Origin of the sequence: Sphingopyxis sp. UBA6723 (assembly GCF_002454115.1) — a bacterium.
Classification (GTDB): domain Bacteria; phylum Pseudomonadota; class Alphaproteobacteria; order Sphingomonadales; family Sphingomonadaceae; genus Sphingopyxis.
Map to the genome: position 1 here is coordinate 350776 of NZ_DKIH01000010.1, position 55264 is coordinate 406039.

The 55264-nt window shown below is 65.7% G+C and carries 59 protein-coding genes and 2 pseudogenes (2 of these 61 running past the window's edge); 29 read left to right on the top strand and 32 right to left on the bottom strand.

Annotated elements, in window-relative coordinates:
• The 4 genes and pseudogenes from B4F07_RS10285 to B4F07_RS10300 all read left to right on the top strand — a co-directional run.
• Nucleotides 1-29, top strand: a pseudogene (locus B4F07_RS10285) (UTP--glucose-1-phosphate uridylyltransferase); its annotated part reaches 76 nt to the left of the window's first position; the annotation flags it as partial.
• A 27-nt stretch (nt 30-56) separates the two neighbouring features.
• On the top strand, nt 57-323 hold the full coding sequence (locus B4F07_RS10290) for a hypothetical protein (protein ID WP_293701783.1): 267 nt from the start codon (nt 57-59) through the stop codon (nt 321-323).
• A pseudogene (locus tag B4F07_RS10295) lies at nt 211-516 on the top strand (DUF4118 domain-containing protein); the annotation flags it as partial. The gene B4F07_RS10290 and the pseudogene B4F07_RS10295, both read left to right, overlap by 113 nt.
• 193 nt (nt 517-709) lie before the next feature.
• Nucleotides 710-1363 (top strand): ATP-binding protein, encoded by a 654-nt coding sequence (locus B4F07_RS10300; protein WP_293701138.1) that lies wholly within the window; start codon nt 710-712, stop codon nt 1361-1363.
• On the opposite strand, the gene B4F07_RS10305 is transcribed toward B4F07_RS10300, so the two are convergent.
• Complete coding sequence (locus B4F07_RS10305; protein WP_293701137.1) at nt 1324-1620, bottom strand: hypothetical protein; 297 nt, start codon at nt 1618-1620, stop codon at nt 1324-1326. The two genes, B4F07_RS10300 and B4F07_RS10305, sit on opposite strands and share 40 nt — an antisense overlap.
• A complete protein-coding gene (locus tag B4F07_RS10310) occupies nt 1617-2669 on the bottom strand; it encodes a Leu/Phe/Val dehydrogenase (protein ID WP_293701136.1) in 1053 nt (350 codons plus the stop codon). The genes B4F07_RS10305 and B4F07_RS10310 overlap by 4 nt, the downstream gene beginning before the upstream one ends.
• 120 nt (nt 2670-2789) lie before the next feature.
• Between B4F07_RS10310 and B4F07_RS10315 the strand changes: the two genes are divergently transcribed.
• The 8 genes from B4F07_RS10315 to B4F07_RS10350 all read left to right on the top strand — a co-directional run bounded on the left by B4F07_RS10315 (nt 2790) and on the right by B4F07_RS10350 (nt 9641).
• Entirely contained in the window at nt 2790-3254 is a 465-nt protein-coding gene (locus tag B4F07_RS10315) for an Lrp/AsnC family transcriptional regulator (protein WP_293701135.1), read from the top strand.
• Between the two features lie 109 nt (nt 3255-3363).
• A complete protein-coding gene (locus B4F07_RS10320; protein WP_293701134.1) occupies nt 3364-4560 on the top strand; it encodes a CoA transferase in 1197 nt (398 codons plus the stop codon).
• A gap of 167 nt (nt 4561-4727) precedes the next feature.
• Nucleotides 4728-5957 carry an acetyl-CoA C-acetyltransferase gene (locus tag B4F07_RS10325; protein ID WP_293701133.1) on the top strand — a complete coding sequence of 410 codons (1230 nt, stop codon included), beginning with the start codon at nt 4728-4730 and terminating at the stop codon, nt 5955-5957.
• 2 nt (nt 5958-5959) lie between these two features.
• Nucleotides 5960-7555, top strand: a complete 1596-nt coding sequence (locus B4F07_RS10330; RefSeq protein ID WP_293701132.1) for an acyl-CoA dehydrogenase family protein — start codon at nt 5960-5962, stop codon at nt 7553-7555.
• Between the two features lie 176 nt (nt 7556-7731).
• Complete coding sequence (locus B4F07_RS10335; RefSeq protein ID WP_293701131.1) at nt 7732-8232, top strand: response regulator transcription factor; 501 nt, start codon at nt 7732-7734, stop codon at nt 8230-8232.
• Nucleotides 8233-8292: 60 nt separating this feature from the next.
• Complete coding sequence (locus B4F07_RS10340) at nt 8293-8673, top strand: hypothetical protein (RefSeq protein ID WP_293701130.1); 381 nt, start codon at nt 8293-8295, stop codon at nt 8671-8673.
• Between the two features lie 25 nt (nt 8674-8698).
• Nucleotides 8699-9112 carry a hypothetical protein gene (locus tag B4F07_RS10345; RefSeq protein WP_293704774.1) on the top strand — a complete coding sequence of 138 codons (414 nt, stop codon included), beginning with the start codon at nt 8699-8701 and terminating at the stop codon, nt 9110-9112.
• 31 nt (nt 9113-9143) lie between these two features.
• Complete coding sequence (locus B4F07_RS10350; protein WP_293701128.1) at nt 9144-9641, top strand: MarR family winged helix-turn-helix transcriptional regulator; 498 nt, start codon at nt 9144-9146, stop codon at nt 9639-9641.
• Between the two features lie 67 nt (nt 9642-9708).
• Here B4F07_RS10350 and B4F07_RS10355 read toward each other — a convergent pair whose 3' ends face one another.
• The 6 genes from B4F07_RS10355 to B4F07_RS10380 all read right to left on the bottom strand — a co-directional run bounded on the left by B4F07_RS10355 (nt 9709) and on the right by B4F07_RS10380 (nt 14773).
• Nucleotides 9709-10455 carry a sigma-70 family RNA polymerase sigma factor gene (locus B4F07_RS10355; RefSeq protein ID WP_293701127.1) on the bottom strand — a complete coding sequence of 249 codons (747 nt, stop codon included), beginning with the start codon at nt 10453-10455 and terminating at the stop codon, nt 9709-9711.
• Nucleotides 10445-12568: a flagellar biosynthesis protein FlhA gene (flhA, locus tag B4F07_RS10360; protein ID WP_293701126.1), complete on the bottom strand. Its 2124-nt coding sequence runs from the start codon at nt 12566-12568 to the stop codon at nt 10445-10447. Before flhA ends, B4F07_RS10355 begins: the two co-directional genes overlap by 11 nt.
• Nucleotides 12565-13389 carry a transglycosylase SLT domain-containing protein gene (locus B4F07_RS10365; protein WP_293701125.1) on the bottom strand — a complete coding sequence of 275 codons (825 nt, stop codon included), beginning with the start codon at nt 13387-13389 and terminating at the stop codon, nt 12565-12567. Before B4F07_RS10365 ends, flhA begins: the two co-directional genes overlap by 4 nt.
• 92 nt (nt 13390-13481) lie before the next feature.
• Nucleotides 13482-13781, bottom strand: a complete 300-nt coding sequence (locus tag B4F07_RS10370; RefSeq protein ID WP_293701124.1) for a hypothetical protein — start codon at nt 13779-13781, stop codon at nt 13482-13484.
• Nucleotides 13778-14083 (bottom strand): flagellar biosynthesis anti-sigma factor FlgM, encoded by a 306-nt coding sequence (gene flgM / locus B4F07_RS10375; RefSeq protein WP_293701123.1) that lies wholly within the window; start codon nt 14081-14083, stop codon nt 13778-13780. Before flgM ends, B4F07_RS10370 begins: the two co-directional genes overlap by 4 nt.
• Before the next feature lie 171 nt (nt 14084-14254).
• A complete protein-coding gene (locus B4F07_RS10380) occupies nt 14255-14773 on the bottom strand; it encodes a flagella basal body P-ring formation protein FlgA (RefSeq protein ID WP_293701122.1) in 519 nt (172 codons plus the stop codon).
• A gap of 257 nt (nt 14774-15030) precedes the next feature.
• Here B4F07_RS10380 and flgB point away from each other — a divergent pair, with 257 nt between their 5' ends.
• From flgB to B4F07_RS10450, 14 genes are all read left to right on the top strand, one after another.
• Nucleotides 15031-15384: a flagellar basal body rod protein FlgB gene (gene flgB / locus B4F07_RS10385; RefSeq protein ID WP_293701121.1), complete on the top strand. Its 354-nt coding sequence runs from the start codon at nt 15031-15033 to the stop codon at nt 15382-15384.
• Nucleotides 15381-15791, top strand: a complete 411-nt coding sequence (flgC, locus tag B4F07_RS10390) for a flagellar basal body rod protein FlgC (RefSeq protein ID WP_293701120.1) — start codon at nt 15381-15383, stop codon at nt 15789-15791. Before flgB ends, flgC begins: the two co-directional genes overlap by 4 nt.
• Before the next feature lies 1 nt (nt 15792).
• A complete protein-coding gene (locus B4F07_RS10395) occupies nt 15793-16086 on the top strand; it encodes a flagellar hook assembly protein FlgD (protein WP_293701119.1) in 294 nt (97 codons plus the stop codon).
• 32 nt (nt 16087-16118) lie between these two features.
• Nucleotides 16119-16946 carry a flagellar hook-basal body complex protein gene (locus tag B4F07_RS10400; RefSeq protein ID WP_293701118.1) on the top strand — a complete coding sequence of 276 codons (828 nt, stop codon included), beginning with the start codon at nt 16119-16121 and terminating at the stop codon, nt 16944-16946.
• A 35-nt stretch (nt 16947-16981) separates the two neighbouring features.
• Nucleotides 16982-17725: a flagellar basal body rod protein FlgF gene (locus tag B4F07_RS10405; protein WP_293701117.1), complete on the top strand. Its 744-nt coding sequence runs from the start codon at nt 16982-16984 to the stop codon at nt 17723-17725.
• 12 nt (nt 17726-17737) lie between these two features.
• Nucleotides 17738-18523: a flagellar basal-body rod protein FlgG gene (flgG, locus tag B4F07_RS10410; protein WP_293701116.1), complete on the top strand. Its 786-nt coding sequence runs from the start codon at nt 17738-17740 to the stop codon at nt 18521-18523.
• Nucleotides 18504-19172, top strand: a complete 669-nt coding sequence (locus tag B4F07_RS10415) for a flagellar basal body L-ring protein FlgH (protein ID WP_293701115.1) — start codon at nt 18504-18506, stop codon at nt 19170-19172. Before flgG ends, B4F07_RS10415 begins: the two co-directional genes overlap by 20 nt.
• Nucleotides 19173-19185: 13 nt before the next feature.
• The gene (locus B4F07_RS10420) at nt 19186-20295 is read left to right on the top strand and encodes a flagellar basal body P-ring protein FlgI (protein WP_414711709.1); all 1110 of its coding nucleotides are present in this window, start codon (nt 19186-19188) and stop codon (nt 20293-20295) included.
• Nucleotides 20292-20621, top strand: a complete 330-nt coding sequence (locus tag B4F07_RS10425; protein ID WP_293701114.1) for a rod-binding protein — start codon at nt 20292-20294, stop codon at nt 20619-20621. The genes B4F07_RS10420 and B4F07_RS10425 overlap by 4 nt, the downstream gene beginning before the upstream one ends.
• A complete protein-coding gene (flgK, locus tag B4F07_RS10430) occupies nt 20618-21943 on the top strand; it encodes a flagellar hook-associated protein FlgK (RefSeq protein WP_293701113.1) in 1326 nt (441 codons plus the stop codon). Before B4F07_RS10425 ends, flgK begins: the two co-directional genes overlap by 4 nt.
• Before the next feature lie 13 nt (nt 21944-21956).
• Nucleotides 21957-22787, top strand: coding sequence for a flagellin (locus B4F07_RS10435; RefSeq protein ID WP_293701112.1), 831 nt, complete (start codon nt 21957-21959; stop codon nt 22785-22787).
• A gap of 87 nt (nt 22788-22874) precedes the next feature.
• Nucleotides 22875-23738, top strand: a complete 864-nt coding sequence (motA, locus tag B4F07_RS10440) for a flagellar motor stator protein MotA (RefSeq protein WP_293701111.1) — start codon at nt 22875-22877, stop codon at nt 23736-23738.
• Nucleotides 23738-24598 carry a flagellar motor protein MotB gene (locus B4F07_RS10445; protein ID WP_293701110.1) on the top strand — a complete coding sequence of 287 codons (861 nt, stop codon included), beginning with the start codon at nt 23738-23740 and terminating at the stop codon, nt 24596-24598. The genes motA and B4F07_RS10445 overlap by 1 nt, the downstream gene beginning before the upstream one ends.
• A 181-nt stretch (nt 24599-24779) precedes the next feature.
• A complete protein-coding gene (locus B4F07_RS10450; RefSeq protein WP_293701109.1) occupies nt 24780-25838 on the top strand; it encodes a sigma-54 interaction domain-containing protein in 1059 nt (352 codons plus the stop codon).
• Nucleotides 25839-26024: 186 nt separating this feature from the next.
• Here the strand turns inward: B4F07_RS10450 and fliS are convergent, their stop codons facing one another.
• From fliS to fliE, 17 genes are read right to left on the bottom strand one after another with little or no spacing between them, the layout of a single operon-like run.
• On the bottom strand, nt 26025-26414 hold the full coding sequence (fliS, locus tag B4F07_RS10455) for a flagellar export chaperone FliS (protein WP_293701108.1): 390 nt from the start codon (nt 26412-26414) through the stop codon (nt 26025-26027).
• A gap of 11 nt (nt 26415-26425) precedes the next feature.
• Entirely contained in the window at nt 26426-27802 is a 1377-nt protein-coding gene (fliD, locus tag B4F07_RS10460; protein ID WP_293701107.1) for a flagellar filament capping protein FliD, read from the bottom strand.
• A gap of 45 nt (nt 27803-27847) precedes the next feature.
• Nucleotides 27848-28987 (bottom strand): flagellar type III secretion system protein FlhB, encoded by a 1140-nt coding sequence (gene flhB / locus B4F07_RS10465; RefSeq protein ID WP_293701106.1) that lies wholly within the window; start codon nt 28985-28987, stop codon nt 27848-27850.
• 4 nt (nt 28988-28991) lie between these two features.
• On the bottom strand, nt 28992-29771 hold the full coding sequence (fliR, locus tag B4F07_RS10470) for a flagellar biosynthetic protein FliR (RefSeq protein ID WP_293701105.1): 780 nt from the start codon (nt 29769-29771) through the stop codon (nt 28992-28994).
• A 7-nt stretch (nt 29772-29778) separates the two neighbouring features.
• Nucleotides 29779-30048 carry a flagellar biosynthetic protein FliQ gene (locus tag B4F07_RS10475; protein WP_293701104.1) on the bottom strand — a complete coding sequence of 90 codons (270 nt, stop codon included), beginning with the start codon at nt 30046-30048 and terminating at the stop codon, nt 29779-29781.
• 12 nt (nt 30049-30060) lie between these two features.
• Nucleotides 30061-30831 (bottom strand): flagellar type III secretion system pore protein FliP, encoded by a 771-nt coding sequence (gene fliP / locus B4F07_RS10480; RefSeq protein WP_293701103.1) that lies wholly within the window; start codon nt 30829-30831, stop codon nt 30061-30063.
• A complete protein-coding gene (locus B4F07_RS10485; protein WP_293701102.1) occupies nt 30821-31099 on the bottom strand; it encodes a flagellar biosynthetic protein FliO in 279 nt (92 codons plus the stop codon). The genes fliP and B4F07_RS10485 overlap by 11 nt, the downstream gene beginning before the upstream one ends.
• The gene (gene fliN, locus B4F07_RS10490) at nt 31099-31437 is read right to left on the bottom strand and encodes a flagellar motor switch protein FliN (protein WP_137751377.1); all 339 of its coding nucleotides are present in this window, start codon (nt 31435-31437) and stop codon (nt 31099-31101) included. The genes B4F07_RS10485 and fliN overlap by 1 nt, the downstream gene beginning before the upstream one ends.
• A complete protein-coding gene (locus B4F07_RS10495; RefSeq protein ID WP_293701101.1) occupies nt 31430-32332 on the bottom strand; it encodes a FliM/FliN family flagellar motor switch protein in 903 nt (300 codons plus the stop codon). The genes fliN and B4F07_RS10495 overlap by 8 nt, the downstream gene beginning before the upstream one ends.
• A 26-nt stretch (nt 32333-32358) precedes the next feature.
• Complete coding sequence (locus tag B4F07_RS10500; protein WP_293701100.1) at nt 32359-32967, bottom strand: flagellar basal body-associated FliL family protein; 609 nt, start codon at nt 32965-32967, stop codon at nt 32359-32361.
• Nucleotides 32968-32984: 17 nt separating this feature from the next.
• Complete coding sequence (locus B4F07_RS10505) at nt 32985-34319, bottom strand: flagellar hook-length control protein FliK (protein WP_293701099.1); 1335 nt, start codon at nt 34317-34319, stop codon at nt 32985-32987.
• Complete coding sequence (locus B4F07_RS10510) at nt 34316-34762, bottom strand: hypothetical protein (protein WP_293701098.1); 447 nt, start codon at nt 34760-34762, stop codon at nt 34316-34318. The genes B4F07_RS10505 and B4F07_RS10510 overlap by 4 nt, the downstream gene beginning before the upstream one ends.
• Complete coding sequence (locus B4F07_RS10515) at nt 34759-36090, bottom strand: FliI/YscN family ATPase (RefSeq protein WP_293701097.1); 1332 nt, start codon at nt 36088-36090, stop codon at nt 34759-34761. The genes B4F07_RS10510 and B4F07_RS10515 overlap by 4 nt, the downstream gene beginning before the upstream one ends.
• Nucleotides 36087-36686 (bottom strand): FliH/SctL family protein, encoded by a 600-nt coding sequence (locus B4F07_RS10520; RefSeq protein ID WP_293701096.1) that lies wholly within the window; start codon nt 36684-36686, stop codon nt 36087-36089. The genes B4F07_RS10515 and B4F07_RS10520 overlap by 4 nt, the downstream gene beginning before the upstream one ends.
• Nucleotides 36679-37710, bottom strand: coding sequence for a flagellar motor switch protein FliG (fliG, locus tag B4F07_RS10525; RefSeq protein ID WP_293701095.1), 1032 nt, complete (start codon nt 37708-37710; stop codon nt 36679-36681). The genes B4F07_RS10520 and fliG overlap by 8 nt, the downstream gene beginning before the upstream one ends.
• Entirely contained in the window at nt 37703-39361 is a 1659-nt protein-coding gene (gene fliF / locus B4F07_RS10530) for a flagellar basal-body MS-ring/collar protein FliF (protein WP_293701094.1), read from the bottom strand. The genes fliG and fliF overlap by 8 nt, the downstream gene beginning before the upstream one ends.
• A 3-nt stretch (nt 39362-39364) precedes the next feature.
• The gene (gene fliE / locus B4F07_RS10535; protein ID WP_137751368.1) at nt 39365-39718 is read right to left on the bottom strand and encodes a flagellar hook-basal body complex protein FliE; all 354 of its coding nucleotides are present in this window, start codon (nt 39716-39718) and stop codon (nt 39365-39367) included.
• 247 nt (nt 39719-39965) lie between these two features.
• Here fliE and B4F07_RS10540 point away from each other — a divergent pair, with 247 nt between their 5' ends.
• Complete coding sequence (locus B4F07_RS10540; RefSeq protein WP_293701093.1) at nt 39966-40781, top strand: flagellin; 816 nt, start codon at nt 39966-39968, stop codon at nt 40779-40781.
• Nucleotides 40782-40992: 211 nt separating this feature from the next.
• On the opposite strand, the gene B4F07_RS10545 is transcribed toward B4F07_RS10540, so the two are convergent.
• The 7 genes from B4F07_RS10545 to B4F07_RS10575 form a co-directional block, all read right to left on the bottom strand.
• The gene (locus B4F07_RS10545; RefSeq protein WP_293701092.1) at nt 40993-44265 is read right to left on the bottom strand and encodes an error-prone DNA polymerase; all 3273 of its coding nucleotides are present in this window, start codon (nt 44263-44265) and stop codon (nt 40993-40995) included.
• Nucleotides 44262-45797: a Y-family DNA polymerase gene (locus B4F07_RS10550; protein WP_293701091.1), complete on the bottom strand. Its 1536-nt coding sequence runs from the start codon at nt 45795-45797 to the stop codon at nt 44262-44264. The genes B4F07_RS10545 and B4F07_RS10550 overlap by 4 nt, the downstream gene beginning before the upstream one ends.
• Nucleotides 45703-46491, bottom strand: coding sequence for an ImuA family protein (locus B4F07_RS10555; RefSeq protein WP_293701090.1), 789 nt, complete (start codon nt 46489-46491; stop codon nt 45703-45705). Before B4F07_RS10555 ends, B4F07_RS10550 begins: the two co-directional genes overlap by 95 nt.
• A 153-nt stretch (nt 46492-46644) precedes the next feature.
• Nucleotides 46645-48078 carry an efflux transporter outer membrane subunit gene (locus tag B4F07_RS10560; protein WP_293701089.1) on the bottom strand — a complete coding sequence of 478 codons (1434 nt, stop codon included), beginning with the start codon at nt 48076-48078 and terminating at the stop codon, nt 46645-46647.
• Complete coding sequence (locus tag B4F07_RS10565; RefSeq protein WP_293701088.1) at nt 48075-51269, bottom strand: efflux RND transporter permease subunit; 3195 nt, start codon at nt 51267-51269, stop codon at nt 48075-48077. Before B4F07_RS10565 ends, B4F07_RS10560 begins: the two co-directional genes overlap by 4 nt.
• Nucleotides 51270-51275: 6 nt before the next feature.
• Nucleotides 51276-52460 carry an efflux RND transporter periplasmic adaptor subunit gene (locus B4F07_RS10570; RefSeq protein ID WP_293701087.1) on the bottom strand — a complete coding sequence of 395 codons (1185 nt, stop codon included), beginning with the start codon at nt 52458-52460 and terminating at the stop codon, nt 51276-51278.
• A 169-nt stretch (nt 52461-52629) separates the two neighbouring features.
• Nucleotides 52630-53514, bottom strand: coding sequence for a LysR family transcriptional regulator (locus B4F07_RS10575; protein ID WP_293701086.1), 885 nt, complete (start codon nt 53512-53514; stop codon nt 52630-52632).
• Between the two features lie 97 nt (nt 53515-53611).
• On the opposite strand from B4F07_RS10575, the gene B4F07_RS10580 reads away from it, so the two are divergent.
• Nucleotides 53612-55105, top strand: a complete 1494-nt coding sequence (locus B4F07_RS10580) for a CoA-acylating methylmalonate-semialdehyde dehydrogenase (RefSeq protein WP_293701085.1) — start codon at nt 53612-53614, stop codon at nt 55103-55105.
• 64 nt (nt 55106-55169) lie between these two features.
• Nucleotides 55170-55264, top strand: the 5' portion of a protein-coding gene (locus B4F07_RS10585) for a hypothetical protein (protein ID WP_293701084.1). Its footprint extends 430 nt past the window's final position; the window shows 95 of its 525 coding nt (coding positions 1-95); its start codon is at nt 55170-55172; the stop codon falls past the right edge of the window.

Consider the following 55264-nt stretch of genomic DNA (forward strand, 5'->3'; position numbering starts at 1 on the left):
TCATCGCCCCCGGCGCGCGCGACGGGGCGCGGATTTCGTCGCGGTGGTCGAAACGCATGGCCGCGCGGAAACCGAAGCGCTGCTGGGGGCAGGAAATCGTGGCGCGCCGCGAGGTCGAATATCGCGGCCCGACGCTTACCGAAATGGATCTTGACGCGGTACTACGCCGTGCGCCCGCGCTCGCACTGGTCGATGAATATGCCCATACCAATGTCGAGGGCAGCCGGATGGAAAGGTTGGCTGCGGGGCTGGGGCAAGTCGACCGCCTATGGAGGCGCCTTGGTGCTGATCGCGGCGAAGACGCTGCTTGCAAAATTTGCTGAACCGCTGATCGGGCGCGGCGCCGTCGATCTCCTTTATCTGATCCCGGTGATCATCGCGGCAACGCTTTATGGCCTGCGACCCGGGCTGTTCGCCAGTATCGTCGCTGCGCTCGCCTTCAACTTCTTTTTCCTCGACCCGGTCCACACCTTCACCATCGCCGATCCGCAAAGCGTGTTGACGATGCTCGTGCTGACCGGGGTGGCGGCAGTGACCAGCAACCTCGCCGGACGGCTGCGGACACGCGCCCGGATCGGGGTGCGCAGCGCCGAGGAGAATGCGTCGCTCGCGGCGTTCGGGCAGATGCTCGCGCGCGCATCGGACCGCGAGGCGACCGCGGTGGCGACCTGCGATGAAGTGTCGCGGCTGCTCGGGGTTCGCTGTGCCCATGCTGGCGGAAACCGACGGCGTTCTGACCTCGATCGTCGCTCGCCCGCGCGAGGCGACCATCTCGCCGATCGATCAGGCCGCTGCCGAGTGGGCCTGGAGCAGCGGCGAACCCGCCGGGCGCGGTACCGGCACGCTGCTTGCCTCCGACTGGCAATTCCATCCGCTCAAGACCAGCCTCGGCGTCCCCGCCGTACTGGGTATTGCGCGCGACGATGACAGCGCGCCGGTCGCCGCCGACAAGGCGACCTTGCTCGCGACGCTCATCGGGCAAGCGGCGCTGGCGCACGAGCGCTTGTATCTCGAGGACGAGATGCGCAGCCTGTCGGTGCTGGAGGAACGCGACCGGCTGCGCGCCGCGCTGCTGTCGTCAATCGGCCACGACCTGCGCACCCACGATGCCGTTTTGCTCACCATTCGGGATCGGGGCGAAGGATTGGTGCCGGGCGCGGAACAAATGATCTTTGATACTTTTGCGCGCGCGAAGGCAAGCGATCGCCACGGCGGAAGCGGTCTGGGACTGGCCATTGCGAAAGGATTTTCCGACGCACTCGGCATCCGGCTGGCCGCCGCCAAGCATCCTGAAGGCGGCGCCATCTTTAAGCTGCAATTCCCTCAGGCGTTGATCGCATCCCCGGTTCCCGACCCCGACTGATCGTCCCTTCCGCAGCTGTCCTGCCCGGTTGGCCAGCAAATGGCACTGGCCACCAGAACGCTCTCGCACAGTTTTGCCGCGATGATCGCGGCGGTGGGTGCGTCCAGATCGTCCAGCGCGGTTTCGATATGGAGCAGGTCGCCATGTCGCTGCGCCGACATCGTCGCCGGCACCAGCGATCGCTGCGCAAACAAGCCCAAGATGCGCGGCAGGGTTTGCGGGTCCGGAACCGCGACGATCCGGAACCGCTGCCTCATGCCGCCAGCCGTCCGGCCGCCCCGATCAGGCGTTCGGCGGTTTCATCGGCGACCGCGGCGGACGACAAGTTGCGGCGCGCGGCGTCCTCCAGCAGCGCGGTGACGCGCGGGCCGATCTGGGCGACACGGCTCGCGACACTGGCGGCGCTTTCGCCAAGATATTCGGCCGAGACGCTGATGATACCGCCCGCGTTGGCGACATAGTCGGGGACATAGGTGATGCCCCGCTCGCGCAGCATGTCCGCGATTTCGGGGGTCGCAAGCTGGTTGTTGGCGCCGCCGCACACCAGCCTTGCCTTCATCGCCGCGACGGTCGGTTCGTCAAGTACGCCGCCGAGCGCGCAGGGAACAAAGATGTCGGCATCGACCGATGCAATTGCATCGGCGCCGACGACGCGCGCCCCCAGAATCGTGGCGATCCGGTCGCGGCGCCCCGGTGCGACATCGGCGATGACCAGCCGCGCCCCGGCATCGGCGAGGCGGCGGCAGAGTTCAGCCCCGACATTGCCGGTCCCCTGCACCGCGACGGTCAGCCCTTTCAGATCCGAGCCGAGCGCGAAGGCGGCGCCCGCCTTGATCGCGCCGAACACGCCCTCAGCGGTCCATGGCGACGGATCGCCGCCCGCCGCCGCACCGACCGCGGCGAGTCCCGCGACATGACGCGTTTCGTGTGCCACCTCTTGCATGTCGGCGACGCTCGTGCCGACGTCCTCGGCGGTGACATAGCGCCCGCCCAATGCCGCGACCGCGCGGCCAAAGGCACGGAACAGCGCGGCGCGGTCGAACGGCCCGTCGGGTCGGCGCAGTACCGCCTTGGCGCCGCCAAAGGGCAGGCCTGCCATCGCATTCTTGTAACTCATCCCTTCGGCGAGCCGGAAGGCGTCGGCAAAGGCCTGGTCGCGGTCGGGATAATCCCACAGGCGGCAGCCGCCGGCGCCCGGCCCCAATGTCGTCGAATGAACCACGATGATGCCGTCGAGCCCGGCGCTCTTGTCCTCCAGCCGGACGGTTTCGAGGGCGGGCAAACGACCCGAAAATTGCATAACCATGATGGCCTCCTGTTCTGGGCCTCTTATTGCAGAGGGTCGGAGGTCAATCTTGCTCGATATTTTGACATTTTGCCGTTAAGCTGGTCAAAATTTCTTCCATTATGATTAAAAGAGGTAGAAATGACCGATCTGGACCCGTTCGAGAAAAATATCATTCGCGAGCTGCAACGCGACGCCAGCCTCACCACGGCCGAGCTCGCCGAGCGCGTGGGGCTGTCGCCATCGCCCTGCTGGCGGCGCATCGACCGGCTCGAACGCGACGGCTATATCAAGGGGCGGGTCGCGGTGATCGATCGGCGCAAGGTCGGGCTGCACGCGCATATTTTTGCGCAGGTCAAGCTCAACGCGCACGGCCGCGCCAACCTCGACGAGTTCAGCGATGCGATCGCGGCCTTCCCGGAAGTGCTCGGCGCTTATGTGCTGATGGGCAATATGGACTTCATGCTGCGCATCGTCGCCAAAGACATTGATGCCTATGAGGCGTTTTTCTTCGACAAATTGAGCAAGCTGCCCGGGGTGCAGGAAATCAACTCGACGGTGGCACTGTCGGAGATCAAATCGACGAACGAATTGCCGATTATCTAGGGCCCGATACCCGCCGCGAGCGCAGCGACCAGTTTGACTCGCGCCGCCGCGTGCGCCAGATGCCCCGGCATCACGGTTTCGGCGTTGTGACGAAGGGGATCAGCACCAGATGTACAACCTGCTGACCGGCCTGTCGGTGATCGAGGCGTCGTCGTTCGTCGCCTCGCCGACCGCGGGACTCTATTGCGCGCAGATGGGGGCCGAGGTCATCCGCGTCGACCAGATTGGTGGCGGCCCCGATTTCCGGCGCTGGCCGGTGACTGCGGGCAATGACTCGCTCTATTGGGAAAATCTCAACCGCGCCAAAAAGTCGGTTGCGCTCGATCTCGGGCGGCCGGAGGGCCGCGAGCTGTTGCAGGCGCTGGTGCGCGCGACGGGTCAGTTCATCACCAATTTTCCGGTCGGCGGCTTTTTGTCGCATGAGGTGCTCGCCGCGGAACGCGCTGACCTGATCACCGTCCGCATCATGGGCTGGGCCGACGGCTCGCCCGCGCTCGATTACACGGTCAACAACAGCGTCGGCTATCCGATGCTCACCGGTACCGGCCCCGAACCGGTCAACCATGTCCTGCCCGCGTGGGATTTGCTCAGCGGTGCTTATGCCGCCTTTGCGCTGCTCGCCGCGATCCAGCGGCGCACGGCGACGGGCGCGGGCGGCGAGGTGCGGGTTCCGCTGTCCGACGTCGCGATCGGTACCGTCGCCAATCTCGGCGGGGTCGCCGAGGTGCTGTACGGCGGCGCCAATCGCCCGCGGCTGGGCAATGCGGTCTATGGCCTGTTCGGGCGCGATTTTGTCACCGCCGACGGTCAGCGGACGATGATCGTTGTCGTGACGCCGCGACAATGGGCCAATCTGGTCGCGGCACTCGGTCTGGGCGATGCGATCGCCGCGGTCGAGGTAGCGCGCGGCGTGTCCTTTGCGAAGGACGACGGGCTGCGCTTCACCCACCGCGACGCGCTCTATCCGCTGTTCGAGGCGGCCATCGCCAGCCGCAGCCATGCCGATCTCGCCGCCGCGTTCGATGCAGGCGGGATCGTCCACTCGCCCTATCGCACGATGCTGGACGCGGTGCAGGATGCGGCGCTTGTCGCCGACAACCCGATCTTCCGGCAGACCGACAACCCCAGCGGCTTTGCCTATCCCGCCGCGGGCGCCTTTGCGACCTTGCCGCAGGATCCGCGCCAGCCGCCGCGCCCCGCCCCGCGCAACGGCGAACATAGCGAAGACATTCTGGCGGACCGTCTGTCGCTGCCGTCGGGCGAGATAGCGCGACTGATCGATGCCGGTATCGTTGGGGTGGTGTAAGATGCTCCCATTTCTTTTCTGTTCCCCCGCGAAGGCGGGGGCCCATCACCGGCCCTCTCGTCACTCAGCGACTGTTCGCGACGGCCGCACCGATCGGATGATGGACCCCCGCCTTCGCGGGGGAGCAGCGAGCCTAATTGATGTGACAAGCAAAGTTGGAGAATGACATGACCCTGCGCCGCGCCGCCATCGTTGCCCCGATCCGTACCGCCGTCGGCAAATTCGGCGGCGCGCTTGCCAGCCTCGATGCCGGGCAGCTCGGCGCGGTGGTACTCAAGGCGCTGGTCGAGCGCACGAAGATCGACCCGGCGCGCGTCGACGATGTCGTGTTTTCGCAAGGTTATGGCAATGGCGAAGCGCCGAGCATCGGCCACTGGTCCTGGCTCGCCGCGGGATTGCCGCTCGAAGTGCCGGGCTATCAGCTCGATCGGCGCTGCGGGTCGGGGCTGCAGGCGATCGCCAACGCCGCGATGATGGTCCAGACTGGGATGTCGGACGTCGTCGTCGCGGGCGGGGTCGAATCGATGTCGAATGTCGAACATTACAGCATCGATGTCCGCAAGGGTGTGCGCGCCGGCAATCTGGTGCTCCACGACCGGCTGACGCGCGGGCGCTTGATGTCGCAGCCGATCGAGCGCTTCGGGGTGATCAGCGGGATGATCGAGACCGCCGAAAATCTGGCGAAAGATTATGGCATCACGCGCGAGGCGGCCGATGCCTATGCGGTGCGCAGTCATCAGCGCGCCGCGGCGGCATGGGCCAAGGGGCTGTTCGACGACGAACTGGTCCCGGTTGCGGTGCCGCAGCGCAAGGGCGATCCGGTGATCTTTGCCCATGACGAAGGCTATCGCGCCGATGCGACGCTGGAATCGCTTGGGGCGCTGCGCGCGATCGAGGCCAAGAATATCCCGGGCGCGGTGGTGACCGCGGGCAACGCCAGCCAGCAGAATGATGCCGCCGCCGCCTGCTTCGTCGTTGCCGAGGACAAGCTTGAGGAGCTGGGGCTCGAACCGATCGCCTGGTTCCACAGCTGGGCTGCGGCCGGCTGCGACCCCAGCCGGATGGGCATCGGCCCGGTCCCGGCGGTCGAGCGGCTGTTCGCCCGCACCGGGCTTGGCTGGGGCGACATTGATCTGGTCGAATTGAACGAAGCGTTCGCGCCGCAGGTACTCGCAGTGCTCAAGGGCTGGGGGTGGAGCGACGACGACAGCCGCAACGAGATCCTCAACGTCAACGGCTCGGGCATCTCGCTCGGCCATCCGATCGGCGCGACCGGCGGACGGATTTTGGCGAATTTGACGCGGGAGCTGGTGCGCCGCGACGGGCGCTACGGGCTGGAGACGATGTGTATCGGCGGCGGGCAGGGCATCGCCGCGATCTTCGAGCGCGCCGCCTGAACATGGCCGATCTTCGTTCTGCGCTCGGGGCCGCCGAGGCCTATCGCGTGGCCGCCGAAACGGCGCTCGCTGACCGGCTGACGCAGCGACCGGTCGACCACGAGCAGCGCGCCGCGCATGGCTTTGCGTGGGTGGCGACGACGGTCGCGGCACTCGAAGCGGTACAGGGCTGGGTCGAGGCCGGGCAGGGCGCGAACCCGCTCGATACCAAGATCGCGACGCTTGCCTTTGCCGAGGGGATCGGTCAGCTCGTCGGCGGTTTGCCGATGGGGCAGAACGAGATGTTCCGGCCCGCCGACCTGGGCATCGGCGCGGCGGCGCGGGCGCTGGCCGAGGCGGGTGCCGACCTGCTCGATGCCGACCATGCCGCGACGCGGGCGGAAATTGCGGCAGCGCTCGCCGACGGTCACTGGCCCAGCGAGACGCTGCACGACGCTGACCTCGACGCGATTCGCGACCAGTTTCGGCGCTTCACCGACGCCGAGATTATACCGCACGCGCATGGCTGGCACCTCGCCAATGCCCTGATTCCCGACGCCACGGTAAAGGCGATGGCCGATCTCGGCACCTTCGGCGTCTGCATCCCCGAGGCGTTCGGCGGACTGGGCCTGTCGAAGCTGGTGATGTGCATCGTCACCGAAGAACTGTCGCGCGGCTGGATCGGCGCCGGGTCGCTCGGCACCCGCTCCGAGATCGCGGGCGAGCTGATCGCGATGGGCGGTACTGACGCGCAGAAAGCCCACTGGCTGCCGAAGATCGCGAGCGGCGAAATACTGCCGACCGCGGTGTTTACCGAACCCGATGTCGGATCGGACCTCGGCTCGCTCCAGACGCGCGCGCGGCGGGATGCGGACGGAGCGTGGATCATCGACGGCGCGAAGACATGGATCACCCACGCCGCGCGGTCGGACTTGATGACGCTGCTGGCGCGCACCCTGCCCGACGCGAAGGGTTATGCCGGTCTGTCGATGCTGCTCGTTCCCAAGCCGCGCGGAACGGAAAGCGATCCGTTTCCCGCCAACGGCATGACGGGCAGCGAGATCGAAGTCCTCGGCTATCGCGGGATGCGCGAATATGCGCTGCAATTCGACGCGATGGCGGCGCCCGCCGACGCGTTGCTCGGCGGTGAAGAGGGGCAGGGGTTCAAGCAATTGATGCGGACCTTCGAAGGCGCGCGCATCCAGACCGCGGCGCGCGCCGTCGGCGTCGCGCGGCGCGCGCTTGAGCTGGGACTCGATTATGCCTTGAACCGCAAGCAGTTTGGTCAGGCGATCGTGCAGTTTCCGCGCGTTGCCGACAAGCTGGCGATGGGTCTGGTCGACTTCGTCACCGCGCGCGAACTGAGCTATGCTGCAGCGCGCGCCAAGGACAGCGGCAAGCGCTGCGACATCGAGGCAGGGATGGCGAAACTGCTTGCCGCACGCACCGCCTGGTCGAACGCCGATGCCAGTCTGCAAGTCCACGGCGGCAACGGCTATGCGCTGGAATATGAGATCAGCCGCGTCCTGTGCGATGCGCGCATCCTCAACATATTCGAAGGCGCAGCAGAGATTCAGGCACAGGTGATCGCCCGCGGCCTGATCGAGCGGCGCAATTGACCGGCGGCTTGGTCTGACGCCATATTTTTATCCGGCGCAAAAAATAATTTGCCCCATAACAGGGTTAATGCGAAGGGCGGCAATCGCCGCGAAGCGAGCATTTTGGGGGGGTGGATTCCGTTTTGGCCATGCAGCGCGTGGCCGCGTGTCGCCGCCACTAAACTTGATTTCGAATCATGATGCTCTATTCAAATCCCGTGCACGGCGATCCCGACAATTACATCAGCCTGTTGTCTGTCGCGCAGATTGAAACGTTGCGACACGTTTATGAGCACAAAAATTCCAAACAAATTGCGCGATTGATGCATGTTTCGCCGCATACAGTCGACGAACGGGTCCGGCGGGCACTAAAAAAACTCAATGCTTCCAACCGGATAGAGGCAGCTCACATCCTGGCAGTTAACGGTGTCTTCGATCATGTTACCCCTTATCAGCCTTTGACATATCAATTGATCGACCTAGCCGACGTCCCCGTTGCCCCCGATGCCGAACCGGGGCGCAGTTCGTTTCGGCGACTTTTCGACATCGGTTCGCCGTTTCCGACCGCGTCCCAGCCGGCCAACCGGCATGGGTTGATGGAAAGGATTATCTGGCCAATTTTGATCGCCTTTGCGACCATTTTGGCTTTCTCCGCGCTCTATTCGATCCTTGTCGGACTTGGTCGGGTGATGACCTGACGTTCGAGCCGAATGCTACGGGGGGGAAACCGGTGGCATTCTTTTTCAAGGAAAAAGAACATGCTGAATGAACGAGTTTCGGCCGCCAAAAAAATCGCAGCCGATCTGCACCAAGCCGAAGACGCCATCGACGAAGCGATGATCCGTATCGCCCAGCTGGCTGCCACCCTGCCCACGGCGCGCCGCGACACGAATATGTCGGCGATCGTCGGTCAAACCGCGATGTCTAAAGTCGCCAACGCGCTTGCCGCGGCCGGCGAAGTCCGCCAGCTGCTCACCGACGCGCATCTCGCGCTGACCGTGACCCAAAAAGAGGTTGGTCTGGGAACGCGCATGTTCGGCGCCGGGGTGAAGCCTGCCAAAGCGCAGCTGGTCGATCAGGGCAGCAATGATCAGGCGGGTGCCGAAGTTGCTGCGGTTCCGTTCGCGCAGGCCGTTTGATCATCAGGAAGGGTTAACAGCCACAATGTGGTCCGTGGCGATCTACTATCTGGTACTGCTCATCACCGTGGCCGTCGCGATCAGACGCGGCGGCCCGTTTGAGCGGTGGGCGGCTTATACCGCTCTGATCGCTTCGGTTCTCACCAGCGTTGTGACACCGTTTCCGACCTGGACCGATATTGAACTGAATATCTTTGTGATCGACGTGCTGGTTCTGCTCAGCTTCTGGTTTATCGCCCTGAAGACGCAGAGTTTCTGGCCTTACTGGATCACCGGATGGCAATTAATCGCCATTTTCGGTCACATCCAGAAGTTCATGTTCGCAGAGATATTGGCGCGACCCTATTCGCTCCTGTCGGTTTATATATCCTATCCGATCCTGCTGCTGATCATTTATGCAGCGGGCTCGTCCAGCCGGAATCGCGACGTCCCAGCCTGATTCTTGTGGCATCCCATAAGGTTTTTCGCGGATGCAGCAGTTTTCGAGCCAAGAAGTCGCCGAATTAAAGTCGCGTATCGACGCGATACACGAGCTGCTGGCCGGACGCGGCGGCGGAATGTCGGCGCCCACGACCGCCCGCAACGGGGCCGGCGAGGCGTCACCGCAAGCGGCGCTACTGAACCAGCTCTCGCTCAGCATCCAGATCCGGCGCATCCGCCGCAATCATTTTGGCAGCGCCGAACTGGCGGGGCCGATCTGGGACATGATGCTCGACCTGATGCTCGCCGAAAGCCAAGGTCGCGCGCTCAGCGCCAGCGATCTGGCGACGGGCGCCGGGGTGCCGCTGTCGTCGGGGCTGCGGATGATCAGCGCTCTCGAACGGCTCGGGCTGGCGCAGCGGTCGATCGACGAACGCGACCGGCGGCGCACGATCGTCCAACTGACGGCCGACGGCACCGATCGCATGGCAACCTATTTCGAAAAGATCGGCCTGGTCGGGCAGAACAACCAGACGCTCGCCGCCTGAGCTCCCCCTGACCGGGTGCGATGCCGAGCGGGTCGCACGCCGCACCCGGTCACTTTTTCGGCCCGTCTCATTCGGTCATCTGGCGCATCATGCGATCGACCTTGGCCATCGCCTCGCGCTTGATCTGGCATATCCGCGCCGCGCTGACGTCGAGGGTGAGGCCAATCTCGTGCAGATTGAGCTCTTCAAAGAAATAGAGCTGCAACACCATCTGCTCGCGATCCGACAGGCAACCCACGCATTGGCGCAGCGCGCCCATCAGATCGGCTTGTTCGCATTGATCCCCGGCGCCGATGCCCTCGTCAGGGAGCAGGAAGGCGCCGATGTCGGTGAGTTCGTCGAGCGAGGTCGATCGGCCATGCGTCGCACTGCGTTCGAGTGCGAAATAATCATCGGCTGACAGGCCCAGCGCCGCTGCCATCTCGGTCGCCGCGGGGGCGCGCATCAACTGTTGCTCCAGCGCGGCGCGCGTCGCTTGGATGCGTTTCGCCGCAACCATGGCCGAACGACCGACATCGGCCTCGCGGCGCAGCTGGTCGATCATCGCGCCGCGGATGCGCGTCGTCGCATAGGTGGCAAAGGCAAAGCCACGCTCTTCATAATTCTGGCTCGCTTCGATCAGCGCGATCAGCCCGGTCTGGATCAGATCGTCGAGTTCGCTCGTCCGCGACACCCGCGAAAACACCTGCCACGCGATCTTGCGGACCAGCGGCGCATATTCATCGACCAGCGCCTCGACGCTTTCGCCGTAGCCGCGCGCGCGCGGGGCGCGGGGCGTCGCTGCGGCGAATTGTTCGGCGGGCTCAATCCTCATGCGCTTGGTCCTCCCTGTGGGCGTCGGCCCCGGTCGCCAGGCGCGGCACTTCGGCGCCGATCGTCGCGACGATTTCGGTTTGTTTGCTGGCCGGAATCTCGAGGTAAGAGATGACGGCGACGTCGGGGAATGTGGAGCGGATCAGCCGCGACAGCGCCGACCGGCAGATCGGCGAGGCGACCAGCGCAAAGCTGCGCGTCTGGAGCAGCAGCGGTTCGACCGCCTGTCCGACCTGTTCGATGATCTTCATCGCCATGCCATGTTCGAACGGCCATTCGGCCCCCGGATTGGCGCGCACCGACTGGTTGAGCAGCACTTCGATCTCGGGGCTGAAGGTGACGACGGGCAGCGGCATCCGGCTCGGCACGATTGTCTGGACAATCAGCGCGCCGATGCGCTGGCGCACGGCCTCGACCAGATCGACTTCGCCCAGCTGCTGCGCCGCGGTCGCGACCATTGCTTCGGCAATCTTGCGGAAATCGCGCAGCGGCACGCGCTCGACCAGCAGCGACTTGCACAGGCTGGCGACGCGCGGCAACGGATAGCCCTGCGGGCTGAGGTTCTGCGCCAGCTGCGGATAATGGATCTTGAGATTGTCGATCAGCGATTGCGCGTCGTCGATCCCGAACAGGTCGGCGGCGGCGCCGACGATGCTGTTGTTGAGGTGGGTGGCAACGACGGTCGCCGGATCGACAACGGTATAGCCCGCGGCGATCGCGTCATTCTGCGTCGCTTTCGGAATCCACAGCGCGTCGAGGCCAAAGGTCGGATCCTTGCACGGCCGTCCCACAACCTTGGTGATCAGGTCGCCCGAATCGAGCGCGAGCATTTCATGCGGGAACACCTCGTCCTCGCCGACGATGACCCCGGCGACCGAGATGCGATAGACATTGCCAGGCAGCGACAGGTCGTCGCTGACCTTGACCGGCGGGACGACGAAGCCGAGTTCTTTCGACAATTGGCGGCGGATGCCGGTGATCCGCGTCATCAAGGGTGCGCCCTTGCGGTCATCGACCAGGCTGACCAGCGCATAGCCGATTTCGAGCTGGCAGGCGCTGGCGTCGCTGACGTCGGCCCATTCGATCAGCGACGGGTCGGGCGCGATGGCGACCGGCGGCGGGGCGTCTGCGATGGCAGCGGCGCTGCGGCGCAATTGCCAGCCGACGGCAAAGGACAGCGCGGCGGCGGGCAGCACCAGCAACTGCGGCATCGCCGGGACCATGCCCAGGATGAACAGGATGCCGCCGACCGCCATCCACACCGATGGCGCGGCAAACTGGCTGCTGATCTGGCCGCTCAGGTTGAACGGCGATGCGACGCGAGTGACGATGGCGGCGGCGGCGATCGACAGCAACAGCGCCGGGATCTGAGCGACCAGCGCGTCGCCGATCGCGAGCGTGACATAGGTGCTGCCCGCTTCAGAAAAGCTCAGCCCGTGGCTGAAGATGCCAAGGATCAGGCCGCCAACGATGTTGACGAACAGGATGAGCAGCCCGGCGATCGCATCGCCCTTCACAAATTTCGAGGCACCGTCCATCGAGCCGTAGAAATCTGCCTCGGTCGAGACTTCGACGCGGCGCGCCTTGGCCTCTTCGGGGGTGAGCAGCCCGGCGTTGAGATCGGCGTCGATCGCCATCTGCTTGCCCGGCAGGGCATCGAGGGTGAAGCGCGCCGACACTTCGGACACGCGCCCGGCGCCCTTCGTGATGACGACCATGTTGATGATCATCAGCACGAAAAAGACGAACAGGCCGACGACATAATCACCGCCGATCATCACTTCGCCAAAAGCCTCAATGACATGCCCGGCCGCGGCGGTCCCTTCATGCCCGTGGACGAGCACGACGCGGGTCGAGGCGACGTTCAGCGCGAGGCGGAACAGCGTGGCGAGCAGCAACACGGTCGGGAACGATGAGAAGTCGAGCGGCTTTGCCGCCGACAGCGCGACCATCAGGATCGCAAGGCTGATCATGATATTGGCAACAAAGCTGATGTCGAGGATCAGCGGCGTGACCGGAATGACCATCAGGCCTACAAGGATCAGCATCCCGACGGGCAGCGCCGAAGCGCCTGCCATCCGGCCGATATTGCCGAGATTCAGGCCGCCGGTCATGCCGCGCCGCCCGTCATCGAAGCGAGCCGCCGATAGGCATCGGCGGCAAAGCCCATCGAAAGTTTGCGCGGCATCGGCTGGATTTCCATCATCTGCAGCGGGGGACGTCCCCCACCGCCCGCCAGGGCGCTCGAACTGCTCGCCGAAGCGTGCCAGCCGGCGGGGGCGAAGGGTTTCATATTTTCGATCTTGCCGCCGTTTTCGAGTTTGGTGCGAAAGCGGTCGCGGATCTCGGCCAGGCTGCGCATACTGCCGTCGGGGGCGTAAAAGACCGAGCGGTTGGCGGCCGCCGCCTCGGGCATCATTGGCGCGCCGGGCTGGTCGGGATTGGCGTCGAGCGCGGTCAGGAATTTGGCAGCCCCGCCGCTGCCCAGAAAATGCGCGAGATACAGGTCGACGGGTTCGGCGCTGCGCCCGATCCGGCCTTCCAGATAGTCGCGATTGTCGCCGGTCAGCGCCGCGGCCATCGTTGACGCCGCAGCGGGATCGTCGCGCAGGTCGAAAATCTGCTGGCGCAGCGTCGGGTCGGTGACGGTCAGCCGCCCGGATGCATCACGGCCGATCGCGTCGGCGGCCCAGGCCATGCCATGGTTGGCGCCGTGGCGGTCGAGCGTGGCGAGCCAGGTCTGTTTGGTGAACTGATACAGCCCACGCGCCGACGAGGTCGATGCCTTGGCGGTCGGATTATAGCCGCTTTCGACGCGGGCGACGTCGACCAGATAGTCGAAATCGACGCCGGTTCGCGCCGACGCGTTTTGCATGGCATCCATGACGGGTGCGGCGACGCGGCGTGCGGCTTGGGGATTGTTGATGGCATTCATAATCTGGTTCCGCTGATGCAGCAGGGCTGTCTCGGCAAACCAAAAGCAATCATCGTGCCATTTACGGTTAACGGCAGAAACCTATCGGGTAATCAGTAGCTTAATGCCGCTCCGCGGTGATGGGTGCCACGGATTTCATGGTTTCTGTCAATCCGCTGACGCGTCCAGTCCTTCAGAACATTGACGCGGATCGCCGCGGCTTCGAGCTGGCGCAGCGTCTTGCCGATCAGCAGCTCGGCGCGCTGTTCGCTGCCGCGCGGGATGCCCGCGCCGCGAAACAGGATGACCGCGGTCGCCAGCTCTTCGGTGGCGGCGATGATCGCCCCGGCGTCGTGGCCGTCGAGCGCACCGACCAGCGTATCGAGCCGCGATTGGACGTCTTCGAGCATCATTCGACCCCGCCGGTGTGGAAATCGATCATCGCGCTGGCAATGATCGCGGGGTGAACACCATAGCTGCCGTTCGCGATCGCATTGCGCAGCGATGCGACGCGCGCCACATCGACCGGCGGTGCCTGGGTCGCGAGGCTGCCGGCGAGGCGAATCAGCCGTGCGGCGGGCAGGTTGTCGGGCGCGGCGGCGAGCTGCGTCGGGGGCCGCCTTGCGCTCGCGGCGGTTTCGCTGGTGGCGCTGCGCAACGGGGTCGCGCGGACGATGCCGCTGACGGCTCCGATCTTGCTGCTGTCACCCGACATAATGGCCTCCATCCGATGCCGTCAGAAAAGTGACGGCGCGGTTCACGAAGGCTTTAACGGACGCAGATTGGGGCGATTAAGTCAGCTTGCCGCAAAAAGACAAAAGAAAGGCCCGGTAACGTCGGAAAGCCGACAGTCACCGGGCCAGTGGGCAGGGTAAGGTGGGGTGAATCAGTCGCTGAGCCGCGCGCGCCCGGGGCCGATCACGGTAGCGCTCAGCGGTGATTTGGCGTCGCTGCCGCGCAGGCCGATCGTCTCGCCGACCCTGCCATCTTCGGTCGCGACGGCGGTATAGCTGACCGAAAAGCTTTCGGTGTCGATGGTGACGCGAACATTGTCGCCGCGGCGGATCACCGGGGCGCTGGCCGCGGGGCGGCTGTAGCCGGCGGTTACGGGGGCAGCGCCCGCTGGCATCGTCATCGGCACGCGCAGGCGCCAGCCGAGCGAGGCGCAGCGTACCGCGAGCGCATTGGCATCGATCGCGGTCACTGACGCCTGTTCGGGGCAGCGCGCCAGCTTGATGCGGCGATCGACCGGGGTTGCAGTGCGGCCAAGGGCGCTGGCGACCATGGCGGTCAGCACGTCGATCGTCTGCCAATCTTCATTGGCCTGCTGGGCCACAGCGGGATTGGCGGCGGCGGTAAAGGCGGCGAGGCCGAGCGCCAGGCGGGCAGTGATCTGCTGGGACACGATCCATCTCCTTCGGTCCAAAATGGTCATCCGCCATTGTGCAGGAAGCGTGCCAGTCGCGGATTGCCGCGCGATTGGCGTCCGTGCCGCGCGGTGTTGTCGGTTTTTTGACGAGCGCTACGGCGAGCCACAGACCGATCATGCTAAGCAACGAAAAATCAACGGAAAAATGCGTTTGGCACGGCGATTGCATCGTTCTTTGTGTTTTCCGCGCGTCCGTGTCGCAATCCGGCCCGGACCCCGGTGAAAGGAATTTGATGATGGCATCCGAGAAACTCTTTGGCCTGCACGCGACGGCGCTTCAGCTGCGCAGCCAGCGCATGATGATGCTCGCGTCGAACATCGCCAATGCCGCGACACCGGGATACAAGGCGCGCGACCTCGACTTTTCGAAAGCGCTCGATCTCGCTCAGCGGGGCGGCTCGACCGCCGATGCCATGCAGGGCGCCATTGCTTATCGCGTCCCGGTTCAGGCGTCGCTCGACGGCAACACCGTCGAAATGGCGACCGAGCAGACCGCCTTTGCCGAAAACGCGCTCGCTTACCGGTCCAGCCTCTCGTTCCTCAGCGGCCGCGTCAACACGCTGACCCGCGCGCTCAAGGGCGAATGACGATGACCAGCAACTTCTCGGTCTTCGACATCAGCGGCCGCGCGATGTCGGCGCAGCTCGTCCGGCTCAACACCACCGCCTCGAACCTCGCCAATGCCGGAACGATCGCAGGCAGCGAGGCCGAAGCCTTTCGCTCGCTCAAGCCCGTCTTCCGCACTGTGATGGACGATCATGGCCGTGCGACGGTCCAGGTCGACCAGGTGACGACATCGAAAATGGCGCCGTCGAAACGCCACGATCCGTCGAACCCGCTCGCCGACAAGGACGGCAACGTCTGGCAGGCGGCGGTCGATAGCGCCGCCGAGATGGTCGAGATGGTCGAGACCGCGCGCCAGTATCAGAACAATGTCCAGGTCCTGGAAACCGCCAAGGGCCTGATCAACGAAACCCTCAGGATGGGACAATAAAATGGCCGTCAACAACGTCACCAACGCCAACAATGTCGTGCTCCAGCCGAAGGGCGCGGGGCAGCAGATGGGGCAGAGCGATTTCCTGCGCCTGATGACCGCGCAGCTGTCGCAGCAGGATCCGTTCAACCCGGTCGATAACCAGCAGATGGTTGCCCAGATGGCGCAATTCTCAAGCCTCGCCGGGATCAGCGAGACCAACACGACGCTGCAGAAGATTTCCGAGCAGCTCACGGCGCAGACCCAGCTGCTCCAAGACATCAAGGCCGCCACCCCGGCGCCTCCCGCCACATAAGGCGCACCCACCACCTAAGAAAGGATCAGTCCATGTCATTCTATACCTCGCTTTCGGGCCTCAAGGGCGCCCAGACCGATATGTCGGTCATCTCGAACAACATCGCCAACGCGGGATCGATCGGGTTCAAGCGCAGCAAGGCGCAGTTCGGTGACATCTTTGCCTCGTCGCCGACCCAGTCGACCAAGATGATCGCGGGTCAGGGCCAGCGGCTCAACGGCATCACCCAGCAGTTCACGCAAGGGTCGTACGAATCGAGCGAAAAGACGCTCGACATGGCGATCGTCGGCGAGGGCATGTTTGTCGTGAAGGGCGATCCGCCGCGTGAGCAGGTGACCTACACCCGCAACGGCGCCTTCACCGCGACCCCCGACCGCAATGTGATCGATTCGACCGGCCAGAAGCTGCAACTTCTGCCCGTCGATGCCGACGGCAACGTCACCGACAACACGCTGGCCGGGGCGTTCGATTTCGTCCTGCCGCCGGGCGCGCCGAGCGATCCCACCGCGCAGCTGGTCAATGTGTCGATCGGCCTCGACGGGCTGGTCTCGGCGACCTTTGCCAATGGCGAAGCGCAGGTGCTCGGCAAGGTGGCGATGGCGACCTTCCCCGCGATGGAGGGCCTCCGCCCCGTCGGCGACGCGCATTGGCAGTCGTCGGGCGAAAGCGGCCCGCCGACGATCGACGCCGCGACCAACGGCCCGATGGGCGCGATCCGCTCGGGCGCGCTCGAACGCTCGAACGTCGATATCACCGAAGAACTGGTGATGCTGATCGGCGCGCAGCGCAATTTCCAGGCCAACGCCAAGGCGATCGAGGGCGCGTCGCAGCTGTCGCAAACCATCATCAACATGCGCTGATCCGGCGCATTTAGCCGACTGCCGGGAGCTTCCCAATGGACCGCCTCATCTACACCAGCCTTACCGCGATGCGGGGCAGTCAAGCCCGGCAGACGGCGATCGCCAACAATCTGGCGAACGCGCAGACGCCGGGGTTTCGTGCCGACATGGCCGAGGCGCAGGCGCTGTGGCTGAACGGCAGCGGGCTCGATGCGCGCGCCATGTCGTCGGAAGAAGTGCTCGGCGCCGACATGCGCGCCGGTACCGTCACCGCGACGGGGCGCGATCTCGACATCGCGGTGCAGGGCGATGCGCTGCTCGTGGTGCAGGCGAAGGACGGCAGCGAAGCCTATACGCGGCGCGGCGACCTTCAGGTGTCGCCGAGCGGACTTTTGACTACCGGCGACGGCCATCCGGTTCAGGGTGGCCAGGGGCCGGTAACGATTCCGCCCGCCGACGCCGTCACAATCGATGTCGAGGGCCGGGTCTGGATCGTGCCCGCGGGCGGTGATGCCGAAAACCCGCAGGAGGTCGACCGGATCCGGCTCGCGACCCCGACCGGATCGGACATTGCCAAGGGTCTGGACGGCCTGTTCCGCGTCAAGGGCGAGGGCGTTTTGCCCGACGATCCCGAAGCGAGGCTGATCACCCGCTCGATCGAAGGATCGAACGTCGCCGCCACCACCGCGCTGGTCGACATGATCGAGGCGAGCCGCAGCTGGGACACCCAGCTCAAGCTCGTCAGCGACGCGCGCGACATGGACAACGCGACCGCCAATCTGATGCAGCTTCCCCGTTAAGGAGATAGAATAATGAGCTTCGGTGCCTTGCACGTCGCGCGAACCGGTCTGGATGCCCAAGGCTTTCGGATGCAGGTGATCGCCAACAACCTTGCCAACGTGAACACCACGGGCTTCAAGCGCGACCGCGCCAGCTTTGAAACCTTGAGCTATCAGATGATGACCGCGCCGGGCGCGCCGTCGTCGGCCGAAAACCGCTATGCGACCGGGCTCAATCTCGGTACCGGCGTGTCGCTGGGTGGCACGTCGCGCATCGATACACAGGGGACGTTCGCCACCACCGGCAACGCGCTCGACATGGCGATCGACGGCGCCGGCTATTTCCAGGTCGAAATGCCCGACGGGCGCACCGGCTATACTCGCGCGGGCAATTTCGGTCGCTCGCCCGACGGCACGATCGTGACGTCGGACGGCAAGCCGCTGACACCGGCGATCCAGATTCCCGAAGACAGCACCAATGTGTCGATCGGCGCCGACGGCACCGTGTCGGCGACCGGCGCCGACGGCACGCTGACTGAACTCGGCCGCATCGAGCTGGCGCGCTTTGCCAATCCGGCGGGCCTCCAGGCGATCGGCGACAATATGCTCGTCGAAACCGCCGCTTCGGGCGCGCCGCAGGTCGGCGCCGCCGGGCTGGAAGGCCGCGGCAGCTTGCGCGGCGGGATGCTCGAGGGATCGAACGTCAATGTCGTTGAGGAACTGGTCGACATGATCGAGACCCAGCGCGCCTATGAGGTCAATTCGAAGATGATCCAGGCCACCGACGAAATGATGAAAAATGCCGCGCAGACCCTCTAATCTGTCGATCGGCGTGGCCTTTGCCCTCGCGTTCGTGCCGTTCGGCGCGGCGGCGAAGGACAAACTGCCGCCAGACGCTTTTGCTGCGGCGACGCCGGTGCCCCCGGCGCCGCTGCCCGGCAATGGCTCGATCTTTCAGGGCAGCTATGTGCCGCTGACGTCGGGCGGCCGCGCCGGACAGGTCGGCGACATCCTGACCATCCAGCTCGTCGAGCGCACCGCGGCGACCAAAAGCAACGCCGCGGGAACGCAGCGCGACGGCAATATCGGCCTGACCCCGCCCGCCACCGGGCCGCTGTCGCTGTTCAACCCCAGCGACATCGCAATGGGTGGTGGCCAGGCGTTCAAGGGCAAGGGCGACGCGTCGCAATCGAACGCGCTGTCGGGCGAGGTCAGCGTGACCATCGCCGCGGTCTATCCCAATGGCACGATGCTGGTGCGCGGCGAAAAGCTGCTGACGCTCAACCGCGGCGACGAACGCGTTCAGATCTCGGGCATCGTCCGCGCGATGGATATCAGCCCCGACAACCGCATCCTGTCGACCCGCGTCGCCGACGCCAACATCCGTTACGTCGGCAAGGGCGAGATCGCGCGCGCCAGCAAGCAAGGCTGGTTGCAGCGTTTCTTCTCGATCATCAGCCCGTTCTGAAGAGGATCCCAAAGTGTCCCAGCGTCCCACCCTGCTTGCCCTGATCGCGCTCCTGATCGCCAGCCTGACCTTTGCGGTCCCGGCGCAGGCGCAGCGCATCAAGGACATGGGTCAGTTTCAGGGGCTGCGCGCCAACCAGCTGACCGGCTACGGCATCGTCGTCGGTCTCGCGGGAACGGGCGACGACAGCCTCGATTATTCGACGCTGGGCATGAAGGGAGCGATTTCGCGCTTTGGCCTGACCTTGCCGCCGGGGGTCAATCCGGCGCTGAAGAATGCCGCGGCGGTGATGATCACCGCCGAACTGCCGCCCTTTGCCAAGCCCGGCCAGCGCCTTGATGTGACCGTCTCGGCGATCGGCAAGGCGAAAAGCCTGCGCGGCGGCACCCTTGTGCTGGCGCCGCTCTATGGCGCCGATGGTCAGATTTACGCGATGGTGCAGGGCAATCTCGTCATCGGCGGGCTCGGCGTCGATGCCGCCGACGGATCGAAGGTGACGGTCAACGTCCCGTCGAGCGGCCGCATCGCCAATGGCGCGACGGTCGAACGCGCGGTCGATACCGGCTTTGCGTCCAGCGAGTGGCTCACCTTCAACCTTCACCAGTTTGACGCGACCAATGCCAAGCGCGTCGCCGACGCGATCAACGCGGCGATCCCGGGCAGCGCGTCGATGATCGACGGCGCCAGCATCGCGATCCGCGCCGCGGGCAATGGCGACGACCGGATGCGGCTGATGTCGCAGATCGAAAATCTCGGCGTCCAGCGCTCCGAACCCTCGGCCAAGGTGATCGTCAACGCACGCACCGGCACCGTCGTGATCAACGGCGCGGTTCGCGTCGGCACCGCCGCGGTCAGCCACGGCAAGCTCACCGTCTCGATCAAGGAATCGCCGACGGTGGTTCAGCCCGCCCCGTTCAGCCGCGGCGAAACCGCGATCGAACCGTCGAGCGAGATCGAAATCGCCGAGGATGTGCGCCCCGCCTTTTTGATGAAACCCAACGCCTCGCTCTCCGAACTCGTCGACTCGATCAACCGTCTGGGCGTGTCGCCCGGCGATCTGGTCGCGATCCTCGAGGCGCTGAGTCAGGCGGGTGCCCTCACAGCCGAATTGGTGATCATATGACGACGCCCATTTCTTCGACCTCCGCAACGCGGCCGTTCGTGCCCGCTTCGGCCACCCCGACGCTTGGCGGCGGGGGCGGCGACGGCGGGCTGCGCAAAGCCGCCGAACAGTTTGAGGCGGTGATCCTGCGACAGCTGCTCGCGTCGATGCGTCAGGCCAAGCTCGGCGACGATATGATGGGATCGAGCGCGACCGATAATTTCCGCGAAATGGCCGACGCCCGCACCGCCGACTCGATCGCTGCGATGCGCCAGTTCGGCATCGCCGATATGGTCGAGCGCCAGTTCCGCGGGCAGCTCGGCCATACGAAGGGAGGCGTGCAGTGAGCGACCTTCTCGGCATCGGCTACAGCGGGCTCAAGGCCTATTCGCGCGCCCTGTCGACGATCGGCGACAATATCGCCAATGCGCAGACTCCCGGTTATGCGCGGCGGCGGCTCGAAATGATGGAGCCGGTCAGCGGCAGCGATTCGATCTTTTACCGCGGCAACATCAACCCCGCCGGGGTCGAGATCCGCGGCGTCAGCCGCTCGGTCGATGCCTGGCTGATCGAGGATTCGCGACTCTCATCGGGCGATTCGGAGCGCGCGGCAACCAGGCTTGGCTGGCTGGGCAAGGTCGAAGGCGCGCTGAGCGACGAGAGCAACGGCATCAAGACCGGGCTGACCAAATTATTCACGACCGCCGATCAGCTGACCTCTGATCCGGCGAACAAGACGCTGCGCAGCCAGTTCCTCCAGTCGGCCGACGATATTGCGTCGGGCTTTCGCACCGCGGCGGGCCAGCTTGACAAGATGTCGGACGGGATCGAAGGCGCGGCGGCGAGCACGGTCGAAGATTTCAACGCCAATCTGAACGCGCTCGAACAGATCAACATCGGCTTGCGCAAGGCACGCCCGGGATCGACCAACCAGGCGAGCCTGATGGACGAACGCGACCGGCTGCTCGACAAATTATCGTCGCAGGCCGGGATCAGCGCGACCTTTGAAAACAACGGATCGGTGACTTTGCGCGCCGCCGGGTCGGGCGACCTGCTCGTCGGCGGCGGCGCGGTCAACCCGATCGCGGTGACCGCGGCGCCCGACGGCCGCCTGTCGTACAGCGTTGGCGGTTCGCCGCTGACGGTGACAACAGGTTCGCTGGCCGGGCAAGCCGAAGCAGCGAACCATGTCGCCGACCAGCGCGCCGGACTCGATACGATGGCCACCAGCTTTGCAGCGCAGCTCAACGCGGCGCATCAGGCGGGCACCGATGCCAATGGCAATCCGGGGGCGCCGCTGTTCACCGGCACGAGCGCCGCGACGCTGACGGCGAGCGCGCTGACCCCCGAACAGGTGGCCGCCGCCAGCGCATCGGGCAGCAACGGCAATATGCTCGCGCTCGGCACCTTGCGCGGCGCGGGTGATCCCGAAGCGCGCTGGTCGGGGCATCTCGCGACGCAGGCGCAGACAACTGCTGCGGCGCGCGCGCTGGATGCCGCCGCCATGACCCGCGCCGACGCCGCTGCCGCGGCGCGCGACGGGGTCAGCGAGGTCGATCTCGACAAGGAAGCCGCTGAACTGCTGCGCTTTCAGCAAGCCTATCAGGCCGCGGCGCGCACGATCCAGGTCGCGCGCGAAACCATGCAAACGCTTTTGAGCTCGATCTAGGAAGGCGACGACGATGATTAACGCCGTGGGCAATCGCATGACGCGCGAGATCGCGCGCCAGCAGAAACTGGCCGACCAGATCGAGCGGACCCAGATCCAGATTTCGAGCGGCAAGCGGCTGCAACGCATGTCGGACGATCCGGTGTCGGCGCGGCGGATCGCCACGATCGGCACGGCGCAGGCGAGCCTTACCGCGTGGAACAGCAATATCAACACGGCGACGGCGCTGGTGTCGCAGGCCGACGCGGCGCTGAAATCGGTGAGCAATCTGATGACGCGCGCGCGCGAACTGACGGTTGCCGCGGCGAACGATACGACCAGCGCCGCCGATCGCGCGACGATCGCCGCCGAACTTGGCACGATCGCTGACGAAATCGACAGCCTGGCCGCGACGCGCGATTCGAACGGCGAGCCGGTGTTCGCGAGCGGCACCGCGCGCGTGATGCGCTTCGATGGTGACATCAGCTTTGCGCCGGTTCCCGCCGCCGCCGACGTGTTCGTCATTGCAGGCAACAGCCTGTCGACCGGCATCCGCGATGCCGCCACCGCGGTCGCCGCGGGGAACAAGCCGGCGATGGGCGCTGCGCTGACCGCGCTCAACTCCGCGATCGGCCATGTCGCCGACCGCCATGCCGCGCTCGGCCTGTCGGCGGGGCGGCTCGAACGCATCGGCGATGGGTTGGCCCTGCGCGGGATCACGCTGAAAGACGAGCGCTCGTCGGTCGAGGATACCGACCTGTCGGTCGCAATTGCCGAACTCAATGCGCAGGATCTGACCCTCGGCGCCGCGCAGGCAGCCTTTGCCAAGATCAACCGCCAGACCTTGTTCGATATTTTGAACTGATTGGCTCAATCTCGCGGCGCTGCTGCCGTTAAGCATGAAGACGCATTTTGAATTTGGGGCTTTTGGCCCGGATGGAGTTGACCCCGCATGTTTCCCGTAATCGGCATCGTCGTTCTGCTGCTGCTGGTGTTCGGGGGCTTTGCGCTGACTGGCGGCAATCTCGGCCCGGTCATGCACGCCTTGCCGCACGAGATGCTGATCATTGGCGGCGCCGCGATCGGCTCGCTCATCATCGGCAATTCGGGCGCCGACCTGAAGGCGCTCGGCGGCGGTCTCGCCAAAGTGTTCAAGGGTCCGCAATATAAGAAGCAGGATTATCTCGACTGCATCCTGCTCGTCTCGACGCTGATGAAGATGATGCGGACCGAAGGCCCCGTGGCGGTCGAACCGCATATCGAGGATCCCGACAATTCGACATTGTTCCAGCAATATCCCAAGCTGCTCAAGGACAAGACGCTGGTCCACCTGATCTGCGACACGCTGCGCCTCGTCGTCGTGTCGTCGGGAACGCTCGATCCCCATGCGGTCGAGGATGTCATGGACGCCGCGCTCAAAAATCACCACCATCACGCGATCAAGCCCGCCGACGGCTTGCAGAATCTGGCCGACGCTTTGCCCGCGCTCGGTATCGTCGCTGCGGTGCTTGGCGTGGTGAAGACGATGGGGTCAATCGACCAGCCGCCCGCGATCCTGGGCGGTATGATCGGGTCGGCGCTCGTCGGCACCTTCCTCGGCGTGCTCCTCGCTTACGGGCTAGTCGGCCCGTTCGCGACGCGGGCGCGCACCGTGATCGAAAGCGACGGCGCCATCTACCACACGGTGAAACAGCTGATTATCGCTTCGCTGCACGGCCATCCGCAGCCGCTGGTGATCGAGGCGGCGCGCTCGGGGGTCGAACATTCGAACCAGCCGAGCTTCGCCGAGGTGTTTGACGGCATGCGGGGCCGCTGATGGCTGCGCGTCCAAATACGCCGCCGCGCCCGATTATCGTCAAGAAGATCATCGAGGCACCGCACGCCGGCCACCATGGCGGGGCGTGGAAGGTCGCCTATGCCGATTTCGTGACCGCGATGATGGCGTTCTTCCTGCTGATGTGGCTGCTCGGCGCGACAACCGAAAAGCAGCGCAAGGCGCTCGCCGATTATTTCGCGCCGACGATTGTCGAGACCAAACAGGGCAGCGCCGGGTCGAACGGCCTGTTCGGCGGTGATTCGATCGTGTCGGCCGACGATTATCCGCACGCCGCGGGGCAAACCGGCACCCGCTCGATCACCATCCCCAAGGATGCGGTCGGCGGACCAAAGGAAGCATCGGGGCGCGAGAGCGAAAAGATGAAATTCCAGCAGGTCGCCAAGTCGCTGATGGAACGGGTGCAGAAACAGGGCGACCTCAAACGCCTTGCGCGTAATTTGCGATTCACGGAAACGATCGAGGGCATGCGCATCGACGTCATCGACGATGCCGATTTTTCGATGTTCGCGATCGGCACCAGCCAGCTGACCGCCGACGGCGCGCGGCTGTTCAGCACGATCGCCGAGCCGATCGCCAGCGTTCCCAACCAGGTGATGGTGCGCGGGCACACCGACGCCGCGCCCTGGTCGGCCAAGTCGGGGACCAACAATTGGCGTCTGTCGGTCGACCGCGCCGAGGTCACGCGCCACTTCCTCGAATATCGCGGCATCGACAAGACGCGCTTTCAGCGCATCGAAGGAGTCGCCGATCGCGAGCCCTACGTCCCCTCCGACCGATTCGATCCGCGCAACCGCCGCATCTCGATCACGCTCGGCTGGCGCACCGCTTCCAGCAATTAGTGCCAATCTGGCAGTATATCGGATCGCTAATAACGCAATTGCGCGGCCAATACATCCATTCTGGCAATATCCATTTATTTTGAATGACTTATGACGGCGTGGATAATCTTTTGTTTACCACTTTCGTCAATCTCTGGATCCATCGAAAAGGCGCCGATTGGGGGGCGCGGTGGAGACCAAAATGACCGTGGGGCAGAACAGCAATGCAGCGCTTGAGGCGCTGATCATCGGCAGCAGCGCGGTCGCCGCGCAGCTGCGCGACATGATCCGCCGTGTGGCGCGGTCAAATGCTTCGGTCATGCTCTGCGGCCCCTCCGGTTCGGGCAAGGAACTTGTTGCCCGCGCCATCCACGACGAAGGCGTCCGCACCGGCAAGGCGTTCTCGGCGATCAACTGCGGCGCCATCCCCGGCGACCTCATTGAATCCGAATTGTTCGGGCATGAAAAGGGCAGCTTCACCGGCGCCCATGCCCGCCGCATCGGCCATTTCGAAGCGAGTGAGGGCGGCACGCTTTTCCTCGACGAAATCGGCGACATGCGGTTCGATATGCAGGTTAAACTGCTTCGCGTGCTCGAAGAACGGACGATCGTCCGCGTCGGCAGCAGCGATGTAAAGGCCGTCGACGTCCGCGTCATTTCGGCCACCCATCAGGATCTCGGCGCCGCGATCGCCGATGGCAAATTCCGCGAAGACCTGTTCTTCCGGCTCGGCGTGGTTGTGTTGCAGGTCCCCAGCCTCGCCAGCCGCGTCGAGGATATTCCCGCCCTCATCCGCCATTTTCAGCGCAAGATGCCGGGCGAGGCGAAATGCCGCTTCGATGCCGACGCGCTGGCCATGTTGATGCAGCATCGCTGGCCGGGCAATGTCCGCGAACTGAGGAATTTTGTCGAACGCGCCAGCGTGTTGCACGGCGGCGAAACGCTCGGCGCCGACGATGTCGCGATCCTTTTGAACCCCACCGCAGCGCTTGCGCCGCGGCAAGCTGTCCCCAGCAGCTTTGCCGCGGTGCAGGCCAGCGCGGACGAACACGCGCCGGCGATGCCGCATAGCAAGGCACCCGCGCCGGGCCGCCCGATCGACCTCAAGCGCGAGATCGAGACGATCGAGCTCGAACAGATCCACGTCGCGCTCGACCTTGCCGATGGTATCATTTCCGAAGCCGCGCGCCTCCTGACGCTGAAGCGCACGACCTTGATCGAAAAGATGCGCAAATATGGGGTTCAGCAGCAGGCCGCCTGACCGGCGCCCGCGATATAAGTTTCAGCACCCGCTGAAAAAAGGGGGCTCTGGTCCGCCCCTGACCACCCGGCCGCCCGTCCCCACCCAGGGCGGCCGGGTACCCAGCGGGGTCTTTTGAAACGGCATCGGCCCGCACCCCTCCCCGGGGTGCGGGCCGATCCTGTTGGTGCGGTCGGGACGGACGGGTTAACGCAGCTGGCGCCAGGCGGCACTGACCGTCAAAACGCCGTCGAGCAGGTCGGCGAGCGCCTCGCCGTCATTTTGCGCGACGGCTTCGTCGAGCTTGCGGCGCATACTGCGATAAACGCGCGACAAGGCCGCGGCGACGTCGCCGCCGGCGTCACGATCGAGTCCGCCATCAAGCCCGATCAGGATCGCCCGGGCGCGGTGCGCGGGTTCGGTCGCTGAAATGCGCTGGCCCTGGCGTACCATCGACCCGAGGACGCCGATCGCGGTTTCCAGCTCGTCATACAGCATCGTCACCAGCTCGATCGGATCGGCGGCGGCGGCGCGGCTTTCATGTTGCAAGCGGCGGTAAAGTCCGGTCGCCCGGACGGTCGAGGCGGTAGCGGTCACAGTCGATGTCCCTAATCATTACCCTGGTTGGACCAGAGCTTGATCTGTTGTTCGAGATAGGATTGCGTCGCCTTGAACGCCGCGAGCTTGGCGTCGAGCGATCCATATTGTTTCTCGAGCCGGGCGCGATAGGCGTCCTCGCGGGTCTCGATGCTCTCCAACTGGTCGGCGAGTGTTTCCTTGCGGCTGTTGAGCGATTTGGTCACCCGGTCAATCACCCCGTCGGTGGCGATCGCGCGGTCGCGGATGCTGTCGAGGACAAAGGCGATGCCGGGATCGCTCGCCTCGGTGCGCCCGCCGTCGCGGCGCGGGTTGAACAGCGCCTCGACCGCCCCGGCGTCGGATGCCAGAACCTGGGCGAGTTTGGTTTCGTCCAGCGCGAGCAAGCCGTCCTTGGTCGTCGATACGCCGATGTCGGTCAGCTTGTTGATCGTCGGATGGCTCGAAATGACGGTGCCGATCAGTCCCGATAATTCGCGTTCCAGTTCGCGCAGCGACGTCGTCGAGCCCGACTGGCCGGCCGCCGACGACAGGCTCTTTTTCAGCTGGTTATAGACCGAAACGAAATCGCCGACGGTCTGTTTGATGATTTCGAGCGGGCGGCTGGCGCCGATGTCGACCGGCTGGCCGGGGGCGGCTTTCTTCAGGGTCAGCGACATGCCCGGAACGACGTCGTCAATGGTATTCGAGGCGCGGCTGAACGCGACGCCGTCGATGGTGAAGTCGGCGTTGGCGGCGCTTTGGCCCAGCGTCATGCCGCCGCCCGCGCCATAGGCAAAGGCGGAAAGACCCGGATCGGCGCCCGCGTCGGCGGTCAGGGTGAAGGCGTTGGCGGCGCCCGACGGACCTTTCAGGATCAGGCGATGGCCGCCCTGATCGGCGATGATCGACGCGGTGACCCCGCCGCCGCTTGAATTGATCGCGCTCGCCAGCCCGTCGAGGCTGTTGTTGGTGCCATCGACGGTGATCGTCTTGGCGACCCCGCCGACGGTCAGCGTCATCGTCCCGGTGCCAATCGCCGCGGTGCGGTCGGCAACGACCCCCGAATAGGTGCTTTGCGCGCGCGCCAGCTGGCTGACGACAACCGTTGCCGCAAAGCTGTCGGCGTGGATTCCGGCGCGCGCGGTGGCGCTCAGCACGCTGTCGTCGGATACCGTCGGGGTGCTGCGCAGCGTCCCGTCACTGATCATCTGGCCCAGCGAATCGGCAAAGCCTTCGAGGTCGGAGCGCGCCTGCGCCAGCGCGCTGATCCGCGTCTGGTTCTGCTGGGTCAGCGTATTGATGCGCGCCACCTTGGGCTCGCGCGAGGCCGCGGCCAGGTCGGTGACCAGCTGTTTGGTGTCGATGCCCGACCCGAAACCCAGGCTGTTGATGATGGAAGTGACCATGGCGAAATATCCTTCGCACCTGTTAACGGCGGCGCGCGGACGAATTTAAGCCTGACGGCGACCTTCGGGGTCGAAACGGTGCGTCGGCGGAACATCGATGACGGGCGGCGCGGCACCCTCGGCGACCATGCGTTCGAGTTGGAAGACAAAAGCCAGCACCGTTGCCACCGCAACGAACAACTCCTCGGGAATGACGCGCCCGGCGCGCGCGGTAAAATAGATCGCGCGGGTCAGCTGCGGATATTCGAGCAGCGGCACATTGGCGCCGCGCGCCAGCTCGCGGATCGACAGCGCGACATCGCCGCGCCCGCGCGCGACGACGACCGGCGCCGCATCGACCCCGGGGCGATAGCGCAGCGCGACAGAGAAATGGGTGGGATTGGTGAGCACGACAGTGGCGTCGGAGACAGCCTTGCGCGCCGATCCGCTCAAAATGTCATGCGCGCGCTGGCGCTGCGCCTGTTTGAGTTCGGGGGCGCCGTCGGACTGGCGCATTTCCTCCTTGATCTCCTGTTTGCTCATCATCAGCCGCTTGTTGCGCTGGCGCCATTGCACTGGGACGTCGATCAGCGCGATGACGACGAGGCCACCGGCGAGCACCAGCATCGCATGGCCGATCGCCTGTCCCGCCAGCCCTACCGCGGCGAGCAGGTCGGTCGATGCCATCGTCATGATCGCGGGCAAATTGCGGTCGACCAGCCAGTAACCGATGGTGCCGAGCAGCAGGACCTTCGCCAATGCCTTGCCGAGTTCCGTGGCGCCCTGCAGCCCGAACATGCGCTTGAGCCCGGTCAGCGGGTTCATCCGGTTGCCCTTGAAGTGCAGCGCCTTGCCGCGCCAGCCGAACGAGCCGAGCAGCGCTGGCCCCGCGACCGCGGCGCCCAGCGCGAGCGCAAACAGGCTGGCGAGCGGCAGCAGGATTTCGGTGCCGTTGCGCATCAGCGCCTCGGCGGGGGCAAAATCGGCGACATCGCTGGCGGTCAAGGTCAGCCCGCGGCGGACGAGATCGCCCGCCGATTGCACGAACCAGCCGCCCGCAGCGACGATCCAGCCGGCGGCAGCGAGCATCATCAATGCGGTGGCGAGCTCGCGCGACATCAGCACATCGCCCTCGCGCGCCGAATCGCTCAGCTTCTTGGGGGTTGGCTGTTCGGTTTTCTGGTCCTTTTCGGTCGTTCCCGACATCGCGTCAGAGCCCCGCGAACATGCGCGCGGCGTCGAGCGCGTCGGACAGGATGCGGACGATCGCCTCCGCCATTGCGGGGGTCGCGACGCCGAGCAGGATAATCCCGGCGAGCAAGGTCGCGGGAATGCCGACCGCGAACAGGTTGAGCGCGGGGGCCGAGCGGCCGATGACTCCCATGATGATCTGGACTAGGATCAGGACAAAGCCGACCGGCATCGCGATGGTCAGCGCCGCGGCGAACATCAGGCTGCCGAACCGCAGCACGCCGCCGATCGCGTCGAACGAGGGAAAGGCATTGCCGGGGGGCAGCGCGACATAGCTGTCGACGATGATGCCGATCAGCACGAGGTGACCGTCGGCGGCAAGGAACAAGGCGGTCGCCAGCATCGAGAGGAACTGGCCGATCGCCGAGCTCGACGCGCCGCTGATCGGATCGACCATCGACGCAAAACCCAGCCCCATCGCGTTGCTGATCGCCTCGCCCGCCAGCAGCGCGGCGGCCAGTCCCATCTGGAGGACGAAGCCGATGCCAAGTCCGATCATGACTTCGCCGATGATGAACAGCAAGCCGGGGACCGACACGATACCTTCGGGGGGCAGCGCCATCCCCGATGCGGCGACCGAAGGGACGCCGACCGCGAGGGCGATCACCAGCCGCAGCTGGATCGGTACGCTAGTCGCACCGAACACCGGCGCGGCGATGAACGCGGCGCCGGGCCGGATCATCCCCAGCATCCACAGCTGAAGCATCGCCTCGATATTCGGGATGTCGGCGGGGTCCACGGCGGACTTAGCGGGCGACGTTGGGGATTTGCGCGAAGATGTCGCGGGTGAAATCGGTGAGCAGCACCAGGATGCTGCCGCCGAAAATCGCAAGGCAGATCGCGGCGACGATCAGTTTGGGCACAAAGGTCAGCGTCTGTTCGTTGATCGACGTCGCCGCCTGCACCATGCCGAGCAGCACCCCGATGACGAGCACCGGGAGGAGCAGCGGTGCCGAGGCGAGGGCGAGGATCCACAGCGACTGCTGTGCCATGCCGATGAAATAGTCGGTTTCCATTCCGCCGCGCCCCTACGTTCCGAACGAGGCGGCGAGCGAACCCATCGTCAGCGCCCAACCATCGACGAGGACGAAGAGCAGCAGCTTGAACGGCATCGAGATGATCGTCGGCGACAACATCATCATGCCGAGCGACATCAGCGCCGAGGCGACAATCAGGTCGATGACGAGGAAGGGCAAAAAGATCAGAAAGCCGATCTGGAACGCGGTCTTGAGTTCGCTGGTGACAAAGGCGGGGAGCAGGATCGAAAAGGGCACGTCCTTCGGGCTGGCATAGGTCGGCGCCTTGGCGATCTTGGCGAACATCATCAGGTCCGACTTGCGCGTCTGCGACATCATGAAGCCATGGAGCGCGACCCCCGAACGCGACACCGCTTCACCGATGTCGATCTGTTCCTGACCATAGGGTTCGATCGCGACGCGGTTCACTTCGCTGATCACCGGCTGCATCACGAACAGCGACAGGAACAGGCTGAGCCCGACGAGCACCTGGTTTGGTGGGGTCTGTTGCAGGCCGAGCGCGTGGCGCAGGATCGACAGCACGATGATGATGCGGGTGAAACTGGTCATCATCAGCAGCAGCGACGGCAGCACCGTCAGCAGGCTCATCAGGACCAGGATTTGCAGCGACAACGATAGCGGACGGCCGTCCCCACCAATGTCGTTCACCGCGCGGCTGAGCCCGTCGGCGGTCTGGGCATAGGCGGCGGGCGCGGCGATCAGCAGCGCGACGCCGCCGATCAGCGCCGCGGCGCGCACCCCGGTCTTGCGATCAATCTGCATGGAAGTCGCCCTGGCTATCGTCGGCAATCCGCGTGATCCCGTTGCGCGAGACCGCGACCAGTATCCGCTGTCCGGCAAATTCGACCACCGCGAGCTTCGATCCGGGACCCAGCGGCAGCACGTCGACCATTTCGACCGCGCGTGTCTTGGTACCGCCGCCGACGAGCGGCACGCCCATCTGGACGCGCTTCCACAGCCACAGGCTGCCCCACGCCATGCCGCCGATCAGCGGCAGCAGGATGAGCAGGCGGAGGATATATTCGAACATCAGGCTCTCCGCTCGAAGCCTTCGAGGCCGCGCGCCGGGGCGACGACTTCGGCGACCTGGATGCCGTAACGGCCATCGACGCTGACGATCTCGCCCTTCGCGATCAATGTGCCATTGGCATAAATGTCGAGCAGGTCGGTGGCGGCGCGGTCGAGTTCGATCACGCTGCCTTCGTCGATCGCGAGCAGCTCGGCGAGCGTCATCGAGGTCGATCCGACCTCGACCGATACGCGCAGCGAGACGCCCGCGAGCAGGTCGAAATTGGGCGCCGCGGCGATATTCTTGTTGTCGCGGCGGTCGGCGCGGGGCGCCGTCGGCGCGTCGCTCAGGTCAGTCATGGTTCGGTCCTTTTTCGATATGTTCGATCATGATGGCGGCGTTGCCATTGGCTTCGCCGATGCTGCCGACCGCAAAGCTGCGGCCCGCGACGGTCACCGGCACATGGCGCGGCATGCCGAGCGGAATGATGTCGCCCACCTCGAGCGCGAGCAGTTTGATCAGGCTGATTTCGGGGCGCGCCAGCACCGAACGGACGGGCAGTCGCACGTCGCGCAGCGCCTTGTTCAGCGCGCCCGCCCACACGGGATTGGCGGCGCCGGGCATTTCGGCGACCGGCTCGGCGCCTGCGATGCCGCGCAGCGCGGCGAGCGGATAGGCGCAGGCGATCGTCCGCCCCTCGAACGGCGCCCCGCGCAGGATGAAACGCTGGACGAACAATTCGTCGTCGGCGCGCACCGCGGCGAGCTTGGCGGGGTCGCAGGTGACGCAGTCGAGCTCGGGTTCCAGCGTCAGCTTGTCGCCCCATGCGGCGGCGAGTTGCAGCCCCATGTCGCGCCCGAGCCGCGCCGCAAAGCGGTCTTCGGCGTCGGTCAGCTCTTCGCGCTCAGCAGCCAGCCCGCCCTTGCCGCCATAGAAAATATCGACAAGCTGGAGCAGCAACGGCCGCGGCGCCGCGAGCAGCACCGGCCCCTTGAGCGGCGGCGCATGATAGCGCCAGAAGATCGCGGGCGCGGTCGCCGCGGTCCAGTCGGCAAAGCTGATCGTTTCGGCATCGCCGCGCTCGACCTGGATCGACGGCACGCCGAGCGCGCGGATCAGGTCGCGCAGGCTGCGGCCGAACTGCACCGCGACGCTGTCGAGCGCCGGAAAGGCATAGCTGTCCGCCGCCTTGCGCAGCAGCAACGACGCCTTGGCGTCAACCGCCTCAGTGGTCGGGGCGGCCGGCGGCTTCACGGCTTTGACGGATTTTTCGCGAACGCTCACTGGATCACCAGGCTCGTGAAATAGACATTGTCGACACCACCAAAACCTTCTTTCTCGCGCAGCACATCGTTGATCGCCGCGGTCAATTGCCGCTGCAGCCGTTGTTTCCCCTGCGATGTCGAGAGCAGCGCCGGATCCTGTTCGGACAGGACCATAAGCACGACCGAGCGGATCGGCACCGCCTGGCGTTTGATATTATTGATAACCTTGCCGTCATAAAAGGTCGAAAGGCTGATACCTGCCTGCAAGAAACCCGACCCGTCGGCGAGGTTGGTGGTGAAGGCGTCGGGGATCTGGAAGTAAGTGACTTCATATTTGCGCGGGTCGACCCTGAACTTGTCGTTGGGCACCGACACGGTGCCGACCTTGGGCGGCGCTTCCTTGCCTTCGCCTTCGGCGGCGGGCGCTTCTTCTTCGCCGCTGCTGCGCACGACCAGCTTGGGATAATGATCCTCGGGCTTGGCCTCATGCGCCGACAGGGCGCCGAAATAGATGCCTGCACCGGCGCCCGCGCCGATCAGGACGAGCGCGCCGACGCCGATGAACAGCAGCTTCTTGAGCTTGCCCTTGGGCTTGGGCGCGGCATCGGTTTTATCCTTGGTCATCGTCATATCCCTTTTGGTCAGGCGAAGCGGCCGCGGCGGTCGGCGGCCTCTTCGCGATCGCGCGCCTTCACGCGCTCGGTCACGGTTTCGATCAGATGGCTGACGTCCTGCACGGCGCCGCGGCCTTGACCCTGCGCCTGGCCCTGCATCTGGCGGCCGGTGTCGCCGGGGGTGCAGGTGACTTCGCTGGCGGAGACGCGCACGCCCTGCTGGCGCAGGTCTTCGACCAGGCGGCCCTGCGCGGCGGTGACGATCGTTGCGGTGGCTTCATGCTGGGTGTCGAGTTTCAGCGCTACGCCTTCGTCGCCCATCACCATCGCGACGTCGAGACGGCCGAGGTGGCGCGGCATCAGGCGAAAGCTGATGTCGCCGCTGTCCGATTTGGTCGCGGCGATGTCGTGCGCCAACTGGTCGATCCACGCGCCGTCGCTGGTGAGGTCGAGCACGCGTTCGGCAAAGTTGACCGGGGCGGCGGTGCTGGTCAGCATCGCGGCGCCCGTCGTCATCGGCTGGGCGAACTGGATCGTCATCGACGGCGCCGCGTCGGCGGGCTTGGCCACGACTGCTTCGGTTCCGGTGAAAACAGGGCTCAGCATCGACGTGGCGCGCGGCTTGGCCGCGGCGGGCGCAGCAACCGCCGTTTCAATTTCTGCCGGAGCGGGCTTTGCTTCGGCGCTGCGCGGTTTGTCGGCGGTCGAAGCGGGCGCTGCGACCTCGGCGGTCGGCGCCGCGTCGCTGGTAGGCTTGGTGGTGTCGCCAGCCTTGACGGGCTTGCCAACAACCGCAGCAACCACTGCCGCTGCGACAGGCGATGCAGCGATCGGTAGCGCAGCTGCGGGGGCCGGGGTTGCTGCCACGGCGGGCGCTTCGGGCGCCGCGACCGTTTCTGCGGGCTTGGCGGTGCCGGTGCCATTTTCGGCTGCTGGCGTTCCGTCGGCCTTGACCTCGGGTTCGACCGCTTTGAGCGATTTGGTTTCGGGCTTGGCGGCGCTGCCGTTCAATTCGATCAGCAATTTTGCCGCCGACGCAGCGACCGTGTCGGGGTCAGTTTTGGGCGCAGCGGCCTTCGTGTTTGCAACCGGTGCTTCGATAGCAACATCCGCGGCGACCACGTCGCCCGTAGCGGGAACAGCGGGAGCCGACGTCACGACCGCTGTCGGCGTCACGACTGCACCCGGCGTCACCGCCGCCGCTTTCGGCGCAGCGACATCGACCGTCGGAATAGCGGCGAGCAGCTGCTCGAAACCACCGTCGTCGCCGCCACCCGTCGGCGTCTGGCCGATCGTGCTGAGGAACGCCGCAAAGCCCGCGGGCGTCGACGCCTGCGGATTGGGGAGGGAGGCGCCCATCATGCCGCGCCGCCTTCGATCAGGCGCAGGCGCATGCCGCCGCGCGCGCGGTGCGGACGGTTGGCGTCACGGCGGCGTTCGGCCTCGGCTTCGGCCGATTTGCGGCTGCGTTCGTACAGGCGGACGGCCGATTCTTCCTTGGCCATCGCGCTTTGCGCCAGCACCCCGGCCTGATCACGCCGCGCGCTGGCGTTGACCAGCGGCGCGGTCAGATTTTCCTGTGCGAGGTCGAGCCGCATCGCGAGCTCGCCGATCGTGTTGAGCGCGCCGCCGGCGACCGCACCCTTGGCCATCGCCAGATCGATGCGCAGCGTTTCAAGGCGGCGGGCGAGTTCGACCAGGCTGGCGAGTTCGCCATTGGCCCGCGCCAGGTTGGCCTCGGCCATCTGATGTTCGACGGTGCGCACGCGGATGATACGTTTGCGGCGTGCGGTACGGGCGGTCATGCGGAATATCCTTCAATCAGGGTCTGGCGGGAAATATCGTAATCGACCTGCGCCTTGGCGGGCTGGGTCACGAACGCGAGCTGGTCGGCGTGGCAGGCGATGGCGGTGTCGAGCACCGGATCGCCGCCGGCGACATAAGCGCCCATCAGCATCAGATCGCGGTTCTCTTCATAGGCGGACCACAGCTGGCGAAAGCGCGCGGCGGCGGCGGCATGTTCGGGATCGACCGAATCGACCATCGTGCGCGACAGCGACCGGGCGACGTCGATCGCCGGATAGACGCCCTGTTCGGCGAGCTGGCGCGACAGGATGATATGGCCGTCGACAATCGCCCGGGCGCTGTCGACGACGGGGTCGTCGATGTCGCCGCCATCGGCGAGCACGGTATAGAGCGCGGTGATCGATCCGCCGGTTTCGCGGTCGATCCCGGCGCGCTCGCACAGCGAAGGGATCAGCGCGAACACCGACGGCGGATAACCCTTCATCGTCGGCGGCTCGCCCAATGTCAGCCCGATCTCGCGCTGCGCATGCGCGACGCGGGTCAGGCTGTCGATCAGCAGCAGCACCTTCTTGCCGTCGGCGCGAAATGCCTCGGCGATCGCGGTCGCGCGCATCGCGGCGCGCAGGCGCAGCAGCGGCGGATGGTCGGCGGGAACCGCGACGACGACCGCTTTCTTGCGGACTTCGGGGGGCAATTTGGTTTCGACAAAGTCGCTGACCTCGCGGCTGCGTTCGCCGATCAGGCCGACGACGATGACGTCGCATTCGGTCCCGGCGATCATCTGTCCCATCAGCACCGATTTACCGACGCCCGAACCCGCGATGATCGCGACGCGCTGGCCTTCGCCGACGGTGAGCAGCGCGTTGATCGCGCGCACCCCCATGTTGAGCGGGCGGGTGACGCGGCCGCGGCGCAGCGGATTGACCTTGCGCCCGGCGAGCGGCCACTGGAATTGCGATTTGACCGGCGGACGCCCGTCGAGCGGATTGCCCTGCGCATCGATGATGCGGCCGAGCAGCGCCTTACCGCACGCGACCATGCTGCTGGCGCCATGCGGTTCCACCGGCGCGCCGGTGACGAGCGGCATATTGGTGTCGAAGGGGAGGACAAGGCTGCTCTGGCCGCGAAAGCCGACAACCTCGCCATAGACATAATCATTGTTCGCCGACTTGATGCGGACATTACTGCCCAGCGGCTGCGGGAACCCCGACACTTCGAGCATGATGCCCTCGTGCGACACGAGCGTGCCGATGCGGCGCGGGCTGGCATGGGTCAGGTCGATGGGGTCGAGCAGCTGCTGCGCGGAGAGGGCCAGGCGGCGCGTCATGCGGACGCCCCTTCGCCCAGCGCCACGCACAGTTCGTCGAGATAGACGGCGCGGCCATGTTCGATCCAGCCGGTCGATGTTTCGATGCGCACGGTACCGCGCATCATCCCCGGGTCGCTGGCGAGCGCCAGCGGCAACGGGCAATCGCTCAGCAGCGCGGCATCGTCGGGATGAACCCACAGGGTGCGCGCCTTGTCGGCGTCGGCGACCAGCGCCGCGGCGGTTGACGCCTGCGCCTGAAGCCAGGCGGCGTCGATCGGGGCGTCGGCGACGATCTGATGGACCAGCCGTTCGACGGTGCGCGCGATCAGCTGCGCGAGTTCTTCGCTCGGCTCATCCTGCAACGCTTCGGCATTGGCGAGCAGCGCGAGCAATTGGTGGCGTTCGGCGACATAGGCGGCCTCGGCGACGCGCTGTCCTTCGGCCAGCCCGCGGGCAAAGGGGTCGTCGAGGTCGAGTTCGGTGCTGCTGCCGTCCGCGGTCTGCGGCGCGCGTGCGCCGCCGCCAAAGGCCAGCGGGCGAAAGCCGCTGCTGCGTGCCATCGCTTCGGCGAGGGTAACCGGGGCAAAGCCGGTTTCGGCGGTGCGATCAGACATAATCGTCACCCCCGCCCGCGATCATGATTTCGCCCGACGCCGTCATCTGGCGGACGATCGTCATCACGCTCTTTTGCGCATCGTCGACGTCGGCACGCTTGACCATCGTCATTTCGGCCATTTCGTCGCGGATCGTTTCCGCCGCGCGCTGTGACATGGTGGCGAGGCACAGATCGACCATCTCTTCGTCGGCGCCCTTGAGCGCGACGGCGAGCTGCGCCGCATCGACCGAGCGCAGCACCGCGCTGAGACTTTTCTTGTCGAGGTCGCGGAGGTTTTCGAAGATGAACATCTCTTCTTCGATCGCCTGGGCCAGTGCCTTGTCGGTTTTCTTGAGGGCGCGGATCGTGCGCTCGCTCAGGGATTTCGGCATCTTCTTCATGATCTTGGCGACATCGCTCGGGCCACCGATGGCCTGTTTGGCGACGCGCTGGCCATCGACATTGGCGCTCGCGAGCACCGATTCCAGATCTTCGATCGCCGCGGCGGGGACCGATGTCAGCATCGCGGCGCGCAGGACCAGATCGGCCTGCAAAATTTCGTCGAGCGTTTCGATCGCGCGCGCGGCGACGTCGGGGACGAGCACGGACAGGATCAGCGCGCCGACCTGCGGATGCTCCTGCGCGAGTAGACCGCTGATCGCCTCGACGTCCATCCAGCGGAGGATTTCGAGCGAGGCGGCGCTGCGCTGCGGCGCGACCGCGGCCAGGATATTGTCGGCGCGGACATTGCCCACCGCTTGGTTCATCACGGTGCGGATGCGGACGTCGGCGCCGATGGCGAGCGCGCTGACGTCGCGGCTGCGCACGACGAAGCGGTCGAGCGCCTGCCCGATCTGCTGCTCGCTGGCATTGGCGGTGTCGAACATCGCCTTGGCCAGCTGGCGCACTTCGTCGGGGGCGAGATGCTTCAGGATCGTCGCGGCTTCATTTTCGTCGAGCAGCATCAGCAGGATCGCGGCCGCGGCCGATCCTTCGATGGCGGGTTTGGTCGGTGCGTCCATCGTTTCGGCAGCGTCAGGCACGGGCGCCCTCCTGCATCAGCTGGCGGACGACGAGCGCGGCGCGCGCCGAATCCTGACGGACGAACGCACGGACCAGATTGGCGCGCGTTTCATAGCTTGGCGCCTGTTCGATCATTTCGAGGGTGATTTCGCGGCCCGCGGCGGGGCCGGCGAGCGCAGGGCGTCCGTCGGTCGCGGCGAGCAAGCTTTCCTCCAGCGCGGCATTGCGTTCGGCGCGTTCGGCGGCGCGTGCCTTTGCAGCGCGGATCAGCGGACGACCGATGAACAGGAAGGCGAGCAGCGCGGCCAGGATCGCCCCAACCTGCTTGACCAGCGGCAGGAACCAAGCCTGATCGTAAAAGGCGGGTTCCGCGGCTTCGACCTGCACGAACGGACGCTGGCTGATCGCGACCTGATCGCCGCGCGTCGCGTCGAACCCGATCGCGCCTTTGACCAGGCTGTCGATCTTGGTCATGTCGGCCTGCGTCAGCGCCTTCTTGCCCTGGTTGAGCGCGACCGCGACCGAGACGCGGCGCAGCTTGCCCTGCGGCGAATGCGTCACCGAAATCTCGCGGCCGACTTCAAAGGCGCGCGCGGCATTTTCGTTGCTCTCGGTGCCGGGGGTCGGGGCAGCGGTCGGGGTCGGGGTCGGTGCGTTCGCGGTGACCGTCGTCGCCTGCGGCGGCTGGTTCGACAGCGCACCGGGGATGCCGACTGCAGGCGGAGTGCCAGAGCCGCTGACGGTACGGGTGACCTGTTCGCTGGTCATCGCGCGGTCGTTTTCGGGAAAGCTCTCGCGCGTCGCCTGGCTTTCGGACATGTCGACGTCGGCGTGGACCTCGACGCTGTAATTGCCAGCGCCGAGCATCGGGCCGAGTAGGGTGTCGAGCGCGCGGCGGAAACGATCTTCGACCTGCACCTGCAACTGAAACGCCTTCATGTCGCTGCCCGACGCGGTGTCGGATAGCAGCGCGCCGCGCTGGTCGATCACCGACACCTGATCGGCGTTCATGCCGGGTACCGACGAGGCGACGAGGAAACGGATCGCCTGCACCTGACCGTCGCTGAGCGAACGGCCGTTCTGCAGCGTCAGCATCACCGATGCGGTGGAGGGCTTGTCGTCGCGCACGAACAGGCTGGGTTCTGCGGCGGCGACATGGACGCGCGCGCTTTTGACGGCGTCGATTGTTTCGATCGTGCGCGACAGGTCGGCTTCGCGCGCCGAGCGCAGCGCTTCGCCTTCGATCGCGCGGCTCGACCCCATGGGGAGCGCCGCGATCAGGCTGTCGCCGCTCGGCGCCGCCTTGGGCAGGCCTTGTCCGGCGAGCGCGATGCGCGCCTGATGCAATTTGTCGGCATCGACGGTCAGCGCGCCGGTGCTCGCGTCGATGCTGTGCGCGATACCCTGCGTCTGGAGCGCCTCGGCGACGGCCGATTTGTCCATGTCGTCGAGTCCGGCGAACAGCTGCGCCTGCGGCGCGGCGTTCATCGTGAAATAGGCGAGCGCGGCGATGCCGATCGCCGACGTCATGGCGATCGCGGGCAGCGCGCGCTGCACCGCGGGCTGGCGGACGAAACCGGTCAGCGGCGCGAGACGACCGCCGAACGCGGGGGCGGGCAGGCGGTTGGTGTGGCCGTCGTCAACGGGGGTGAGGATCTGGGTGTCGGCCATGGCTTAAACCGGCATGTTCATGATGTCGCGATACGCGGACAGCAGCTTGTTGCGCACCTGCAACGTGGTTTCGAAACCGAGCGAGGCTTTCTGCCGCTCGATCATGACGCTGACGATGTCGTGGGTGTCGCCGCGCTCATAGGCTTCGGTGATTTCGCTCGCCTTGGACTGCTGGGCGTTGACCTGTTGCAGCGCGTTGTTGATCGCGGCGCCGAAATCGGGGGTTCCGCCAGCGCCGTCGACGCCGCCCTCGGTGCCACCAATGCCGCCGCGACCGGCGGCGCGTTGCAGCGCCTGATTCTGATTGAGGATCGAACTGCGCATCTGCAGCAGCCGGCTCGGGTCAATCGTGCTCATTGCTTTCCATCCGTCCTGTGCGCAGCGGTGCGCCGCACGCAAAGAACAATGCAAAGGCCATGCCAAAAGATTTATTCGATGAATTTCAATGGCTTGAATTGTCAGGCCAGCCGCCGTGGACAAGCTTCGGCATTTTTTTGACGGCGCGCCCTTAAGCGCCGCCGCCGCCCGCCGTTACTGCTTTCCGTGACCGCTCCTCGAGCCCTCACATCACGGGAATGGCCATCGAGGCCGGAAAGGAACAACAATGACTGTCATCAACACCAATGTGAGCGCGCTTCGCGCCCAGAACAACTCGCGTGTTGCCGAACGCGCCCAGTCGCAGGCGATGGAACGCCTGTCGAGCGGCAAGCGCATCAACAGCGCCAAGGACGACGCCGCCGGCCTCGCCATCGCCACCCGCATGGACGCCAGCGTCCGCGGCCTGACGCAGGCCGTTCGTAACGCCAACGACGGCATTTCGCTGGCACAGACCGCCGAAGGCGCGATGGGCGGCATTTCGAACATCCTCGTTCGTATGCGTGAACTGGCTGTCCAGTCGGCCAACGGCACCAACAGCGCGACCGACCGCACCGCGATCCAGACCGAAGTCACCGCGCTGCTGTCGCAGATCGGCGATATCGCCACCCGCACGACCTTCAACGGCACCAACCTGCTGTCGGGCGGCGCCAGCATCGACATCCAGACCGGCACCGCTTCGGGCCAGACGGTCAACATCGCAATCGGCGACCTGACCGCCACCGGTCTTGCGGTCGGTGCGGTCGATCTTTCGACCGCGGCTGGCGCCGGCACGGCGCTCGGCCTGCTCGACACGGCGATCCAGACGGTGGCGACGCAGCGCGCCAACCTGGGTGCTCAGCAGAACCGTCTTGAATCGGCTGTCGATAATTTGACGTCGACCGTCACGAATCTGTCGGCATCGAAATCGCGCATCGAAGACGCCGACTTCTCGGCGGAATCGACCAAGCTGGCTGCCGCTTCGATCCTGTCGCAGGCATCGACCGCGATGCTCGCCCAGGCGAACCAGAGCCAGCAGGGCGTGATGAACCTGCTCCGCGGCTAATCCCCGCGAACGACTTTCAGGCTATATTCGGTTGGTCCCTTAGATAGCCTGATCCGATGCCCCGGCCCCCACAGCCGGGGCATCAACTTTTTGCGGAGGCGCGGCACCAGCCCGCTCCCCCACCCAACCTCCCGACAGGGATATCCTATGGGAGGTTGGGTGGGGGAGCGGGCCGGTGCCGCTTCCGGCGTCAGCCGGAAAACAAACGCCATCAATGAAAATCCCGCGACTTGGGCAGGATGCGAACGTCGCGCGGATGACCGTGTTTTGCCGCATAACCCCGCGGCAGCTGCGGATGCGCGACCTCGTCGGCGCGGCACAGCTCGGGCCGCACTTCGCGCCCGTCGCCCAAGCTGTCGAGCATCGCCGTTCGATCGACAATCCGCGTCGCCATCAGGTGGATCACACCCTCCTTGCTCCGCTGCACTTCGCCCTCGGCCAGCATCAGCCGCGACGCCATGACGGCGCGGCGATAGCGCTCGAAATGCCGGGCCCACAGCAGGATGTTGACGACCCCGCCTTCATCCTCAAGCGTGATAAAGATCGCATTGCCCTTGCCCGGGCGCTGGCGGATCAGCACGACGCCCGCGGTGCGGACGATCGACCCGTTCTTTGCCGCTATCACCTGCGCCGCGCTCAGCACCCCCTCCCGCGCGAAGTCGCCGCGCAGAAACGCCATCGGATGCCCTTTCAGCGACAGCCGCGTCGTCTGGTAATCGGTCAGCACATTTTCGACGAGCGGGGTCGGGGGCAGCTGCGCGTCAGCTTCGGCGCCCAGTTCGTCGGCTTCGGCGGCGCCGAACAGCGGCAGGACGCCCTGCCGGACGCGGCGCGCGTCCCACAGCGCGGGACGGCGGTCGAGCCCCATCGACCGGCAGGCATCGGCCTCGGCCAGAAGGCGCAGCGCGCGCGAGGGCAGGTCCGCACGGCGGGCGAGTTCCTCCACGGTTGTGAAGGGCGTGGCCCGCGCCGCAACGATCTGCGCCGCCCACACCTCGCGAAACCCATCGACCTGCCGAAAGCCGAGGCGAAGCGCGAGGCTGCCGTCGGCGCGCGGTTCGAGTTTATTGTCCCAATCGCTGGCGTTCACATCGACCGCGCGCACCTCGACCCCATGGTCCTGGGCATCACGGACAAGCTGCGCAGGAGCATAAAAACCCATCGGCTGCGAGTTGAGCAGCCCGCAGGTAAACACCGCGGGGTGATAATGCTTGATCCACGACGAAACATAGACGAGCCGCGCGAACGACTGCGCATGGCTTTCGGGGAAGCCATAGCTGCCAAACCCCTCGATCTGCTTGAAGCACCGTTCGGCAAAGTCCTGTTTATATCCGCGCGCGACCATGCCGCCGACCATCTTCTCGCGGAAATTGTCGATCGTCCCGACATTGCGAAAGGTCGCCATGGCGCGACGCAGGCCGTTGGCTTCGTCCGGGGTAAATTCGGCGGCGGTGATCGCCAGATTCATCGCCTGTTCCTGAAACAGCGGCACGCCGAAGGTATGGCCCAGAACTTCGCGCAATTCATTGGGATCATGAGGCGGGTCAGGCGACGGATATTCGACCTCTTCCTCTCCGTTCCGCCGTCGCAGATAGGGGTGCACCATGTCGCCTTCGATCGGTCCGGGCCGGACGATCGCGACCTGCACGACCAGATCATAGAGCTTTCGCGGGCGAAGGCGCGGTAGCATGTTGATCTGCGCACGGCTTTCGACCTGAAAGACCCCGATGCTGTCGCCCTTGCACAGCATGTCGTAAACCGCCGGATCTTTGGAATCGATGTCGAGTTCCAGCGTGTGATCGCCCAGCCCATGCTCGCGCATCAGCTCGTAACATTTGCGGATGCAGGTCAGCATGCCGAGCGCGAGGATGTCGACCTTCATCAGCCCGAGCGCGTCGATGTCGTCCTTGTCCCATTCGATGAAGGTGCGGTCCTCCATCGCGGCATTGTGGATCGGGACGAGTTCGTCGAGCCGCCCCTGCGTCAGTACAAAGCCGCCGACATGCTGCGACAGGTGCCGCGGCGCTTTCAGCAACTCGCCGACGAAGCGGTGCAGCCGTTCGATCTCGCCATTGTGCGGGTCGAGTCCGGCCTCGACCAGCCGTTCGACCGGCACTTCGTCGCCCCAGCTTCCCCAGCTCGTGTCCGCGAGCCGCGCGGTGACATCCTCGCTGAAGCCCAGCGCCTTGCCGACCTCGCGGATCGTGCTGCGCGGGCGATAATGGATGACGGTAGCGGCAATCGCGGCGCGGTCGCGGCCATAGCGATCATAGATATATTGAATGACCTCCTCACGCCGCTCATGCTCAAAATCGACATCGATGTCGGGCGGCTCATCGCGTTCTGCGGAGACAAAGCGCGAGAATAGCAATTTATGCTCGACCGGGTCGACCGAGGTGACGCCGAGCAGGAAACAGACGATCGAATTGGCGGCGGACCCCCGGCCTTGACAGAGGATCGGCGGCTTCTGCGCGCGCGCAAAGCGGACGAGGTCGTAAACGGTGAGGAAATAATAGACATAGTCGCGCTTGCGGATCAGCCGGAGCTCGTTGCCGATCAGCTTGCGAACCTTGGGTTTCAGAGGAGCGCCGTAGCGTTTCTCTGCTGCTGTCTTCACCAGATGATGCAGATAGTTGAACGGTTTCCATCCGTCCGGCACCGGCTCATGCGGATATTCATAGCGCAGGTCGTCGAGCCGGAAGTGGATGCGCGCGAGCAGCGCTGCGCTTTGCTCGATCGCCTGGGGATGCTGCTGAAACAGCCGCTGCATCTCGGCGGGCGCTTTCAGATGGCGTTCGCCATTGGCGCGCAGCAGCTTGCCCGCCTTGTGGATATTCACCCCCTCGCGGATGCAGGTGATGATGTCGTGCAGCGGGCGCTGCGCAATGCTCGCATAGAGCGCGTCGTTGGTGGCGAGCAGCGGGACGCGGGTGGCCGCCGACAGGCGTTCGCGTACGGCGAGCTTTCGTGCATCGGCACCCGCACGCGGCATCGTTGCGGCGAGCCAGACCGATTTCGGTCGCGCGCGTTTGAGGGTACGGAGCAGCGCTTCATCGCCGTTCATCGCGATCAACAGCAGGTCGTCGCAATGCTCCAGCAAATCCTCCAGATGGAGAATGCAGTCGCCCTTTTGTGCGCGGAGGTTGCCGGTCGAGAGCAGCCGGGTCAGCCGCCCCCAGCCGTGGCGCGTCGTCGGATAGGCGACGATGTCGGGGGTGCCGTCGGCGAAGGCGAGGCGCGCGCCAACGACCAGGCGGAAATTGGCGACAATTTCAGGCTGCTTCACTTGGAGCTCTTTCAGGAACGCCCATGCCCGCACCACCCCCGCCACGCTGTTGCGGTCGGCGATACCGATCCCCGGCATGCCCAGCGCAATCGCTTCGGCGACCATTGCCGCGGGGTGCGAGGCGCCGCGCAGGAAGCTGTAGTTGGTCGCGGCGACCAGTTCGGCGAAGACGGGCTCGGGGGTGGGCGCGTCACTCATGCGAACAGTCCGTGGATATACCAGCGCGGATCGGGCTTTTCGTCGTACAGCCCGTGGCGAAAGAGCCAGTAGCGGCGGCCGCGCTCGTCCTCGACGCGGTAATAGTCGCGGGTGAGGCCCGCATTGTCCTTGCGCCGCCACCATTCGCTCGCGATCCGTTCCGGCCCCTCATAACGGCGGATCGCGTGGGTCGCCCGGCGCCAGCGGAAGCGGTGTGGCGGGCCGTCGGGCACTTCGGCGATCACCTCGATCACTTGCGGCGGGTCAAAGAGATAGAAGGGACGCAGCGGCGGTTCGCCGGGTTCGGGGACGGACCAGGGCGTGGGCGGCGGGGCGTCGATCGCGGGCAAAGCGAGCTGCGCCTGTTCGGGGATGTGGGTATCGACAGCGGCGAATTTTCGCACGCCGCCACGGCCGATCCGCGTCGCCAGCCGGTCGACCAGTTCGGTCACCGCCGCGGCGCGCACCTCTCCGCCTTCCAGCTTGAGCTGCGTCGCGGCCAGCGCTTCGAGCCGCGGCACCGCGAGGCGCATCATGTCGAAGCCGAAGCCGGGGTCGAGCGGATCGCGCAACGCATCCATCCGTTCGGCGAACAGGCGCATGACGAGGCCCGCGTCGCGCGTGGGATGGCCGGTCTCAACCGCGATGCTGCGCGCCAGACCGTCGCTGCGAAAAAAGGTGGCGCGGAAATGGCGGCCGCCCTTGCCGCGTTCGGCCAGCTCGCCGATTGCTTCGCCGACCAGTTCGGTAAGGATCCGGGTGGCGTGCGGCATGCTGGCGACGGGTTCGGCGAAACGGCGTTCGGTGGCGACTGGCGGTGGCGTGACGCGCGGGTCGAGCGGGCTCGGCGCATCGCCGAGCAGGCGGCGGAGCGCGGTCGCGGCGTCGGCGCCAAAGCGCGCGGCGATGTTCGCCATTGGCCGCGCCACGAGGTCGCCGATTGTCTTGAGCCCGGCGCGGATTAACGCGGTCGCCGCCTCGGCTTCGAGTTCGAGCGCGGCGACGGGCAGGCGGCGGATCGCGGTGGCTTCGTCGAGGGCGGGGCGCGTCTGGTAGCGCGCGAGCGCGCGGGCGGCGTCGGCGGTGGGGCCAAGCGCGTGGCGGAGCGTCATGCCGAGCCGGGTCAACCGTCGGTCGATGTCGTCGATCAACCCCGCCTCGCCCTCGAACAAATGGGCGCAGCCGGTGATATCGAGGATTAGCCCGTCGGGCGAATCGAGCGCGACGAGCGGGGTATAGCGTGCGCAGCCCTGCGCCAGCCGGTCGAGCCAGGCGTGATCGAGGGCGGGGTCGTGCGGCACGATGGCGAGCTCGGGCACCTGCGCCCGCGCGTCGGCGAGCGGCATACCGACGCGCAGCCCGAGCGCCTGCGCGCGGGCATCAATGCTGGCGAGGCGCAGCGCGCCGCGCTGCTTCTCGGCAAAGACGAGCGGGAGATCAGGCGGCTTCGGCGCCAAGCGGGTGAACCGTTCGGCGGGCAGCCAGGGGAAGAACAGCGCCAGATAGCGCCGCGTCCCGGAAAGCTTGCTCATCTTTATCCCAATCGAGTCGCCAGTGCGTTCCGGCAGGGCCGCCGCGCCAGCGCAGCAGTTCGAGGTCGAAGGCGGGGGCGCCGGGGGCGTCGGCTTCGAGTGCGCGCGACGGTGCGGCGACGATGCTCCAGCGCGTTTCGGCGACGCTCGGCGTCGGCGCGGCATTCAACCGCAGCATCAGCAGCGTCGTCCCTGCATCGCGCGCGCCGAGGGTCAGGCGGCGGCCCGCGGTGAGATCGAGCAGCGGGAATTTGCCCCAGCTTTCGACGATTACCGCCGCCGATCCCGCGCAGCGCACCGCATCATTGGCGCAGGCGAGCAGCATCCTGGGATCGGCGGTCTCGATCAGCAGCAAGCGGCCCGGATCGCCGCCGAGTTCGGCGATGCCGGGGGCATAGATATGCCCGGTGCGGCGTCCGGCATCGACGGTGCGCAGCCACAGCAGTGGTGCCTGGCCCGGGGTGCGCAGCGCGAGCAGCGCCGCGAATGCGGCGGCGCTGGCGCCATCGAGCGCGTCGGCGGCAAAAAACTCATGCGTGCGACCGACCATCAACCCGCCGCCGATGGCCGCATCGAACGCGCCATGTCCCGACGCCAGCCAGCCCTCGGCCGGGCGGCTTTCGGGGCCACCAGTGGCGGCCAGCCGGGCGATGCGCTGGCGCAGCCCGGCGAGAGGTTGAGACGACTCGCGCATATATGTTCCTGATTTGTTCTATTAGCGCGCGAGCGAAGGGGATTGTCAAGAAAGAGTCGGATTTTCCAAAGTCTCGTCATGCCGGACTTGATCCGGCATCCATGCAGCGTCGTCGTCATGGACCCCGGATCGAGTCCGGGGTGACGAGGGTTGCTAGGATTTGGGAGGCGCCGCCCACGCGCCGCTGTCCCCGCCCAGCGCGCGGAACAGTGCGATGCGGGTCTGCACAAGCAACAACTGGGTCGCGATTTCGCTGCGCCGTGCCGCGTAGAGGCTGCGCTGCGCGTCGAGGCTGGCGAGGAAGTTGTCGATGCCGCCCTTGTACCGCGCATCGGTGAGCGTGGCGGTGTCGGCGGCGGCGGCGGTATTCGCGGCGGCGGCGCGCGCCCGTTCGGCGATCGTGCCTTGCACCGCGAGCGCGTCGGCGACCTCGCGAAACGCCGTCTGGATCGCGCCTTCATAGCCCGCCAGCGCGGCGTCGCGCTGCGCCTCGCTCACCGCCACCCCGGCGCGGCGACCGCCGGCGTCAAAGATCGGCGCGGTGACGTCGCCGCCCGCCGACCAGTTGAACGATCCGCTGTCGAACAGGCTGGACAGCGCGTTGCTGGCAAAGCCGAGCAGCCCGGTCAGCGAGATCGACGGGAACAGCTGCGCGCGCGCAACCCCGATGTCGGCGTTGGCGGCGCGCAGGCCATATTCGGCTTCGATCACATCGGGACGGCGGAGCAGGATTTGCGAGTTCACCCCCGCCGGAAGCGAGGCGATCGCAGGCGTCACGTCGGCCAGCCCGGTGGGAAGCAGCGCACGATCGACATCGCCGCCGACGAGCAGGCGGATCAGATTCTCATCCTGCGCCAGCGCCGTCCTTTGCTGCGCGATCGCATCCTCGGCGGTCGCGAGTATCTGTTCGGCCTGGCGCAGGTCGGTGCGCGGCGCGACGCCGCCGTCGAGCCGCGCTTTGGTCAGCCGCACGCTTTCGCGCGCATTCGCCGCGGTGTCCTCGGCGATTTTCAAGAGGTCGCGGTCGGCGCCATAGGTCGCCCAGGCTTCGGCCAGATTGGCGATCAGCGCGAGGCGCACGGTGCGCGACGCGGCCTCGGTCGCCAGCGCGCGGTTACGGTCGGCCTCCGTCGCATTGGCCAGCTTGCCGAACAGGTCGAGCTCGAACGCGGTGACCCCGCCGCGCAGCGAGAAGTCACCCCTGCCGCCTCCGCCGCCCGTGCTGCTTCCGCTTCCGCTGCTGCTGCTGCCATCCGAATAGCCGGCGCCGCCGCTGATCCCGATTTCGGGGAATTGTCCGGCGCGGGTGACACGCGCCTGCGCGCGCGCCGCGGCGACATTGGCGTAAGCGACGCGCAGGTCGCGGTTGTTGGTCAGCGCCTGCTCGGTCAGGGTCTGCAACCGCGGGTCGGTAAAGACGCTTTGGTACGACAGGATCGGCAGCGCCGCCTCGCTTTGCAGCAGATAAGCGTCGCCGACCGGCCAGCTTTGCGGCACCGGCGGGTCCGGTAGCACCGTCTTGGGCGCCAGCGAACAGCCCGCGAGCGCGAATGTGCTGGCCAGCAGCAGGGCGCGGATGCCGATCATGCCGGAACCCCGGCGGCGCCGTCAGTCTTGCCCTTGCCATAGCGCCTGCGAACCGCCGCGATCCCGTCGCGCACCCCGCGGCGGACGAGGACAAAGAATAACGGAATGAAGAAGATCGCGAGCAGCGTTGCGGTCAACATGCCGCCGATCACCGATGTGCCGATCGCGATGCGACTGTTCGCGCCGGCCCCCGACGCCAGTGCCAGCGGCAGCACGCCGAAGATGAAGGCAAAACTGGTCATCAAAATCGGGCGCAGGCGGATGCGTGCCGCGGTGATCGCGGCTTCAATGACACGTTTGCCCTTGCGCTCTTCCTGCTCGGCAAATTCGATCATCAAAATCGCATTTTTGGCCGCCAGTCCCATTGTCGTCAGCAGCCCGATCTGGAGATAGACGTCGTTTTCGAGTCCGCGCAGCGTGACGGCAAAGACCGCACCGACCAATCCGAGCGGAATGACCAGCAGCACGGCAACCGGGATCGACCAGCTTTCGTAAAGCGCCGCGAGGCACAGAAAGACCACCAGCAGCGATAGGGCATAGAGCAAGGGCGCCTGCCCCGACGAGAGCCGTTCCTGATACGATGCGCCCGACCAGGCGACACTGGTGCCGGGAATTTCCGCCGCGAGCGCCGCAATCTCGTCCATCGCTTCGCCCGAGCTGGTACCAGCGGTCGGCTGGCCCGAGATTTCGAAGGCAGGAACGCTTTGAAAGCGCGAGGTCGTGCTGGGCGTGGTCGACCAGCTGATCTGCGAAAAGGCGGAAAAAGGGGACATCTCGCCATCGGCCGAGCGCACATACCATTGGCTGAGGTCTTCAGGCTTCGACCGATAGGGCGCATCGCCCTGGACATAGACGCGCTTGACGCGCCCTTCGTCGATGAAATCATTGACGTAGCGGCCGCCCCACGCGGTCGATAATGTGTTGTTCACATCGGCGTTGGTCAGCCCGTAAGCAGTGAGCCGCTGGGTATCGACGTCGATTTTCAGCGTTGCCAAGTCGGGCAGGTCGCTCAGCCGCACCGAGGTGAGCTTGGGATTGGCATTGGCGGCGGCGATCAGGCGATCACGCGCCGCGGCAAATTCTTCGCGCGTCATGCCGCTACGGTTCTGGAATTGCATCGTAAAGCCCGACGTATCACCCAGCCCCCGCACCGCGCCGGGGACCAGTGCAAACACCTGCGCGTCGCGCAGACCGGCAAAGGCCTGGCGCGTGCGCTCGGCGATCGCGTCGGCGCTATTTTCCTTGCCCGGCCGGTCGTCCCAGTGGGCCAGATTGACGAAACCCTGTCCGGTATTCTGTCCCGATGCGCCGCCACCGCCGCCGCCGGCGTTGAGGAACAGCGATTCGATATTCGCCTTTTCGGCGCTGAGCATATGATCCTCGATCGCGTCGCGGACCTCGAGCGTGCGTTCCTGCGTCGCGCCGGCGGGCAGGCGGAACTGGATCTGGACCCGGCCCTGATCCTCGCCGGGCAGGAAGCCGCTGGGCAGGCGCAGGAACATAAACGCCAGCAGGACGAGGATGATCAGATAGAGGCCGAGGAAACGCCATTTGCGGTCGACCACCCGCTCAACGCTGCCGACATAGCGGTTGGTCGTGCGCTCGAAGCTGGTGTTGAACCATGTCTTGGCGCGGGTCATCGCAGCGTTGGCGCGCGGAAAACGCGGCGGCGGCGGTGTGCCATGGTCGCGCGGTTTGAGGAGGGTTGACGTCAGCGCGGGGCTTAGGATCAGCGCGACCAAGACCGACAGCACCATCGCCGAGACAATGGTGATCGAGAACTGGCGATAGATGACGCCGGTCGAACCGCCAAAGAACGCCATCGGCAGGAACACCGCCGACAACACCAGCCCGATCGCGATCAGCGCGACCTGCAACTCCTTCATCGACTGGATCGTCGCCTCGCGCGCGCTCATGCCGGGATTTTCTTCCATCAAGCGCTCGACATTCTCCACCACGACGATCGCGTCGTCGACGAGCAGCCCGATCGCGAGCACGAGTCCGAACAGGGTCAGCGTGTTGATGCTGAACCCGGCGAGATAGAAGATCGCAAAAGTGCCAAGCAGCACCACCGGCACGGCAATCGCGGGGATCAGCGTCGCGCGCCAGCTTTGCAGGAACACGAACATGACGATGATGACGAGCAGGATCGCTTCGAACAGCGCTTTCTGCACCTCGCTGACCGACAGCTTGATAAAGGTCGTCGTGTCATTGATATAGGCATAATCCAGTCCGTCGGGCATGTTCTGCGCCAGCTCGGTCATTCGGGCCTTGACGCGCTCGACCGTCGCCAGCGCGTCGGCGCCGGGCGAGAGCGAGATGGCCATGCCTGAACTGGGCTGGCGATTGAGTCGGCCGACCGAGCCGTAACTTTCCGCACCGATTTCCACCCGCGCGACGTCGCGAATGCGGACCGCCGAACCGTCGGGCTGCGTCTTGAGGATGATATTCTGGAATTGCTCGGGCGTTTGCAGCCGCGACTGGGCGGTCACCGTAGCGGTCAGCAACTGGCCCTGCGGCGACGGCAGGCCGCCGACTTCACCTGCCGCGACCTCGCTGTTCTGGGCGGTAATTGCCGAAATGACGTCGCCGGGCATCAAGGATACCGCGGCGAGTCGCTGCGGATTCAGCCAGATCCGCATCGCACGCGGCGACCCGAAGATATTGACGTCGCCGACCCCTTCGACCCGCGACAGCGGATCCTGGATATTGGTGGTCAGATAATCGGACACGTCATAATTGTTGCGGGTGCGCGTTTTGTCATAGACGCTGACGATCAACAGCGTGTCCGAATTGGACTTGCTGACCCGCACGCCCTGTTGCTGCACCTGTTGCGGCAGACGCGACACCGCCGACTCGATCTTGTTCTGCACCTGGACCTGCGCGATGTCGGGGTCGGTGCCCTTGTCGAAGATGGCTGTGATGCTCGCCTGGCCGCGCGAGCTGGAACTCGAACTGAAATAGAGCAGCCCGTCGATTCCGGTCAGCTGTTGCTCCAGAATCTGGGTGACACTGTTCTCGACCGTTTCGGCCGACGCGCCCGGATAGCTGGCGCGGATATTGACCTGCGTGGGGGCGATATCGGGATATTGTTCGATCGGCAGCGCGCGCAGCGCGCCAAAGCCCGCGAGCATGACGACGATCGCCAGCACCCAGGCAAAGATCGGCCGGTCGATGAAAATGCGGGACATGAGGGGCTATTTACTCTTTTCTGCTGGCTGGCCCGCCGGGGGAGCCCCCACCCGCTGCGGACTGCTCGCCGGAACCGGGCGAATGTCGGCGCCGTCGCGAAGATTGCCGACCCCCTGCGTGATCACACGGTCGCCTGCGCGCAGACCCTCGGTGACGATCCAGCTGCCGCCAACCGTCCGCGACGTCGCGATCTTGCGGCGCACCGCCTTGTTGTTCTGGCCCGCCAGATAGACAAAGGCCGATCCGTCGAAATCGCGCTGTACCGCGGGTTGCGGCACCAGAATTGCGGTCGGATCGATCGCCTGCTCGAACATCGCGGTCACGAACATACCGGGCAGCAACAGACCGTTGGGATTGGGGAAACGCGCGCGCAGAGTCACGGTCCCCGTCGCTTCATTGACCGTCATTTCGGAAAATTCGACCGTCCCGGTCAAGCCATAGGCGCTGCCGTCCTCGAGCCGCAGCCGCACCGCGGCGCTGCCCTGCGACACGCCGCCGCTGGCAATCGCCTGGCGCAGCGTTATCAGCTCAGCGCTCGACTGCTGCATGTCGACATACATCGGGTCGATGCGCTGGATCGTGGTCAGCGGCGTCGCCTGGCTGGCGCTGACGAGCGCGCCGGGGGTGGCCAGGCTGCGGCCGATGCGCCCGCTGATCGGGGCAGTGATCGTCGCATAACGCAAGGTGATGCGCGCGGTTTCGAGCGCGGCATTGTTCTGCGCGACTGCGGCGCGCGCGACGCGGGCTTCGGCCACCGCATCGGTATAATCCTGTTCGGCGATTGCCTGCATCTTGGCGAGCGGCGCGAAGCGGCGGACGCGTTCGTCGGCGGCCTGGGCGCTGGCGCGCGCGCTGGCGAGGTTGGCGGCGGCCTGATCGACCGCGGCCTGATAGAGGCTGGCATCGATCTGGTAGAGCGGCTGACCTGCACGCACGAACCCGCCTTCGGTGAACAGACGACGGCGGATCAGGCCGTTCACCTGCGGCCGCACTTCGCTGGTTTCGAACGCCACGGTGCGGCCGCCGAGCGACGTGGTGACCGGCACGGGCTCCACCTTTACCACGACAAAGCCGACCTGCGGGGCGCCGCGACCGTTCTTGCTTTCGTCTTCCTGCCCCGAGCAGGCGCCCAGCGACAGGGTCGCGGCGCACAATGCTCCGGCCAGCAGCAGCGACCTTTTCTTCGGCATAATGGTTATTCTCGTATCGGCGCGCCGCTCGGCGGGGGAGGAATCGCGCCTATTCAACCGATTGAATTGTCGCTGGCAAGCGCAATGCGGGATTTGCGACAATTTACGACAATTTTCTGAATCGGATGGACATGGAGCGATCACCGATCCGGGACGGATGGGCCGCTCGCTATGCCGATACCAACAACCCCCGGTTCTCGCGCACCTCGGCATCCAGCCAGTCGATGAACGCCCGGACGCGCGGTTGTTGCGCAACGTCGCGGTGGAGTGCGAGCCAGAAACTGCGCGCGATGGCCTGCCCGGGCCGCACCCGCACCAGCGCTGGATCATGGGCGGCAAGGAAGCAGGGAAGCACGCCTACCCCCGCGCCGCCCGCGATCATCTGCCGCTGCGCCAAAATGCTCGACGACCGGATCGTCGCGCGCAGCCCCGGTTCGATTTCGCCCAGATAGTCGAGTTCGGGCGCGTACAATATGTCGGGCATATAACCGATCACGGGGATGTCGGCCCGCGACAGCGGCGTGGTCGCGGCGGCATCCTGCCAGTCGCGGCGGTCGGCAGGGGCATAGAGGCCAAGGCTGTAATCCGACAGCTTGCGCGTGATCAGCGGCCCCTTGCGCGGGCGCGCCAGCAGCACCGCCATATCGGCTTCGCGCCGCGACGGGTTCAAAAAGCCCGAAGAGGCAACCAGATCGATCTCGAGTTCGGGATGTGCGGCGGTAAATCGCGCGAGGCGCGGCGCGATGAAGCTGCCCCCGAATCCTTCCGATACGCTGACCCGCAACTGTCCCGACAATCCCGCGCCGCTCTCGGCCATATGGATGCGCGCCGCCGCCGCGGCCATCGCTTCGGCATGCGGGACCAGCGCGCGCCCGGCGGCGGTCGGAATGAAACCGCTCGGCGCACGTTCGAACAATGTCTGTTGCAACGCGCCTTCCAGCGCGCTCACCCTGCGGCTGACCGTCGTGGCGTCGAGGTGCAGCGCCTGCGCGGCGCGCGCGACCGTCCCTTGGCGGGCGACGGTCAGGAAAATTTGCAGGTTATCCCAATCCATGACCTGCAAATATGCAGGTTATTGCTGCAAGTCTATCCCTTGCAAATCGCGCCCACATCGTCTGTTGCAACGGCAACCAGAAACGGGAGACTCGACCATGCGACAGATTGATCACCATATCGTCGGCGGAGCCGGTGGCAGCGCCCGTCAGGGCGACGTGTTCGACCCCAATAATGGCAGCGTGCAGGCGCAGGTTGCACTGGGCGATGCCGCGCTGCTCGATCGTGTCGTCGCGGCGGCCAAGGCCGCGCAGCCTGCCTGGGCGGCAACGAACCCGCAGCGCCGCGCGCGTGTGATGTTCGAGTTCAAGCGCCTCGTCGAAGCCAATATGGACGCGCTCGCGCACATGCTGTCGAGCGAGCATGGCAAGGTGATCGCCGATTCGAAAGGCGATATTCAGCGCGGCCTCGAAGTCATCGAATTCTGTTGCGGCATCCCGCATGTGCTCAAGGGCGAATATACGCAGGGCGCCGGCCCCGGCATCGACGTCTATTCGATGCGCCAGCCGATCGGCATCGGCGCGGGCATCACCCCGTTCAACTTCCCCGCGATGATCCCGCTGTGGATGTCGGGCGTCGCGATCGCGACGGGCAATGCGTTCATCATCAAGCCGAGCGAGCGCGACCCCTCGGTCCCCGTCCGCCTCGCCGAACTTTTCCGCGAAGCGGGCTTGCCCGAGGGGATCTGCCAGGTCGTCCATGGCGACAAGGAAATGGTCGATGCCATCCTCGACCATCCCGACATCGGCGCGGTCAGCTTCGTCGGCTCGTCGGACATTGCGCATTATGTCTACAACCGCGGCGTCGCCAACGGCAAGCGTGTGCAGGCGATGGGCGGCGCCAAGAACCACGGCATCGTCATGCCCGACGCCGACCTCGATCAGGTGGTCAATGACCTGACCGGCGCGGCCTTCGGCTCGGCGGGCGAACGCTGCATGGCGCTGCCCGTTGTCGTCCCGGTCGGCGACGACACCGCCAATCGCCTCCGCGAAAAGCTGATCCCCGCGATTGCGGCGCTGCGCGTCGGCGTATCGACCGATGCCGAGGCGCATTACGGCCCGGTGGTGACGCAGGCGCACAAGGAAAAGGTCGAAGGCTGGATCCAGAAATGTGCCGACGAGGGCGCCGAGCTGGTCGTCGACGGCCGCGGCTTCAGCCTTCAAGGCCACGAAAAGGGCTTCTTCATCGGCCCGACGCTGTTCGACCATGTCACCACCGACATGGAAAGCTACAAGGAAGAAATCTTCGGCCCGGTGCTCCAGATCGTCCGCGCCCCCGATTTCGAAACCGCGCTCGCGCTGCCCAGCAAGCACCAATATGGCAACGGCGTCGCCATCTTCACCCGCAACGGCCACGCCGCGCGCGAATTTGCGGCGCGGGTCAATGTCGGCATGGTCGGCATCAACGTGCCGATCCCGGTCCCCGTCGCTTATCACAGCTTCGGCGGCTGGAAGCGCTCAGCCTTCGGCGACACCAACCAGCATGGCATGGAAGGGGTGAAATTCTGGACCAAGGTCAAGACGATCACCCAGCGCTGGCCCGACGGATCGCCCGACGGCGGCAATGCGTTCGTCATCCCGACAATGGGTTGATCGGGCGCATTGCATGAAACCGGCATTGGCTATCGCGCATTTTTCTTCGCCAAGGAGAGAGACGATGATGCGATGGACGATGCCTGCCGCCCTGTTGATGCTCGCCGCGTGCAGCGGCGGGCAGGATAAATCACAGCCCGACGACACAGCAGCGAACAG

Excerpts from the sequence above, each read along its gene's own strand:
- B4F07_RS10310 (WP_293701136.1), bottom strand. The coding sequence starts at position 2,669 with ATGGTTATGCAATTTTCGGGTCGTTTGCCCGCCCTCGAAACCGTCCGG.
- B4F07_RS10450 (WP_293701109.1), top strand. The coding sequence starts at position 24,780 with ATGACCGTGGGGCAGAACAGCAATGCAGCGCTTGAGGCGCTGATCATC.
- flhB (WP_293701106.1), bottom strand. The coding sequence starts at position 28,987 with ATGTCGGGAACGACCGAAAAGGACCAGAAAACCGAACAGCCAACCCCC.
- B4F07_RS10500 (WP_293701100.1), bottom strand. The coding sequence starts at position 32,967 with ATGACCAAGGATAAAACCGATGCCGCGCCCAAGCCCAAGGGCAAGCTC.
- B4F07_RS10515 (WP_293701097.1), bottom strand. The coding sequence starts at position 36,090 with ATGACGCGCCGCCTGGCCCTCTCCGCGCAGCAGCTGCTCGACCCCATC.
- B4F07_RS10415 (WP_293701115.1), top strand. The coding sequence starts at position 18,504 with ATGCCGCGCAGACCCTCTAATCTGTCGATCGGCGTGGCCTTTGCCCTC.
- B4F07_RS10330 (WP_293701132.1), top strand. The coding sequence starts at position 5,960 with ATGGCCGATCTTCGTTCTGCGCTCGGGGCCGCCGAGGCCTATCGCGTG.
- B4F07_RS10320 (WP_293701134.1), top strand. The coding sequence starts at position 3,364 with ATGTACAACCTGCTGACCGGCCTGTCGGTGATCGAGGCGTCGTCGTTC.
- B4F07_RS10405 (WP_293701117.1), top strand. The coding sequence starts at position 16,982 with ATGGACCGCCTCATCTACACCAGCCTTACCGCGATGCGGGGCAGTCAA.
- flgG (WP_293701116.1), top strand. The coding sequence starts at position 17,738 with ATGAGCTTCGGTGCCTTGCACGTCGCGCGAACCGGTCTGGATGCCCAA.
- fliN (WP_137751377.1), bottom strand. The coding sequence starts at position 31,437 with ATGACTGACCTGAGCGACGCGCCGACGGCGCCCCGCGCCGACCGCCGC.
- B4F07_RS10560 (WP_293701089.1), bottom strand. The coding sequence starts at position 48,078 with ATGATCGGCATCCGCGCCCTGCTGCTGGCCAGCACATTCGCGCTCGCG.
- B4F07_RS10570 (WP_293701087.1), bottom strand. The coding sequence starts at position 52,460 with ATGCCGAAGAAAAGGTCGCTGCTGCTGGCCGGAGCATTGTGCGCCGCG.
- B4F07_RS10290 (WP_293701783.1), top strand. The coding sequence starts at position 57 with ATGGCCGCGCGGAAACCGAAGCGCTGCTGGGGGCAGGAAATCGTGGCG.
- B4F07_RS10395 (WP_293701119.1), top strand. The coding sequence starts at position 15,793 with ATGGCCGTCAACAACGTCACCAACGCCAACAATGTCGTGCTCCAGCCG.
- B4F07_RS10315 (WP_293701135.1), top strand. The coding sequence starts at position 2,790 with ATGACCGATCTGGACCCGTTCGAGAAAAATATCATTCGCGAGCTGCAA.
- B4F07_RS10350 (WP_293701128.1), top strand. The coding sequence starts at position 9,144 with ATGCAGCAGTTTTCGAGCCAAGAAGTCGCCGAATTAAAGTCGCGTATC.
- B4F07_RS10400 (WP_293701118.1), top strand. The coding sequence starts at position 16,119 with ATGTCATTCTATACCTCGCTTTCGGGCCTCAAGGGCGCCCAGACCGAT.
- B4F07_RS10445 (WP_293701110.1), top strand. The coding sequence starts at position 23,738 with ATGGCTGCGCGTCCAAATACGCCGCCGCGCCCGATTATCGTCAAGAAG.
- flgB (WP_293701121.1), top strand. The coding sequence starts at position 15,031 with ATGATGGCATCCGAGAAACTCTTTGGCCTGCACGCGACGGCGCTTCAG.
- B4F07_RS10435 (WP_293701112.1), top strand. The coding sequence starts at position 21,957 with ATGATTAACGCCGTGGGCAATCGCATGACGCGCGAGATCGCGCGCCAG.
- B4F07_RS10540 (WP_293701093.1), top strand. The coding sequence starts at position 39,966 with ATGACTGTCATCAACACCAATGTGAGCGCGCTTCGCGCCCAGAACAAC.
- B4F07_RS10475 (WP_293701104.1), bottom strand. The coding sequence starts at position 30,048 with ATGGAAACCGACTATTTCATCGGCATGGCACAGCAGTCGCTGTGGATC.
- B4F07_RS10305 (WP_293701137.1), bottom strand. The coding sequence starts at position 1,620 with ATGAGGCAGCGGTTCCGGATCGTCGCGGTTCCGGACCCGCAAACCCTG.
- flhA (WP_293701126.1), bottom strand. The coding sequence starts at position 12,568 with ATGACCGGCGGCCTGAATCTCGGCAATATCGGCCGGATGGCAGGCGCT.
- B4F07_RS10580 (WP_293701085.1), top strand. The coding sequence starts at position 53,612 with ATGCGACAGATTGATCACCATATCGTCGGCGGAGCCGGTGGCAGCGCC.
- B4F07_RS10520 (WP_293701096.1), bottom strand. The coding sequence starts at position 36,686 with ATGTCTGATCGCACCGCCGAAACCGGCTTTGCCCCGGTTACCCTCGCC.
- B4F07_RS10300 (WP_293701138.1), top strand. The coding sequence starts at position 710 with ATGCTGGCGGAAACCGACGGCGTTCTGACCTCGATCGTCGCTCGCCCG.
- B4F07_RS10510 (WP_293701098.1), bottom strand. The coding sequence starts at position 34,762 with ATGACCGCCCGTACCGCACGCCGCAAACGTATCATCCGCGTGCGCACC.
- B4F07_RS10565 (WP_293701088.1), bottom strand. The coding sequence starts at position 51,269 with ATGTCCCGCATTTTCATCGACCGGCCGATCTTTGCCTGGGTGCTGGCG.
- B4F07_RS10355 (WP_293701127.1), bottom strand. The coding sequence starts at position 10,455 with ATGAGGATTGAGCCCGCCGAACAATTCGCCGCAGCGACGCCCCGCGCC.
- B4F07_RS10365 (WP_293701125.1), bottom strand. The coding sequence starts at position 13,389 with ATGAATGCCATCAACAATCCCCAAGCCGCACGCCGCGTCGCCGCACCC.
- B4F07_RS10550 (WP_293701091.1), bottom strand. The coding sequence starts at position 45,797 with ATGAGCAAGCTTTCCGGGACGCGGCGCTATCTGGCGCTGTTCTTCCCC.
- B4F07_RS10425 (WP_293701114.1), top strand. The coding sequence starts at position 20,292 with ATGACGACGCCCATTTCTTCGACCTCCGCAACGCGGCCGTTCGTGCCC.
- B4F07_RS10340 (WP_293701130.1), top strand. The coding sequence starts at position 8,293 with ATGCTGAATGAACGAGTTTCGGCCGCCAAAAAAATCGCAGCCGATCTG.
- flgM (WP_293701123.1), bottom strand. The coding sequence starts at position 14,083 with ATGTCGGGTGACAGCAGCAAGATCGGAGCCGTCAGCGGCATCGTCCGC.
- B4F07_RS10370 (WP_293701124.1), bottom strand. The coding sequence starts at position 13,781 with ATGATGCTCGAAGACGTCCAATCGCGGCTCGATACGCTGGTCGGTGCG.
- B4F07_RS10555 (WP_293701090.1), bottom strand. The coding sequence starts at position 46,491 with ATGCGCGAGTCGTCTCAACCTCTCGCCGGGCTGCGCCAGCGCATCGCC.
- fliE (WP_137751368.1), bottom strand. The coding sequence starts at position 39,718 with ATGAGCACGATTGACCCGAGCCGGCTGCTGCAGATGCGCAGTTCGATC.
- B4F07_RS10505 (WP_293701099.1), bottom strand. The coding sequence starts at position 34,319 with ATGATGGGCGCCTCCCTCCCCAATCCGCAGGCGTCGACGCCCGCGGGC.
- fliD (WP_293701107.1), bottom strand. The coding sequence starts at position 27,802 with ATGGTCACTTCCATCATCAACAGCCTGGGTTTCGGGTCGGGCATCGAC.
- B4F07_RS10545 (WP_293701092.1), bottom strand. The coding sequence starts at position 44,265 with ATGAGTGACGCGCCCACCCCCGAGCCCGTCTTCGCCGAACTGGTCGCC.
- fliF (WP_293701094.1), bottom strand. The coding sequence starts at position 39,361 with ATGGCCGACACCCAGATCCTCACCCCCGTTGACGACGGCCACACCAAC.
- B4F07_RS10345 (WP_293704774.1), top strand. The coding sequence starts at position 8,699 with ATGTGGTCCGTGGCGATCTACTATCTGGTACTGCTCATCACCGTGGCC.
- flgC (WP_293701120.1), top strand. The coding sequence starts at position 15,381 with ATGACGATGACCAGCAACTTCTCGGTCTTCGACATCAGCGGCCGCGCG.
- B4F07_RS10485 (WP_293701102.1), bottom strand. The coding sequence starts at position 31,099 with ATGTTCGAATATATCCTCCGCCTGCTCATCCTGCTGCCGCTGATCGGC.
- B4F07_RS10335 (WP_293701131.1), top strand. The coding sequence starts at position 7,732 with ATGATGCTCTATTCAAATCCCGTGCACGGCGATCCCGACAATTACATC.
- B4F07_RS10325 (WP_293701133.1), top strand. The coding sequence starts at position 4,728 with ATGACCCTGCGCCGCGCCGCCATCGTTGCCCCGATCCGTACCGCCGTC.
- motA (WP_293701111.1), top strand. The coding sequence starts at position 22,875 with ATGTTTCCCGTAATCGGCATCGTCGTTCTGCTGCTGCTGGTGTTCGGG.
- B4F07_RS10575 (WP_293701086.1), bottom strand. The coding sequence starts at position 53,514 with ATGGATTGGGATAACCTGCAAATTTTCCTGACCGTCGCCCGCCAAGGG.
- fliP (WP_293701103.1), bottom strand. The coding sequence starts at position 30,831 with ATGCAGATTGATCGCAAGACCGGGGTGCGCGCCGCGGCGCTGATCGGC.